The organism is Phytohabitans maris (assembly GCF_031085175.1).
GTDB classification, from domain to species: domain Bacteria; phylum Actinomycetota; class Actinomycetes; order Mycobacteriales; family Micromonosporaceae; genus Phytohabitans; species Phytohabitans maris.
Genome location: NZ_JAVHUY010000030.1, coordinates 1 through 57,223, shown reverse-complemented (window position 1 = coordinate 57,223; position 57,223 = coordinate 1). Strand labels below are relative to the sequence as shown.

54 protein-coding genes and 1 pseudogene (1 of these 55 cut by a window edge) are annotated in these 57,223 nt (G+C 70.6%); 38 read left to right on the top strand and 17 right to left on the bottom strand.

All coding sequences use genetic code 11. The features are described from left to right. From RB614_RS28145 to RB614_RS28075, 15 genes are all read left to right on the top strand, one after another. Positions 1 to 524: the 3' portion of a NuoB/complex I 20 kDa subunit family protein gene (locus tag RB614_RS28145; RefSeq protein WP_308715669.1), read on the top strand. Its footprint begins 151 nt before the window's first position; only the last 524 of its 675 coding nucleotides appear in the window; its start codon lies off the left edge, out of view; its stop codon occupies positions 522 to 524. After that, the gene (locus RB614_RS28140; RefSeq protein ID WP_308715668.1) at positions 521 to 1,276 is read left to right on the top strand and encodes an NADH-quinone oxidoreductase subunit C; all 756 of its coding nucleotides are present in this window, start codon (positions 521 to 523) and stop codon (positions 1,274 to 1,276) included. The genes RB614_RS28145 and RB614_RS28140 overlap by 4 nt, the downstream gene beginning before the upstream one ends. Positions 1,277 to 1,352: 76 nt before the next feature. Further along, on the top strand, positions 1,353 to 2,678 hold the full coding sequence (locus RB614_RS28135) for an NADH-quinone oxidoreductase subunit D (protein WP_308715667.1): 1,326 nt from the start codon (positions 1,353 to 1,355) through the stop codon (positions 2,676 to 2,678). Then, positions 2,678 to 3,481, top strand: coding sequence for an NADH-quinone oxidoreductase subunit NuoE (nuoE, locus tag RB614_RS28130; RefSeq protein ID WP_308715666.1), 804 nt, complete (start codon positions 2,678 to 2,680; stop codon positions 3,479 to 3,481). The genes RB614_RS28135 and nuoE overlap by 1 nt, the downstream gene beginning before the upstream one ends. Further along, positions 3,478 to 4,794, top strand: coding sequence for an NADH-quinone oxidoreductase subunit NuoF (gene nuoF / locus RB614_RS28125; protein ID WP_308715665.1), 1,317 nt, complete (start codon positions 3,478 to 3,480; stop codon positions 4,792 to 4,794). Before nuoE ends, nuoF begins: the two co-directional genes overlap by 4 nt. An 88-nt stretch (positions 4,795 to 4,882) precedes the next feature. Continuing rightward, positions 4,883 to 7,333 carry an NADH-quinone oxidoreductase subunit G gene (locus RB614_RS28120; protein ID WP_308715664.1) on the top strand — a complete coding sequence of 817 codons (2,451 nt, stop codon included), beginning with the start codon at positions 4,883 to 4,885 and terminating at the stop codon, positions 7,331 to 7,333. Next, entirely contained in the window at positions 7,330 to 8,694 is a 1,365-nt protein-coding gene (gene nuoH / locus RB614_RS28115; protein WP_308715737.1) for an NADH-quinone oxidoreductase subunit NuoH, read from the top strand. Before RB614_RS28120 ends, nuoH begins: the two co-directional genes overlap by 4 nt. Next, positions 8,695 to 9,285 (top strand): NADH-quinone oxidoreductase subunit NuoI, encoded by a 591-nt coding sequence (nuoI, locus tag RB614_RS28110; protein WP_308715663.1) that lies wholly within the window; start codon positions 8,695 to 8,697, stop codon positions 9,283 to 9,285. It begins immediately after the preceding gene. Then, positions 9,282 to 10,016 carry an NADH-quinone oxidoreductase subunit J gene (locus RB614_RS28105; protein WP_308715662.1) on the top strand — a complete coding sequence of 245 codons (735 nt, stop codon included), beginning with the start codon at positions 9,282 to 9,284 and terminating at the stop codon, positions 10,014 to 10,016. The genes nuoI and RB614_RS28105 overlap by 4 nt, the downstream gene beginning before the upstream one ends. Beyond that, the gene (gene nuoK / locus RB614_RS28100; RefSeq protein WP_308715661.1) at positions 10,013 to 10,321 is read left to right on the top strand and encodes an NADH-quinone oxidoreductase subunit NuoK; all 309 of its coding nucleotides are present in this window, start codon (positions 10,013 to 10,015) and stop codon (positions 10,319 to 10,321) included. The genes RB614_RS28105 and nuoK overlap by 4 nt, the downstream gene beginning before the upstream one ends. A gap of 7 nt (positions 10,322 to 10,328) precedes the next feature. Beyond that, a complete protein-coding gene (gene nuoL, locus RB614_RS28095) occupies positions 10,329 to 12,245 on the top strand; it encodes an NADH-quinone oxidoreductase subunit L (protein ID WP_308715660.1) in 1,917 nt (638 codons plus the stop codon). After that, positions 12,242 to 13,765: an NADH-quinone oxidoreductase subunit M gene (locus RB614_RS28090; protein WP_308715659.1), complete on the top strand. Its 1,524-nt coding sequence runs from the start codon at positions 12,242 to 12,244 to the stop codon at positions 13,763 to 13,765. The genes nuoL and RB614_RS28090 overlap by 4 nt, the downstream gene beginning before the upstream one ends. Beyond that, positions 13,765 to 15,297: an NADH-quinone oxidoreductase subunit NuoN gene (gene nuoN / locus RB614_RS28085; protein ID WP_308715658.1), complete on the top strand. Its 1,533-nt coding sequence runs from the start codon at positions 13,765 to 13,767 to the stop codon at positions 15,295 to 15,297. The genes RB614_RS28090 and nuoN overlap by 1 nt, the downstream gene beginning before the upstream one ends. A 121-nt stretch (positions 15,298 to 15,418) precedes the next feature. Beyond that, entirely contained in the window at positions 15,419 to 16,414 is a 996-nt protein-coding gene (locus tag RB614_RS28080; protein ID WP_428983121.1) for a polyprenyl synthetase family protein, read from the top strand. A 458-nt stretch (positions 16,415 to 16,872) separates the two neighbouring features. Further along, the gene (locus RB614_RS28075) at positions 16,873 to 17,655 is read left to right on the top strand and encodes an IclR family transcriptional regulator (RefSeq protein WP_308715656.1); all 783 of its coding nucleotides are present in this window, start codon (positions 16,873 to 16,875) and stop codon (positions 17,653 to 17,655) included. A gap of 593 nt (positions 17,656 to 18,248) precedes the next feature. On the opposite strand, the gene RB614_RS28070 is transcribed toward RB614_RS28075, so the two are convergent. After that, positions 18,249 to 20,363 carry a PhoX family protein gene (locus RB614_RS28070; RefSeq protein WP_308715655.1) on the bottom strand — a complete coding sequence of 705 codons (2,115 nt, stop codon included), beginning with the start codon at positions 20,361 to 20,363 and terminating at the stop codon, positions 18,249 to 18,251. Positions 20,364 to 20,598: 235 nt separating this feature from the next. Here RB614_RS28070 and RB614_RS28065 point away from each other — a divergent pair, with 235 nt between their 5' ends. Together RB614_RS28065 and RB614_RS28060 are read left to right on the top strand one after the other, a co-directional pair. Further along, entirely contained in the window at positions 20,599 to 21,093 is a 495-nt protein-coding gene (locus RB614_RS28065; RefSeq protein ID WP_308715736.1) for a sigma-70 family RNA polymerase sigma factor, read from the top strand. After that, positions 21,090 to 21,815 (top strand): zf-HC2 domain-containing protein, encoded by a 726-nt coding sequence (locus tag RB614_RS28060; RefSeq protein WP_308715654.1) that lies wholly within the window; start codon positions 21,090 to 21,092, stop codon positions 21,813 to 21,815. Before RB614_RS28065 ends, RB614_RS28060 begins: the two co-directional genes overlap by 4 nt. A gap of 3 nt (positions 21,816 to 21,818) precedes the next feature. On the opposite strand, the gene rarD is transcribed toward RB614_RS28060, so the two are convergent. From rarD to RB614_RS28045, 3 genes are all read right to left on the bottom strand, one after another. Continuing rightward, a complete protein-coding gene (gene rarD, locus RB614_RS28055) occupies positions 21,819 to 22,724 on the bottom strand; it encodes an EamA family transporter RarD (RefSeq protein ID WP_308715653.1) in 906 nt (301 codons plus the stop codon). A gap of 67 nt (positions 22,725 to 22,791) precedes the next feature. Beyond that, complete coding sequence (locus RB614_RS28050) at positions 22,792 to 23,232, bottom strand: GNAT family N-acetyltransferase (protein WP_308715735.1); 441 nt, start codon at positions 23,230 to 23,232, stop codon at positions 22,792 to 22,794. A gap of 69 nt (positions 23,233 to 23,301) precedes the next feature. Next, a complete protein-coding gene (locus tag RB614_RS28045; RefSeq protein WP_308715652.1) occupies positions 23,302 to 23,679 on the bottom strand; it encodes a phage holin family protein in 378 nt (125 codons plus the stop codon). 79 nt (positions 23,680 to 23,758) lie between these two features. On the opposite strand from RB614_RS28045, the gene eccB reads away from it, so the two are divergent. From eccB to RB614_RS28020, 5 genes are all read left to right on the top strand, one after another. After that, positions 23,759 to 25,021 (top strand): type VII secretion protein EccB, encoded by a 1,263-nt coding sequence (eccB, locus tag RB614_RS28040; RefSeq protein WP_308715651.1) that lies wholly within the window; start codon positions 23,759 to 23,761, stop codon positions 25,019 to 25,021. A 149-nt stretch (positions 25,022 to 25,170) separates the two neighbouring features. After that, positions 25,171 to 25,488, top strand: a complete 318-nt coding sequence (locus tag RB614_RS28035; RefSeq protein ID WP_308715650.1) for a WXG100 family type VII secretion target — start codon at positions 25,171 to 25,173, stop codon at positions 25,486 to 25,488. 17 nt (positions 25,489 to 25,505) lie between these two features. Beyond that, positions 25,506 to 25,796 (top strand): WXG100 family type VII secretion target, encoded by a 291-nt coding sequence (locus RB614_RS28030; RefSeq protein WP_308715649.1) that lies wholly within the window; start codon positions 25,506 to 25,508, stop codon positions 25,794 to 25,796. 256 nt (positions 25,797 to 26,052) lie between these two features. Then, positions 26,053 to 29,442 carry an SseB family protein gene (locus tag RB614_RS28025; protein WP_308715648.1) on the top strand — a complete coding sequence of 1,130 codons (3,390 nt, stop codon included), beginning with the start codon at positions 26,053 to 26,055 and terminating at the stop codon, positions 29,440 to 29,442. Continuing rightward, the gene (locus RB614_RS28020) at positions 29,439 to 29,804 is read left to right on the top strand and encodes a hypothetical protein (RefSeq protein ID WP_308715647.1); all 366 of its coding nucleotides are present in this window, start codon (positions 29,439 to 29,441) and stop codon (positions 29,802 to 29,804) included. Before RB614_RS28025 ends, RB614_RS28020 begins: the two co-directional genes overlap by 4 nt. An 85-nt stretch (positions 29,805 to 29,889) precedes the next feature. Here RB614_RS28020 and RB614_RS28015 read toward each other — a convergent pair whose 3' ends face one another. After that, entirely contained in the window at positions 29,890 to 30,798 is a 909-nt protein-coding gene (locus RB614_RS28015; RefSeq protein ID WP_308715646.1) for an alpha/beta fold hydrolase, read from the bottom strand. A gap of 86 nt (positions 30,799 to 30,884) precedes the next feature. Between RB614_RS28015 and RB614_RS28010 the strand changes: the two genes are divergently transcribed. Further along, on the top strand, positions 30,885 to 32,105 hold the full coding sequence (locus RB614_RS28010) for a C45 family peptidase (RefSeq protein WP_308715645.1): 1,221 nt from the start codon (positions 30,885 to 30,887) through the stop codon (positions 32,103 to 32,105). Here RB614_RS28010 and RB614_RS28005 read toward each other — a convergent pair. From RB614_RS28005 to acs, 3 genes are all read right to left on the bottom strand, one after another. Continuing rightward, a complete protein-coding gene (locus RB614_RS28005; RefSeq protein ID WP_308715644.1) occupies positions 32,083 to 32,388 on the bottom strand; it encodes a hypothetical protein in 306 nt (101 codons plus the stop codon). The genes RB614_RS28010 and RB614_RS28005 overlap by 23 nt on opposite strands. 243 nt (positions 32,389 to 32,631) lie before the next feature. Continuing rightward, positions 32,632 to 35,007 (bottom strand): immune inhibitor A domain-containing protein, encoded by a 2,376-nt coding sequence (locus RB614_RS28000; protein WP_308715734.1) that lies wholly within the window; start codon positions 35,005 to 35,007, stop codon positions 32,632 to 32,634. 381 nt (positions 35,008 to 35,388) lie between these two features. Further along, positions 35,389 to 37,350, bottom strand: a complete 1,962-nt coding sequence (gene acs / locus RB614_RS27995; RefSeq protein WP_308715643.1) for an acetate--CoA ligase — start codon at positions 37,348 to 37,350, stop codon at positions 35,389 to 35,391. Between the two features lie 286 nt (positions 37,351 to 37,636). Here acs and RB614_RS27990 point away from each other — a divergent pair, with 286 nt between their 5' ends. Next, positions 37,637 to 38,365, top strand: coding sequence for a Fic family protein (locus tag RB614_RS27990; protein ID WP_308715642.1), 729 nt, complete (start codon positions 37,637 to 37,639; stop codon positions 38,363 to 38,365). Here RB614_RS27990 and RB614_RS27985 read toward each other — a convergent pair. Next, entirely contained in the window at positions 38,352 to 39,197 is an 846-nt protein-coding gene (locus tag RB614_RS27985) for an NAD(P)-dependent oxidoreductase (RefSeq protein ID WP_308715641.1), read from the bottom strand. The two genes, RB614_RS27990 and RB614_RS27985, sit on opposite strands and share 14 nt — an antisense overlap. 22 nt (positions 39,198 to 39,219) lie before the next feature. Here RB614_RS27985 and RB614_RS27980 point away from each other — a divergent pair, with 22 nt between their 5' ends. Continuing rightward, positions 39,220 to 39,705, top strand: coding sequence for a PH domain-containing protein (locus RB614_RS27980; RefSeq protein ID WP_308715640.1), 486 nt, complete (start codon positions 39,220 to 39,222; stop codon positions 39,703 to 39,705). Positions 39,706 to 40,146: 441 nt separating this feature from the next. Here RB614_RS27980 and RB614_RS27975 read toward each other — a convergent pair whose 3' ends face one another. Genes RB614_RS27975 through RB614_RS27955 form a run of 5 tightly spaced genes read right to left on the bottom strand, consistent with a single transcriptional unit; the run spans position 40,147 to position 43,728 of the window. Beyond that, entirely contained in the window at positions 40,147 to 40,956 is an 810-nt protein-coding gene (locus RB614_RS27975; protein ID WP_308715639.1) for an HAD family hydrolase, read from the bottom strand. Between the two features lie 30 nt (positions 40,957 to 40,986). Beyond that, positions 40,987 to 41,139, bottom strand: a complete 153-nt coding sequence (locus RB614_RS27970) for a hypothetical protein (RefSeq protein ID WP_308715638.1) — start codon at positions 41,137 to 41,139, stop codon at positions 40,987 to 40,989. A gap of 19 nt (positions 41,140 to 41,158) precedes the next feature. Next, complete coding sequence (locus RB614_RS27965; protein ID WP_308715637.1) at positions 41,159 to 42,550, bottom strand: tyrosine-type recombinase/integrase; 1,392 nt, start codon at positions 42,548 to 42,550, stop codon at positions 41,159 to 41,161. Between the two features lie 15 nt (positions 42,551 to 42,565). After that, entirely contained in the window at positions 42,566 to 42,847 is a 282-nt protein-coding gene (locus RB614_RS27960) for a helix-turn-helix domain-containing protein (RefSeq protein WP_308715636.1), read from the bottom strand. Further along, positions 42,844 to 43,728, bottom strand: a complete 885-nt coding sequence (locus RB614_RS27955; protein ID WP_308715635.1) for a replication initiator — start codon at positions 43,726 to 43,728, stop codon at positions 42,844 to 42,846. Before RB614_RS27955 ends, RB614_RS27960 begins: the two co-directional genes overlap by 4 nt. On the opposite strand from RB614_RS27955, the gene RB614_RS27950 reads away from it, so the two are divergent. Next, entirely contained in the window at positions 43,685 to 43,954 is a 270-nt protein-coding gene (locus RB614_RS27950; RefSeq protein ID WP_428983123.1) for a hypothetical protein, read from the top strand. The two genes, RB614_RS27955 and RB614_RS27950, sit on opposite strands and share 44 nt — an antisense overlap. Then, the gene (locus RB614_RS27945; protein ID WP_308715733.1) at positions 43,947 to 44,417 is read left to right on the top strand and encodes an NUDIX domain-containing protein; all 471 of its coding nucleotides are present in this window, start codon (positions 43,947 to 43,949) and stop codon (positions 44,415 to 44,417) included. Before RB614_RS27950 ends, RB614_RS27945 begins: the two co-directional genes overlap by 8 nt. On the opposite strand, the gene RB614_RS27940 is transcribed toward RB614_RS27945, so the two are convergent. Beyond that, complete coding sequence (locus RB614_RS27940) at positions 44,405 to 45,127, bottom strand: HD domain-containing protein (protein WP_308715634.1); 723 nt, start codon at positions 45,125 to 45,127, stop codon at positions 44,405 to 44,407. The genes RB614_RS27945 and RB614_RS27940 overlap by 13 nt on opposite strands. Positions 45,128 to 45,348: 221 nt before the next feature. Here RB614_RS27940 and RB614_RS27935 point away from each other — a divergent pair, with 221 nt between their 5' ends. Next, positions 45,349 to 46,095 (top strand): NUDIX domain-containing protein, encoded by a 747-nt coding sequence (locus RB614_RS27935; protein WP_308715633.1) that lies wholly within the window; start codon positions 45,349 to 45,351, stop codon positions 46,093 to 46,095. Here the strand turns inward: RB614_RS27935 and RB614_RS44365 are convergent. Both RB614_RS44365 and RB614_RS27930 read right to left on the bottom strand, forming a co-directional pair. After that, the gene (locus RB614_RS44365) at positions 45,998 to 46,354 is read right to left on the bottom strand and encodes a flavoprotein (protein ID WP_487379837.1); all 357 of its coding nucleotides are present in this window, start codon (positions 46,352 to 46,354) and stop codon (positions 45,998 to 46,000) included. The two genes, RB614_RS27935 and RB614_RS44365, sit on opposite strands and share 98 nt — an antisense overlap. A 435-nt stretch (positions 46,355 to 46,789) precedes the next feature. Next, positions 46,790 to 47,971, bottom strand: coding sequence for a Fic family protein (locus RB614_RS27930; protein WP_308715632.1), 1,182 nt, complete (start codon positions 47,969 to 47,971; stop codon positions 46,790 to 46,792). A gap of 293 nt (positions 47,972 to 48,264) precedes the next feature. On the opposite strand from RB614_RS27930, the gene RB614_RS27925 reads away from it, so the two are divergent. The 10 genes and pseudogenes from RB614_RS27925 to RB614_RS27880 all read left to right on the top strand — a co-directional run bounded on the left by RB614_RS27925 (position 48,265) and on the right by RB614_RS27880 (position 57,196). Then, complete coding sequence (locus tag RB614_RS27925; protein WP_308715631.1) at positions 48,265 to 48,546, top strand: hypothetical protein; 282 nt, start codon at positions 48,265 to 48,267, stop codon at positions 48,544 to 48,546. A 322-nt stretch (positions 48,547 to 48,868) separates the two neighbouring features. Then, a complete protein-coding gene (locus RB614_RS27920; protein ID WP_308715630.1) occupies positions 48,869 to 49,876 on the top strand; it encodes a M48 family metallopeptidase in 1,008 nt (335 codons plus the stop codon). A gap of 144 nt (positions 49,877 to 50,020) precedes the next feature. Continuing rightward, on the top strand, positions 50,021 to 51,115 hold the full coding sequence (gene ssd, locus RB614_RS27915; RefSeq protein ID WP_308715629.1) for a septum site-determining protein Ssd: 1,095 nt from the start codon (positions 50,021 to 50,023) through the stop codon (positions 51,113 to 51,115). Then, entirely contained in the window at positions 51,112 to 52,302 is a 1,191-nt protein-coding gene (locus RB614_RS27910) for a TadA family conjugal transfer-associated ATPase (RefSeq protein ID WP_308715628.1), read from the top strand. The genes ssd and RB614_RS27910 overlap by 4 nt, the downstream gene beginning before the upstream one ends. A gap of 218 nt (positions 52,303 to 52,520) precedes the next feature. Further along, positions 52,521 to 53,045: pseudogene (locus RB614_RS44360) on the top strand (type II secretion system F family protein); the annotation flags it as partial. Between the two features lie 176 nt (positions 53,046 to 53,221). After that, entirely contained in the window at positions 53,222 to 53,932 is a 711-nt protein-coding gene (locus RB614_RS27900; protein WP_308715626.1) for a type II secretion system F family protein, read from the top strand. Positions 53,933 to 54,286: 354 nt separating this feature from the next. Then, positions 54,287 to 54,448, top strand: coding sequence for a DUF4244 domain-containing protein (locus tag RB614_RS27895; protein ID WP_308715732.1), 162 nt, complete (start codon positions 54,287 to 54,289; stop codon positions 54,446 to 54,448). Next, a complete protein-coding gene (locus RB614_RS27890) occupies positions 54,445 to 54,849 on the top strand; it encodes a TadE family type IV pilus minor pilin (protein WP_308715625.1) in 405 nt (134 codons plus the stop codon). The genes RB614_RS27895 and RB614_RS27890 overlap by 4 nt, the downstream gene beginning before the upstream one ends. A gap of 650 nt (positions 54,850 to 55,499) precedes the next feature. Continuing rightward, positions 55,500 to 55,949: an Rv3654c family TadE-like protein gene (locus RB614_RS27885; protein WP_428983119.1), complete on the top strand. Its 450-nt coding sequence runs from the start codon at positions 55,500 to 55,502 to the stop codon at positions 55,947 to 55,949. A 353-nt stretch (positions 55,950 to 56,302) separates the two neighbouring features. Continuing rightward, a complete protein-coding gene (locus RB614_RS27880; protein WP_308714812.1) occupies positions 56,303 to 57,196 on the top strand; it encodes an IS5 family transposase in 894 nt (297 codons plus the stop codon). Positions 57,197 to 57,223 lie beyond the last annotated feature (27 nt).

Genomic DNA, 57,223 nt, shown 5'->3' with positions numbered 1-57,223 from the left:
ACCTGGGCCGCTGGGGCATGGAGGTCTTCCGCGCCTCGCCCCGCCAGGCCGACCTGATGATCGTCGCCGGCCGGGTGAGCCAGAAGATGGCCCCGGTGCTGCGCCAGATCTACGACCAGATGGCCGAGCCTCGCTGGGTGCTCTCGATGGGCGTCTGCGCGAGCAGCGGCGGCATGTTCAACAACTACGCGATCGTGCAGGGGGTCGACCACGTGGTGCCGGTCGACATGTACCTGCCGGGCTGCCCGCCGCGGCCGGAGATGCTGATCGACGCGATCCTCAAGCTCCGCGAAAAGATCATGCACGAGCCGCTCGGCCCGAACGGCCGCAAGATGCTGGAGGCCCGCAAGGCCGCCGGCGACGTTCCGGTCGTCGCGCCCGGCTCGATGCCCTCGTCGTACCGCTCCGACAAGGCCAAGCGGGCCGAGTGGACGCAGGCCGTGCGCGAGGGGCGCGAGGAGCAGCTCCGCATCGAAAAGTGGATGCAGGAGCAGAGGCACCTCAAGGCTGGAGGCCGCTGGTGAGCACTAACGGCGTAGAGCCGAACAGGCCGAGCGAGGACCCGGGTGGCGGCGTGCCCGCCCAGGCACCGCCGGTCGGCGCCACCTCCGGCGCACCCGCGGAGTACCCGCCGGCCAGCCACGCCGGGCGGGGCATGTTCGGCATCCACGGCTCCGGTGACACGTCCGGCTTCGGCGGCCTGGTGCGGCGTCGCGTCGACCCGGTCGGCACACCCAGGCCGTACGGCGGCTACTTCGACGAGGTGTACGACGCGCTCGACTACGCGTTCCCCGGTCTGGAGGACGCGATCGAGAAGGTCGTGGTCGACCGGGGTGAGCTGACCCTGCACATCAAGCCGGAGCGGATCGTCGACGTCTGCCGGACGATGCGCGACAGCGAGGGGCTCCGCTTCGAGCTCTGCTCCTCGGTGTCCGGTGTGGACTACCTGGGCGCCGACGACCGCCGCCTGCACGTGGTCTACCAGCTCACCTCGATGACGTACCGGCGCCGGGTGCGGCTGGAGGTGGCGGTCACCGCCGACCACCCGCGGGTGCCGAGCGTCACCCAGGTCTACCCGACGGCGGACTGGCAGGAGCGGGAGACGTACGACTTCTTCGGCGTCGTCTTCGAGGGCCATCCCAACCTGACCCGGATCCTCATGCCGGACGACTGGGAGGGCTTCCCGCAGCGCAAGGACTACCCGCTCGGCGGGGTGCCCGTGGAGTACAAGGGCGCCGAGATACCGCCGCCAGACAAGCGGAGGAGCTACCAATGAGCGAGCGGAGCGAGCGAATCATCAGGCACAGCCCGTTTGATCGCTCATGGTCGCCCGCAGCGAAGCGAGGACGGCCATGAGTTCACCGGGGTACGCGACCGAGCGTGAGACCACCGAGGGCAAGGTCTTCAACGTCACGGGCGGCGACTGGGACACCGTCGTCGGCGGCACCGACCCGATCCAGGATGAGCGGATCGTGGTCAACATGGGTCCGCAGCACCCGTCCACCCACGGCGTGCTCCGGCTGATCCTGGAGCTCGAGGGCGAGACCGTCCGCGAGGCCCGGGTGGTTGTGGGCTACCTGCACACCGGCATCGAAAAGAACCTCGAGTTTCGCAACTGGGTGCAGGGTTCGACGTTCGTGACCCGGATGGACTACCTGTCGCCGATCTTCAACGAGACCGGGTACGCCCTGGCGGTGGAGAAGCTCCTCGGCATCGAGGACCAGATCACCGAGCGGGCCACCACGATCCGGGTGCTCATGATGGAGCTCAACCGGATCGCCTCGCACCTGGTCTGGGTGGCCACCACGGGCATGGAGCTCGGCGCGATCTCGATGATGCTCTACGGCTTCCGCGAGCGGGAGTACATCCTGGAGATCTTCGAGATGGTCGCCGGCCTGCGGATGAACATGGCGTACGTCCGGCCGGGCGGCGTCGCGCAGGACGTGCCGGACGAGGCGATCGTCAAGATCCGCGAGTTCCTGGCGTTGATGCCGAAGAAGCTCAAGGAGTACGAGGCGCTCCTCTCCGGCCAGCCGATCTGGCACCAGCGCACCAAGGACGTCGCCGTGCTCGACGTCACCGGCTGCCTGGCGCTGGGCATCACCGGCCCGGTGCTCCGCTCCGCGGGCCTGCCATGGGACCTGCGCAAGACCATGCCGTACTGCGGCTACGAGACGTACGAGTTCGACGTGCCGACCACGCCGACCGGTGATGTGTGGGGCCGCTACCTGGTCCGCATGGCCGAGATGCGCGAGTCGCTGAAGATCATCGAGCAGGCGCTCGACCGGCTCAAGCCCGGCCCGATCATGGTGGCCGACAAGAAGATCGCCTGGCCGGCGCAGCTCGCCATCGGCGTCGACGGCATGGGCAACTCGCTGGAGCACGTCGCCAAGATCATGGGTCAGTCGATGGAGTCGCTGATCCACCACTTCAAGCTGGTGACCGAGGGCTTCCGGGTCCCGCCCGGCCAGGTGTACGTGGGCATCGAGTCGCCCCGCGGCGAGCTCGGCGTGCACGCGGTCTCCGACGGCGGCACCCGCCCCTACCGGGTGCACTACCGCGAGCCCAGCTTCGTCAACCTCCAGGCGATCCCGGCCATGGCCGAGGGCGGGCTGATCGCCGACGTGATCGCCGGGGGCGCCTCTCTCGACCCCGTGATGGGTGGGTGTGACCGCTAGTGGGATTCAGTGAAGCCACGCGCGAAAAGGCGCTGGAGATCATCGCGCGTTACCCGGCCGACCGGTCCCGGTCCGCGCTCCTGCCGCTGCTGCACCTCGTGCAGTCCGAGGAGGGGCACGTGTCCCCGGCCGGCGTGCAGTTCTGCGCCGAGCTGCTGGGCATCACGAAGGCCCAGGTCGGCGCGGTGGCCACGTTCTACACGATGTACAAGCGCCGGCCGACCGGCGACTGGCTGGTCAGCGTCTGCACCAACACGATGTGCAACGTGCTCGGCGGCCAGGAGATCTACGACCGGCTGAGCGAGCACCTCGGGGTCGGGCACGACGAGACCACCGCCGACGGCTCGATCACGTTCGAGCACGCCGAGTGCCTGGCCGCCTGCGACTACGGCCCGGTGATGACGGTCAACTACGAGTTCTTCGACCAGGTCGACCCGGACACCGCCGTACACGTGGTCGACCAGCTCCGCGCCGGGCAGCGGCCGCAGCCCACCCGCGGTGCCCGGCTCTGCACGCTCAAGGAGATGTCGCTCCAGCTCGCCGGATACGCCGAGCCGCGCGAGGAGGCGGTCGGCGACGGCCCGGCCGGCGCACCCACCCTCCGCGGCGCCCGGCTCGCCCAGGACCACGGCATCAGCGTCTCCGGCTTCGACCCGGACACGCCGATCAAGTCGTCGCGGGGCGACGGGGCACCGGCGGCCCAGGCGGCCGGCGTCGCGGCGAACAAGCCGGCCAGCGACCTGAAGCCCGCCGGCGACATGGCGAAGCAGCAGGAGCAGGCGCTCAAGGAGGCGAAGAAATGACCGGCCCCCGGCGGGAGACGCTGGAGAAGCTGACCCCGGTCCTCACCAAGCGCTGGCTGTCGCCGGAGGCCTGGCGGATCGGCGTCTACGAGCAGCTCGACGGGTACGCCGCGCTGCGCAAGGCGCTCGCCGCCCACCCCGACGACCTGATCCAGCTCATCAAGGACTCCGGCCTGCGCGGTCGCGGCGGCGCCGGCTTCCCCACCGGGCTCAAGTGGGGTTTCATCCCGCAAAACGACGGCAAGCCGCACTACCTCGTGGTCAACGCCGACGAGGGCGAGCCGGGCACCTGCAAGGACCTCCCGCTGATGACGCACGACCCGCACTCGCTGGTCGAGGGCGTGATCATCGCGTCGTACGCGATCCGGGCCAACCGCGCGTTCATCTACATCCGCGGTGAGGCGGTGCACGCCGCGCGCCGGCTGCGCAACGCGGTCCGGGAGGCGTACGCCAAGGGGTACCTCGGCACCAACATCCTCGGCTCCGGCCACGACCTGGACCTGGTCGTCCACAGTGGAGCAGGCGCGTACATCTGCGGCGAGGAGACGGCGCTGCTGGACTCGCTGGAGGGCTTTCGCGGCCAGCCCCGGCTGCGCCCGCCGTTCCCGGCGACACACGGCCTCTACGCCAGCCCCACGGTGGTCAACAACGTCGGCACGATCGCGAGCGTGCCGTACATCGTGCTCGGCGGCGCCGACTGGTGGAAGAGCATGGGCACGGAGAAGTCGTCCGGCCCGATGATCTACTCGCTCTCCGGCCGGATCGCCAACCCGGGCCAGTACGAGTGCTCGCTCGGCGTCACGCTGCGCGAGCTGATCGAGCTGGCCGGCGGCATGCTGCCCGGGCACAACCTGCGGTTCTGGACGCCGGGCGGCTCGTCCACGCCGCTGCTGACCGCCGAGCACCTCGACGTGCCGCTCGACTTCGAAGGGGTGGCGGGAGCCGGCTCGATCCTCGGCACCACGGCCACGCAGATCTTCTCGGACCAGGACTGCCCGGTGTACGCGACGTACAAGTGGCTGGAGTTCTACTACCACGAGTCCTGTGGCAAGTGCACCCCGTGCCGCGAGGGCAACTACTGGATGGTGGGCATCTACCGCCGGATCCTCTCCGGCGCCGGTACCCACCAGGACCTGGACACCCTGCTGGACACCTGCGACAACATCCTCGGCCGCGCGTTCTGCGGCCTCGGTGACGGCGCGACCAGCCCGGTGACCTCCTCGATGAAGTACTTCAAGCAGGACTACCTGGACTACATCGAGGGCCGGAAAGCGCCGCGGCTTTCGGCGAAGCAGCTGGTGGGAGCGCACTAATGCGAGCGCGAGGAGTGAGCTCCGACGGCCTGGGCCGCGCCGCGGACCCGGGCGTGCGAGCCCCGCAGTCGCGAGCGAAAGGTAAGCAATGACCGACGTGGCCAAGAAGGCGGAGACGGTAACGCTCACCATCGACGGCGTCGAGGTGACCGCGCCCAAGGGTGCGCTGCTCATCCGGGTCGCCGAGCAGATGGGCATCGAGATCCCGCGGTTTTGCGACCACCCGCTGCTCGCGCCCGCGGGCGCCTGCCGGCAGTGCCTGGTCGAGGTCGAGGGGCAGCGCAAGCCGGTCGCCTCCTGCACCCAGACCGTCGCCGACGGCATGGTGGTCAAGACGCAGCTCACCTCCCCGGTCGCCAAGAAGGCGCAGGCCGGGATCATGGAGCTGCTCCTGATCAACCACCCGCTCGACTGCCCGATGTGCGACAAGGGCGGCGAGTGCCCGCTGCAAAACCAGGCGATGTCGACCGGCCGCGCCGAGTCCCGGTTTCACGAGCACAAGCGCGAGTACCAGAAGCCGATCAACATCTCCAGCCAGGTGCTGCTGGACCGCGAGCGGTGCGTGCTCTGCCAGCGCTGCACCCGCTTCTCCGAGGAGATCGCGGGCGACAAGTTCATCGACCTGATGGACCGCTCGGCCGGCGAGCAGATCAACGTGTACCGGGACGACTTCTTCGGCGGCGAGGGCACCGGCGACAGTGTGCTCGGCGACGACGCGGGGGACGTCCCGTTCAACTCCTACTTCTCCGGCAACACCGTGCAGATCTGTCCGGTCGGCGCGCTCACCGGCGCCCAGTACCGGTTCCGCGCCCGCCCGTTCGACCTGGTCTCCACGCCCAGCGTCTGCGAGCACTGCGCGGGCGGCTGCGCGGAGCGCACCGACCACCGGCGGGGCAAGGTCCTGCGCCGGCTGGCCGGCGACGACCCGCAGGTCAACGAGGAGTGGAACTGCGACAAGGGGCGCTGGGGCTTCCAGTACGCCACCGCGTTCGACCGCATCACCACCCCGATGGTCCGCGACGCGAAGACCGGCGAGCTGCGCGAGGCGCCGTGGTCCGAGGCGCTCGCCGTCGCGGCCGAGGGGCTGCGCAAGGCGCGGGACGGCGCGCACGGCATCGGCGTGCTGACCGGCGGCCGGCTGACCGTCGAAGACGCGTACGCCTACGCGAAGTTCGCCCGGGTGGCCCTGCGTACCAACGACATCGACTTCCGCGCCCGCCCGCACAGCGTCGAGGAGACCGACTTCCTGGCGTCCACAGTGGTCGGCAGCACCGAGGTGACCTACGCCGACGTCGAAAAGGCGCCGGTCGTCGTCATCGCCGGGCTGGAGCCGGAGGAGGAGAGCCCGATCCTCCTGCTGCGGCTGCGCAAGGCGTACCGGAAGAACCGCACCCGCGTGCTGGCGCTCGCGCCGTTCACGACCCGCGGCTTCGAAAAGATCGGCGCCTCGGTCGCACTCGTCGCCCCCGGCGAGGAGGCCCAGGCGCTGGCCGAAGACGAGTCGATCGAAAAGGCGCTCCGGGCCGAGGGCGCCGTCCTGATCGTCGGCGAGCGGCTCGCGACCGTCCCGGGTGGACTCTCCGCCGCCGCCGCGCTCGCCGAGCGTACCGGCGCCAAGCTGGCCTGGGTGCCGCGGCGCGCGGGCGACCGGGGCGCGGTCGACGCGGGTTGCCTGCCCAACCTGCTGCCCGGCGGGCGGCTGGTGACCGACGCGGCGGCCCGCGCGGAGCTGGCCGGCGCCTGGGACCTGGAGGCCGGGGTCATCCCCAGCCAGGTCGGCAAGGACACCGACGCGATCATCGCGGCGGCCGCGGGCAGCCGGATGGGCGCGCTGGTCGTGGCCGGCGTCGACCCGGCCGACCTGGCCGACCCGCGGCTGGCCGAGCAGGCGCTGGACACCGTGCCGTTCCTGATCAGCCTCGAAGTGCGGCGCAGCGCGGTGAGCCGCCGCGCCGACGTGGTCTTCCCGGTCGCGCCGGTGGTCGAAAAGGCCGGCAGCTTCGTCAACTGGGAGGGACGCCTGCGCACGTTCGAGGCGGTGCTCTCCACCCCGGCGATGAACGACGCGCGGGTGCTCGACGCGCTCGCCGCCCAGCTCGGCGTGACGCTCGGCACCGGCCAGGTCAACCTGATCCGCCGCGAGCTCGGTTCGCTGCCGGCGACCCGTTCGGCGCGGCCGGACGCCCCGGTGACCGCGCCGCGGCCGCAGCCCACGCTCGGCGCGGGCGAGGCGGTGCTGGCGACCTGGCATCACCTGATCGACCTGGGCAGCCTGACCGACGGCGACGAGTACCTGGGCGGCACCGCCCGGCCGCCGGTGGTGCGGCTGGCCAAGGGTGCGGCTGAGGCGCTCGGCGTGGCCGATGGCGACCCGGTCACGGTGGGCACCGACCGCGGCGCGATCACGCTGCCGGTCGCGATCACCGACATGCCGGACGGCGTGGTCTGGCTGCCGACGAACTCACCCGGTTCGACCGTCCGGCGGGCGCTCGGCGCCACGTCCGGCGCGGTGGTACGGCTTTCGAAGGGGACGAGCTGATGTTCCTCGCCCAGGATCCGACACTCCAGGACTTCGGCCACGACACGTGGTGGCTGGTCCTGATCAAGGTCGTCGCCGTCTTCGCGTTCGGCATGGTGTGCACGCTGCTCGGTGTCTGGTTCGAGCGCCGGGTGGTGGCACGCATGGCGGTGCGGCCGGGCCTCAACCAGGCCGGCCCGTTCGGCCTGCTGCAGACGCTCGCCGACGGGCTCAAGGGCGCGTTCAAGGAAGACATCATGCCGCGTACCGCGGACAAGGTGGTCTTCTTCTTCGCGCCCACGGTCGCGGTGATCTGCGCGATGACCTCGATGTCGGTGATCCCGTTCGGGCCGATGGTGAGCATCTTCGGGCACAGGACGCCGCTGCAGGTGACCGACGTACCGGTCGCGGTGCTGCTGATCCTCGCCTGCTCCGGCATGGCGGTGTACGGCATCGTGCTCGGCGGCTGGGCCTCCGGCTCGACGTACCCGCTCCTCGGCGGCCTGCGGTCGAGCGCCCAGATGATCTCGTACGAGGTCTCGATGGGGCTCTCGGTCGTCGCGGTCTTCATGCTCTCCGGCACGATGTCGACCAGCCAGATCGTCGAGGCGCAGGCGAGCGGCAAGGAGTACGAGCTCTTCGGGGCCACGATCAGCGCACCGGGCTGGTACGCGATCCTGCTCGCGCCGAGCTTCATCATCTTCTTCATCGCGATCGTCGGTGAGACCAACCGGGCGCCGTTCGACCTCCCCGAGGCCGAGTCCGAGCTCGTCGCCGGCTACATGACCGAGTACTCGTCGCTGAAGTTCCTGCTCTTCATGCTCTCCGAGTACGTCGCGATGGTGGCGATGTCGGCCGCGACGGCGACGCTCTTCCTCGGCGGCTGGCGGGCGCCGGCGCCGATCACCACGATCTGGGCGGGCGCCAACTCCGGCTGGTGGCCGCTGCTGTGGTTCTTCATCAAGGTCGTGCTGCTGGTCTTCGTCTTCGTGTGGCTGCGGGCGACGCTGCCCCGGCTCCGGTACGACCAGTTCATGCGGCTCGGCTGGCGGGTGCTGCTGCCGATCAACCTGGTCTGGATCCTGTCGCTGGCCGCCCTCCAGGTGTACCGCGACCCGGAGACCGGCGACGGCAAGTACGTGATCCTCGGCGGGTTCCTGGTCGGCATCGTCCTGCTCGCACTGCTCTGGCCGAGCGGCAAGCGGGCACCGGGCAAGCCGCTCGAAGAGCAGATCAAGTCCCGTCCACCCGGGAGCTTCCCGATCCCGCCGATGGACCTCCAGGTGCCGCCGAGCCCCCGCGCCCGCCGCGCGGTGGCCGAGCGCGAGCCGGCGAACGTCGGCGCGGGCTCCGGCGGAGACCGTGCGGATAAGGAGAGTTAGATGAGCGCCATCGGAGCGTTCAAGGGGTTCGGGGTCACCTTCGCGCACATGTTCCGCAAGACGGTGACCACGGCGTACCCGTTCGAGACGCCGGTCGCCGCCCCGCGCTACCACGGGCGGCACATCCTCAACCGGCACCCGGACGGCCTGGAGAAGTGCATCGGCTGCGAGCTGTGCGCGTGGGCGTGTCCCGCTGACGCGATCTACGTCGAGGGCGGCGACAACACCGAGGACCAGCGCTACTCGCCGGGTGAGCGGTACGCGAGCGTGTACCAGATCAACTACGCTCGCTGCATCTTCTGCGGGCTCTGCATCGAGGCCTGCCCGACCCGTTCGCTGACCATGAGCAACGAGTACGAGCTGGCCCGGGACAGCCGCCAGGACCTGATCTTCACCAAGGAGCAGCTGCTCGCGCCGCTGCTGCCGGGGATGGACCAGCCGCCGCACGCGATGTATCTCGGTGACACCGAGAAGGACTACTACGTCGGGGCGCTGACCAACCCGGGCACCTCGGCCGGCGCCGAGCGGGCCCCTTGGTCCGAGCAGCACACCGCGGACGGATCGGGGCAAGCAGGAGGGACCGTCTCATGAGCACTGGTGAGGCAGTCACCTTCTGGATCATGGTCTGGCCGGCCCTCGCCGGCGCGCTCGGCATGGTGCTGTCCCGCAACGCGATCCACTCCGCGCTGTGGCTGGTGCTGACGATGCTCTGCGTCGGCGTGTTCTACGTGCTGCAGTCGGCGCCGTTCATCGGCCTGGCGCAGATCATCGTGTACACCGGCGCGATCATGATGCTCTTCCTCTTCGTGCTGATGCTGGTCGGCCGGGACGCCTCCGACTCGCTGATAGAGACGCTGCGCGGCCAGCGGCTCGCGGCCGTGGTGCTCGGCATCGGCTTCGCCGCGCTGGTCGGCACCGGCGTCTACCGGGCGCTGGACGACCGGACGGCGAACGGCCTCGAGCAGGCGAACGCGAACGGCAACGTCCAGGGCATCGCGTCCCTGCTGTTCACCAAGTACGTCTTCGCGTTCGAGGTCACGTCCGCGCTGCTGATCACGGCGGCGGTGGGTGCGATGGTGCTGGCGCACATCGAGCGGCGCCGCGGCGAAAAGCGCACCCAGCCGGAGATGATGCGGGCGCGGTTCGCCCCCGGCAACTACCCCGGCCCGAAGCCCGGCCCCGGCGTGTACGCCACGTCCGACTCGGTGGCCACCCCCGGCCGCCTGCCGGACGGCACGCTGACCGACCGGAGCATCTCCCAGATCCTCCCCACCCGCGAGCTGACTCCCGCCGAGTCGGCGCCGAAGGGCACCGAAAAATGAACGCAAGCAATCCCGAGTGGTACCTGGTCCTCGCCGCGGTGCTCTTCACCATCGGCGCGGTCGGGGTGCTGATCCGGCGCAACGCGATCGTGCTGTTCATGTGCATCGAGCTGATGCTCAACGCGGCCAACCTCGCGCTGGTGACCTTCAGCCGGATCAACGGCAACCTCGACGGCCAGATCATGGCGTTCTTCGTCATGGTGGTGGCCGCCGCCGAGGTCGTGGTCGGGCTCGCCATCATCATGTCGATCTTCCGGACGAGGCGGTCGGCCAGCGTCGACGACGCCAACCTGTTGAAGTACTGAGGCGGATATGCACGAGACCGTGGAATACGCGGCCGCGGATGGTTTCCTGTCCACCGTCTGGCTGCTGGTCGCCATCCCGCTCGCCAGCGCGGCGATCCTCCTGCTGCTCGGCAAGCGGGCCGACAAGTGGGGGCACTGGCTCGGCGTCGGCAGCATCGCCGTCTCCTTCGTGCTGGGCCTGACCTACTTCTTCCAGCTGCGCGGGTTGGACAACCGGGCCGTCGAGCTGAAGCTCTTCGACTACATCGAGGTCGGCTCGTTCAAGGTGGACTTCGGGCTGCTCTTCGACCCGCTCTCCGCGGTGTTCGTGCTCCTGATCACCGGCGTCGGCTTCCTGATCCACCTGTACGCGGTGGGGTACATGGAGCACGACCCGGGGCGGCGCAAGTTCTTCGGGTACTTCAACCTCTTCGCCGCCGCGATGCTGCTGCTGGTGCTCGGCAACAACTTCGTGATGCTCTACTTCGGCTGGGAGGGCGTGGGTCTCGCGTCGTACCTGCTGATCGCGTTCTGGTACGACCGGCCGTCGGCGGCCACCGCGGGCAAGAAGGCGTTCCTGATGAACCGGGTCGGCGACGCCGGCTTCGCGATCGCCATCTTCCTGATGTTCCAGCAGCTCGGCACCGCCAACTACGCGGACGTCTTCAACGGCGTCGGCTCGCTCTCCTCCGGCCTGGTGCTGATGATGGGGCTGCTGCTCCTGCTCGGCGCGACAGGTAAGTCCGGCCAGTTCCCGCTGCAGGCGTGGTTGCCGGACGCGATGGAGGGCCCGACCCCGGTATCCGCGCTCATCCACGCCGCGACGATGGTCACCGCCGGCGTCTACCTGATCGCCCGCTCCAACCCGATCTTCACGGCGAACGAGACGCTGCAGACGGTCGTGGTCAGCGTCGGCGCGCTCACGCTGCTGATCGGCTGCGTCATCGGCTGCGCCAAGGACGACATCAAGCGGGTACTGGCCTGGTCGACCGTCTCCCAGATTGGCTACATGTTCCTCGGCGTCGGCCTCGGCGGCGGGGCGTACGCGCTGGCGATCATCCACCTGCTCGCGCACGGCTTCTTCAAGGCCGGCCTCTTCCTCGGCGCCGGCTCGGTCATGCACGGGATGAACGACCAGACCGATATCCGGCGCTTCGGCGGCCTGTGGCGGTACATGAAGATCACCTGGGCCACGTTCGGCTTGGCCTGGCTCGCGATCATCGGCATCCCGCCGCTGTCCGGCTATTTCACCAAAGAGCCGATCATCGCCGCGGCGTTCGAGCGGGAGGGCTGGACCGCCTGGCTCTTCGGCATGGCCGCGCTGCTCGGCGCCGCGATCACCGCGTTCTACATGACCCGGCTCTTCGTGCTGACCTTCCACGGGCCCAAGCGGTGGACCGAGGAGATCGATCACCCGCACGAGTCGCCACCGGTGATGACGATCCCGCTTGTCCTGCTGGCGGTCGGCTCGGTCGCGGCCGGCTGGCTCATGTCGACGAGCGTGGTCGACTGGCTGACGCCCGTGCTCGGCGAGCACGAGGAGGGGCACGCGGTCATGTCGCACGGGCTGATCACCGCACTCTCCATTGTGGTCACCGTGCTCGGCGCAGGCCTGGCGTACGCACTGTTCCGCACGGGTACGGCGCTGCAGGAGCAACCGGCCGGCCCGATCGTGATGGCGGCGCGGCGCAACCTCTACGCGGACGCCTTCAACGAGGCGGTCTTCGAAAAGCCCGGCATCTTCCTCACCCGGGCACTTGTCTTCCTCGACAACCGCGGCATCGACGGGCTCGTCAACGGGCTCGCCGCCGCGGTCGGGGGCGGGTCGGGCCGGCTGCGCCGGCTGCAGACCGGTTTCGTGCGGTCGTACGCGATGTCCATGCTCACCGGTGCGCTGCTGGTCGTGGCCGCGTTCCTCGCTCTCCAGCTGGGATGGTTGGCGTGAGTGACTTTCCGTTCCTGTCCATCCTGACCGGAGCGCCGCTGGTCGGTGCGCTGGTGGTGGCGTTCCTGCCACGCGCCAAGCCGGAGCTTGCCAAGCGGGTCGCGCTGATCTGGTCGGTCGCGGTCGCGGTGCTCGCCGTGGTGATGTGGTTCGCGTACGACGCCGGCGGCGACCGCTTCCAGTTCCGCGAGTCGTACACCTGGATCCCGGCCTGGGACGCCCGCTTCACGTTCGCGGTCGACGGCATCGCGCTGGTGATGCTGCTGCTGATCGCGGTGCTCGTACCACTGGTGATCCTGGCGTCCTGGCACGACGCCGACACCTCCAAGCGGAGCGTGCCGGTCTACTTCGCGCTGCTGCTCGCCCTGGAGAGCACGATGATCGGCGTCTTCGCGGCCGCCGACGTCTTCCTGTTCTACGTGTTCTTCGAGGTCATGCTGGTGCCGATGTACTTCCTCATCGGCTCGTACGGCGGCCACCAGCGCCAGTACGCGGCGGTGAAGTTCTTCCTCTACTCGCTGGTCGGCGGCCTCTTCATGCTGGCCGCGGTGATCGGGCTCTGGGCGCTGGGCGGAAAGACGTTCGACTGGCAGGACCTGCTCTCGGCCGACTTCACCACGAACACCGAGCGGTGGCTGTTCCTCGGCTTCTTCGTGGCGTTCGCGATCAAGGCGCCGTTCTTCCCGTTCCACACCTGGCTGCCGGACGCCGGTGGCGCGGCGCCGGCCGGCTCGGCCGCGCTGCTCGTCGGCGTGCTCGACAAGGTGGGCACGTTCGGCATCCTGCGGTACTGCCTGCCGCTCTTCCCGGAGGCGTCCCGCTGGTTCGCGCCGTACGCGCTGGCGATCGCACTGATCGGCATCATCTACGCGGCACTGCTGGCGGTCGGCCAGAACGACCTCAAACGGCTGGTCTCGTACACGTCGATCGCGCACTTCGGCTTCATCGGTATCGGCATCTTCGCGTTCACCACGCAGGCCGGCACCGGTGCGGTGCTCTACATGGTCAACCACGGCCTCGCCACCGGCCTGCTCTTCCTCGTGGTCGGCATGTTCGTGGCCCGCCGCGGCTCGGCCCTGGTGAGCGACTTCGGCGGCGCCGGCAAGCTCGTACCGCTGATGGCCGGCGTGCTCTTCTTCGCCGGTCTCGCCTCGCTCGCGCTGCCCGGTACGGCGCCGTTCGTATCCGAGTTCCTGGTGCTGCTGGGCACGTTCACGGTCAACAAGACGGTCGCGGTGATCGCCACCGCCGGCATCATCCTGGCCGCCGCGTACGTGCTGTGGATGGTGCAGCGCACCACGCAGGGCACGCTCAACCCGGCACTGGCCACAGTGGACGGGATGCGGCGCGACATGACCATTCGGGAGAAGGTCGTGGTCGCCCCGCTGATCCTGCTCCTGCTGCTGCTCGGCTTCTATCCGAAGCCGGTCACCGACGTCATCAACCCCGCCGTCCAGGCGACCATGCAGGACGTCGGCAAGACCGATCCCGCGCCCGCCGTTCAGGAGGCATCGCGCTGATGCAAGATCTCCAGCTCCCGCCGATCGACTACGGCGCCGTCGCGCCGATGCTGATCCTGTTCGGCGTCGCCTGCGTGGGCGTGTTCTTCGAGGCGGTACTGCCCCGCTCGGCTCGCCGCTCGACCCAGCTCGTACTGGCGCTGCTCGGCCTCGTCGCCGCGTTCGTCGTCATCGTGGTGGAGTCGGACACCCGCATCCTCACCGCCGGCGGCGCGGTGGCCATCGACGGGCCGACGCTCTTCCTGCAGGGCGCGATCATCCTGCTCGGGCTGATGGCGCTGCTGCTGGTCGGCGACCGTTCGCTGGAGGCGGGCGGCGCGTTCGTGGCGCAGGCGGCGATCACCGTCGGCTCGGACGCCGACCGCCGCCAGGCCAGCCGCTCGCAGGGCGCTACCGAGATCTACCCGCTGGCCGTCTTCGCGATCGCCGGCATGCTGCTCTTCGTCGCCGCGAACGACCTGCTGACCATGTTCGTGGCGCTGGAGGTCTTCTCGCTGCCGCTGTACCTGCTGTGCGCGCTGGCCCGCCGGCGGCGCCTGCTCAGCCAGGAGGCGGCGCTGAAGTACTTCCTGCTCGGCGCGTACGCCTCGGCGTTCTTCCTGTTCGGCGTCGCCCTGGTGTACGGCTTCGCCGGCAGTGTCCAGTTCGGCTCGATCCACGACGCGGTGCGCGAGTCCACGCAGAGCACGGTCCTGCTGTACGGCGGCATCGCGCTGATCGCGATCGGCCTGCTCTTCAAGGCGGCCGCCGCGCCGTTCCACGTCTGGACGCCGGACGTCTACCAGGGCGCCCCGACGCCGATCACCGGCCTGATGGCGGCCTGCACCAAGGTCGCCGCGTTCGGCGCGCTGCTCCGCGTGCTCTACGTCGCCTTCGACGGCGCCGCGTGGGACTACACGCCGGTGCTCGGCGCGATCGCGGTGCTCACCATGCTGGTCGGCGCGGTCCTGGCGGTGACGCAGACCGACATCAAGCGGCTGCTCGCGTACTCGTCGATCGCCAACGCCGGCTACCTGCTGGTGGGCGTGCTGGCGCTCTCCAAGGACGGCCTGTCCAGCACGATGTTCTACCTCGTCGCGTACGGCTTCACCGTGATCGCCGCGTTCGCCGTGGTCACTCTGGTGCGGGACGCCGACGGGGAGGCCACCCATCTGTCCCGCTGGGCCGGGCTGGGCCGCCGCTCGCCGCTCTTCGCCGGCGTATTCACGTTCATCCTCCTGGCGTTCGCGGGCATCCCGCTGACCAGCGGCTTCATCGCGAAGTTCGCGGTCTTCGGGGCGGCCCTCGACTCCGGCGAGGCGTGGCTGGTGATCTTCGGAGTGATCACGAGCATGCTGCTGGCGTTCCCGTACCTGCGCGTGGTGGTCATGATGTGGCTCTCCGAGCCGGGTGAGAGCACCCCCACGGTGTCGATCCCGGGTGGCCTCACCGCGGCCGCTCTCATGATCGGCGTCGTGGCCACGCTCGTGCTGGGCGTCGCCCCGGCCCCGCTGCTCGACCTGACCGCGAACGCGGCCGAGTTCGTCCGGTAGGTACCCGCCTCCACGCGGTGACCGCTGTGTGAGGAAGGTCCTGTAGCGCTCCCTGCCACACCGCCTCTCAGGGTGGTGTGGCATCGTGGGGTGCGTGGGCGGGGCGCAGGCTACGGGCGGATTGACGTCGATCGGGCTCGATTTCATCGAGCCCGCTCTCGAGGCTTCGGTGCGGCAGACGCTGGCCGACATCGAAGAGGAGCTCAGGGTCGCCGTCAAGAGCGCGGATCCCTTCGTGACCGAGGCGGCGCGCCATCTCGTCGATGCCGGTGGCAAGCGGTTTCGCCCGCTGCTCGTGGCGCTCGGCGCCCACTTCGGCGACCCGCGTTCGCCACTCGCCGTGCAGGCCGCGCTGGTGGTGGAGCTCACCCACCTGGCCACGCTCTACCACGACGACGTGATGGACGAGGCGCCCGTGCGGCGCGGCGCCCCCAGCGCCAACTCCCGCTGGACCAACTCGGTGGCCATCCTGGTCGGTGACTACCTCTTCGCCCGCGCCGCCGACGTCGCCGCCGGGCTGGGGCCGGAGGCGGTCCGGCTGCAGGCCCGCACGTTCGCCCGGCTGGTGCACGGCCAGATCGCCGAGACGGTCGGCCCCCGCGACCAGGACCCGGTCGCCCACTACCTCCAGGTCATCGCGGAGAAGACCGGATCCTTGATCGCGACGTCCGCGCGCTTCGGCGGCATGTTCGGCGGCGCGACGCCCGAGCACACCGAGGCCCTCGCCGGGTACGGGGAGACGATCGGCGTCGCCTTCCAGCTCTCCGACGACCTGCTCGATATCGCGTCCGACTCCACCCAGTCCGGCAAGACGCCCGGCACCGACCTGCGCGAGGGCGTGCCGACGCTCCCGGTGCTCTACGCGCTGGCTTCCGACGACGCCGACGCCGCGTCGACCCGCCTCCGGGAGATCCTCTCCGCCGGCCCGGTCACCGACGACGTGCTGCATGCCGAGGCGCTGGGACTGCTGCGCGAGTCGCCGGCGCTGAAGCGGGCCCGGGAGACCGTCCGGACGTACGCGGAGGACGCCCGCTCCCGGCTCGCCCCGCTCCCGGACGGCTCGCCGAAGCGGGCGCTGGAGTCGCTCTGCGACTTCATCGCCGACCGCACCAACTGACGCCGACCTGCCCCCACTGTCGCGATCTCGGCCTGCCGTGGCGCTTTTCTTCGCGCGTGGCGCAGATCACTTTCGGTTGTCACTCAACGACGCATGCATCTTCTCTGATGGATGGCGGTCGCGTCGAAACCTGCCGTCTAGCGCATCGCTACGATGGGTGTCCGTTCCCGCCGATCGTCGTCGTGCCGCCGGATCGATCATCGGTTGGGCCGGCTCTGGGCTGGAAAATGACATGCGCCAGAACGGGCGGCCGTCGAACGTGGACGTGAAGAAAATTCCATCTGCAGAAGATGAAGATCGAATGTGGACATAAGCTCTCGAAAAACGGGGTAAACCAACGCAACGTGGCGCCCCGCCCACCGAGGGTCGCCGTATATCCGATGGCTTCGATCCGAACGGGCATTTCGCTCTCGGGCGGTTTTTCATATGGTGTAAGTCCCCGGCCGGCGGAGGTGGTTGTGCGCGACCCCTTGGCGGAACCTTCGGATCTGATCCGTAGCGTCTCGCGTGCGCTGCGTGTCCTGGAGGCGGTCGGCAGGGCACCCCGGGGCCTGACGGTGAAGCAGATCGCGCGCCGGTGCGAGCTTACGGTCGCCACCACCTACCACCTCGTGCGCACGCTGGCGTACGAGGGCTATGTGATCCGGCGCGAGGACGGTACGTACATCGTGGGTCTGGAGGTGGCCGACCGCTACCGCGAGCTCGTGGCGGCGTTCCGCGGGCCGGCGTCGGTCGGCGAGTCCCTGCGGCGGGCCGCGATGGAGACGGGCTACAGCCACTACGTGGGCCGGTTCGTGGGCGGCCGGGTGGCGATCACCGCGTCGGCGGAGGGGCCCCGCTCGCCGTACCTGGAGGATCTGGTCCCCGGTTTCGACGAGGGCGCGCACGCGACGGCGCTGGGAAAGGCCCTCTTGTCCACGCTGACGCCCGATCAGCGCTTCCGGTACCTCAAGGAGTGGGGCATGCGGTCGTTCACCGCTCAGACCCTCAGCACGCCGGAGGCCTTCGAAGCCGACCTTGCCGCGGGCGACCGGCGGGGGATGCAGCTGGAGATGGGGCAGTACCGGCAGGGCGTCGGCTGCGCGGCCGTGCTCGTCAGCTCCGACAAGGACATGGAGCGGCGCGTGGTGCTCGCGTGCGCGATGCCGGCGGCCGAGCTGATGACCACCGCCCGGGTGGTCCGCAACCGCCTGGCCGCGGTCGCCAAGGAGCTTTCCGACGCGATGGCCGCCGACGCGTAGCGGCGCGAGTTCCAATTCGGGCTACCGCGACGTGCGTCGTGGTCCGGACCGTCGCTCCCGCGGCCTCACCCTTCGCGGTTCACAACCTCACCCGGCCCGCAGGGCCGGGACGATGATCCGCCTTTCGCTCGAACCAGGTCTGGCGCCGCCGCGCCGGCCCGCTGCTCGGTGGGGGTGGCTGGTGTCGGGGTTGGTAGATCGTGGTATTTCGCTGCCCCCAGAGGGGCACCAGACGACCACGATCACAAGGCTGATCGGCCGGTCTGGCATCGATCGAGGAATCCGCGGCGACATTGTGGACGAGGGTCCGCCGGGAAGTCCGGGCATCGCGGGCAAGCGCGGTGCGGGTAGGGGCCGGGCCGGGGTGGGGGTGTGCCACCGCGCGGGGTGAGGCCGCGGGAACGCACCCCAAGAAAACGCTCCGCTGCGCTCCACGTTTCCCCGGGGACCCCGCGCAGCGGCCTGGACCACGACGGACGTCGCGGTAGCCCAAAGTCTCTGTGATCGTGACGAGGTCGCGGACGACGATGTCTGGACATGCGAAGGGGCGCCCTCCGCCGACACACGGAGAGCGCCCCCTGTAAAGGCACCTGTCAGCTGCCGACGGCCTTGCCGTCGAGCCGCCAGGTGACGACCACGCCCGGCTTGGCGTAGTCGCCGTCAGGCCACGTGGAGGCCGGCGCCTCGATCGACGCACCGGTGATCTCGCCGGGGTGCTGCACCGCGACGAAGACCGACTTGTTGTCGGTGGTGATGAACGGGCCGCAGGTCTCGGCGCCGAACGGCACCGTGAGGAACTGCTTCAGGTGACCCCGCTCCGGCCCCTCGACCGGCGTGGCGAAGAGGCCGTCGTTGGTGCCCAGCGCGTTGCCGTCCGTGGAGATCCACAGGTTGCCGGCGCCGTCGAAGGCGACGTTGTCCGGGCAGGAGATCGGCGAGACCTTGGTCTTGTCGTACCCGGCGAAGTAGGTGGCCGGGTCCGCGGGGTCGCCGCAGACGATCGGCACCGACCAGGTGAAGGTCTCGCTGGTGTGGTCGCCCCGGTCCTCGGTCAGTTCGAGGACGTGCCCGTGGCGGTTGGCGGTACGCGGGTTGGCCTCGTCCGCCTTGGGGTTGGAGCCGGTGCCCCGGTTGGTGTTGTTGGTCAGCGCCACGTAGATCTTGCCGTTGACCGGGTTGGGCTCGACGTCCTCGGGACGGTCCATCTTGGTCGCACCGACCGCGTCGCCGGCGAGGCGGGTGAACGTGAGCACCTCGGCGGCCGACATCCCGGGCACGAACGACTTGTCGCCGTGCACCAGCGGGATCCACCGGCCGGTGCCGTTGAAGGCGCCGTCCGAGGGGAGCTTGCCGGAGCCGTCGATCTCGCTCGCGCTGGTGTAGTCGAGCTTCGCCACGTACAGCGTGCCGGACTCCAGCAGCGTCAGGTTGTGCTCGCGGGCCTGCCACGAGTTGCCCGGCTTGAACTTCTTGTCGGTCACGAACTTGTACAGGTAGTCGAAGCGCTCGTCGTCGCCCATGTACGCCGCGACGTTCCCGCTCCGGGCCACGATGACGTTGGCGCCCTCGTGCTTGAACCGGCCCATCGCGGTGTGCTTGCGCGGCTTGGCGTCCGGGTCGAACGGGTCGAGCTCGACGATCCAGCCGAAGCGGTTGGCCTCGTTGGGGTGCTTGGCGAGGTCGAAGCGCTCGTCGGCCCGGTCCCACTTGCGGCTGTCGGCCGGGTAGCGGGCGGTGGTGCTGATGCCGTAGCGGGCCAGCTTCGGCTTGTCGGCCTCGGGCACGCCGTCGCCGCCGACGAAGTACTGGTTGAAGTTCTCCTCGCCGCTCAGGATCGTGCCCCACGGCGTCACGCCGCCGGCGCAGTTGTTGAGCGTGCCGATGACGACCTTGCCGCGCGGGTCGGCGGCGGTCTTCAGGAACGCCGAGCCGGCGGCCGGACCGGTGAAGTCGAAGCGCGTGGCGAGTGCGGTGATCCGCCGGTTGTACTTGCGGGCGCCGCGGGTGACCGGCTTCCACTCGCCGGTCTCGCCGACCCGCTCCAGCTCCACCACGGAGAGGCCGTGGGCCGCGATGGCCACCCGGATCTGCTCCACCGTCAGCGCGTCCAGGCTCGTGAAGCCCGGGAACATCAGGTTTTCGTTGGTGTACTCGTGGTTGACCACCAGCAGCGCGCGGTCTTCCTTCTTGTCGAGCGGCAGGACCGCGACGAAGTCGTTGTTGTAGCCGAACTGCCTCGACTGCGCGTACGCCGACTGGTGGTCCAGCCGGAACGCCGGCGCGTCCCGGTCCACCGGGTCGCCCCAGTGGATGACCACCGAGTGGTCGTACCCGTTCGGCACGACGAGGTTGTCGAGCCGGTTCGGGGGGATCGTGCTGAACGTGAGCGCCTTCGCCGCGCCGCCGTGGCGGGTCGTGGCGGCGTCCACGTCCGGTGCCGCACCGCTGCCACCCGGCGCGGCCAGCGCCGGTGCCGCGGAGGCCGCCCCGGCACCCGCGAAGCCGAGTACGAGGGCGCCGACGGCACCGGCGCGCACCACGCCTCGACGGGACACCTCGGCCTGGACGACGTCGCCGAAGTACGGGTTGTCCGACTCGTTCGGCACGGGGTGGTCACACGCGTTACCGCAGCGGTACATGCAGGTCATCGCGCTGCGTCCGGTGTGGCTCTGGCCAAGGATCGGAAGCAATCGCGGTCGCTCGCTCATGAAGAAGAGCCTCCTCGCTGGTTGGTACGTGCCCGGGAGGGCCGCGCCGACCTCTGGCCGCGGTCGAGAGGGCACGCGTGCCGGACGCTAAGAGGAGCCCATGAGCGCTGCTCAGCCCCTGTATTAACGGAAGGTGAACACCGCCGCGGCGGGTACAGAGTGAACCGTCCGGACGATCCCTGCGTAAGACTGATCGAGAGGAGGCCGGGGTGGCTTGACCGACCAGGATGCCCAGTTGCTGCGCGCGTTGCAGGACGAGCACGGCGACGCACTTTTCGCTCACGCACTCCGGCTGGCCGGGGGCGACCGGCAACGAGCCGAGGACCTTGTGCAGGAGACGCTGCTGCGCGCGTGGCGGCATCCCGAAGCGCTGGATCCGCAACGGGGCTCGGTGCGGGCCTGGTTGTTCACCACCGCGCGCAACCTGGCAATCGACGCGTGGCGGCGGCGTTCCGCCCGGGTCGGGGAGATCGTCACGGACGAGCTGCCCGAGCCGCCGCCCGCGGTGGACGAGGCAGACCGGGCGGTCGAGGCGTGGACCGTGGCCGAGGCGCTCGGGCGGCTCTCCGCGTCGCACCGCGAGGTGCTCGTGGAGTGCTTCTACGAGGGGCGTTCGGTCGCCGAAGCGTCGACCCGGCTCGGCGTACCGCCGGGCACGGTGAAGTCCCGCACGCACTACGCGCTGCGTTCGCTGCGCCTGGTCCTGGAGGAGATGGGGGTGACGAGATGAGGTGCGACTACGCGTACGACAGCGGTGCCTACGTGCTCGGCGCCCTGTCCCCGAGCGAGCGGGCCGCCTACGAGCGCCATCTCGCCGAGTGCCCCACCTGCCGCGAGGCGGTCGGTGAGGTGGCCGTACTGCCGGGTCTCCTGGGGAGGCTCGACCCGGCCGGCCTGGAGCAGATCGCCTCGGCGCCCTCCGCGGAGTCGCGCATGCCGGACCTGCTCTCGGCCGTCACCGAGGTGCGCCGCAAGGAGCGGTCCGCGCGCCGGTGGCGTACGGCCGGCTCGCTGCTCACCGCCGCCTGCCTCGCCCTCTTCGCCGGCTTCGGCGCGGGCATCCTGCGCGACGGCAGCTCGGCCGGCACCCAGCCGCCACCCGTGGCACAGGCCACCACGCCCGGCCCGGTCAAACCGCGCATGGTCGCGATGAAGTCGGTCGTGGGTGAGCTGCCGATCACCGCCGAGGTCGGCCTCACGCCGACGAAGTGGGGCACCCGCGTCACCGTCCACTGCGCGTACCCGGCGCAGGGCGGGCAGAGCAAGACGTACACGTACCGGCTGATGGCGTGGGACTCGGAGGGCGAGAAGGAGGAGATCGGCTCGTGGTCGGTCTCCCCGGGAGCGGACGAGGTCTTCCCCGCGGTGACGAGCTTCTCGCCGGATCAGCTGGCCCGGCTGGCGCTCACCAAGAAGGACGGCACGCCACTGATGGAGTACAAGGTCCCGTAGCGCTCAGCCGGCCAGCGCGGGCTCCCGCTCGGGGGTACGGCGGCGGGCCGTGCGCAGCCCGTCGACCGTAAACACGACGAGGGCGAGCCACACCAGCGCGAACCCGGCCAGGCGGGCCGGCGGCATCGGCTCGTGGAAGATCAGTACGCCGCAGCCGAGCTGGAGGATCGGCGCGATGTACTGCAGGATGCCGATGCCGGTCATCGGGACCCGGTTGGCCGCGCCGGCGAAGAGCAGCAGCGGCGTGGCGGTGGCGGCGCCGGCCACGATCAGCAGCGCCGTGTGCCCGGCCCCCTGCCCGAACGTGGAGTCGCCGCGCGCGGTCAGCCACGCCAGGTAGGCCAGCGCGGGCAGGGCGAGGGCCGCCGACTCCACCAGGAGCCCCTCCGCGGCGGGGAGGGCGAGGCGCTTCTTGACCAGGCTGTACCCCCCGAAGCTCGCGGCGAGCGTGAGCGCGATGAACGGCAGCCGCCCGTAGTCGATGGTGAGCACCGCCACCGCGAGCGTGCCGATGCCGACCGCGGTCCACTGCGCCGGGTTGAGCCGCTCGCGCAGCGCGACGACGCCGAGCAGCACCATGACCAGCGGGCCGATGAAGTAGCCGAGGGCGGTCTCCACCACGTGCTCGGAGTTGATGCCGTAGATGTACATGCCCCAGTTGACCGCGATGAGCGCGGAGGCCAGGCAGATGCCGGCGAGCCGGCCGGGGCGGCGGGCCAGCTCGCGCAGGAACCGCCACCGGCGGACCAGCGTGAGCAGCAGGGCCACGAACGCCACCGACCACACCACCCGGTGGGCCAGGATCTCCACCGCGCCGGCGGGCAGCAGCACCCGGATGTAGAGCGGGAAGAAGCCCCAGAGGGTGTACGCCCCGATGCCGAACAGGTATCCGCGCCGGAGCTCGCTCAAGGCCGTCCTCGCTTCGCTGCGGGCGGCCTCGAGGCTCCAAGCGCGCTGTGCCTGATGGTTCGCTCGCTCACTGCTCGACCTGGGGGCGGCGGTACTCCATCCACCGGTCCGGCTCGGCCAGCGGGGTGAAGCCGACCTTCGCGTAGACGGCGTGGGCGTCGGCGGTGGCGAGCATGATGCGGCGGACCCCGTGGCGGCCGAGCACGTCGCGCACCTGCTCGACCATCCAGGTGCCCAGGCCGCGGCCGCGCACGGCCCGGTCGACGTAGACGTCGCAGAGCCACGCGAACGTGGCACCGTCGGTCACCACGCGGGCGAACGCCACCTGGCCGCCGCCGTCGCCCTCCGGCCGGTAGACCCCGAACAGCCGCGATCCCGCGAACGACCGGTCGACCATCTCGCGGGGCCGGCCGACCGCCCAGTACGCGTCCGTGGAGAGCCAGGCGTAGACCAGGTCGGCGTCGACCAGGGCCGGATCGGGCGAGAAGACGTACCCGTCGGGGTGCATGATCGTCGGCACGGCTCCGACGCTATCTCGACGGTCCGCCCTGGTCGCCGGCCAATTCCCAGCCCGTGGTCAGTCCTTGTCGCCCACCAGCGCGTTGAGGACCCAGCTCACGATGCCGACCAGGAGGGCGCCCACGACGGCGCTCGGCCAGAAGTCGTCGACGTGGAAGGGCAGGTCGAGCTCGCCCGCGATCCAGCTGGTCAGCAGGAAGAGCGCGCCGTTGACGACGATCGCCACGAGGCCGAGCGTGAGTACGTAGAACGCGCAGCCGACGGTCTTGATGATCGGCCGGAGCACGGCGTTGACCACGCCGAAGATCGCCGCCACGACCACCAGTGTGAGGACCGCCTCACCGACCGAGTCGGTGGAGAGCGTGATGCCGGGAACGATGACCGTAGTGATCCACAGCGCGACGGCGCTGACCGCGAGCCGGATGAGGATGCCCATGGCCGGCGATATTAAGGGACAGCGATCAACACGTGTGGCCCGCTAGCGTGTTTGGCGCCCGTGGTCATTGGGGGTGCGCGTGTCGTCCCGTCAGGATCAGCTCCATTCGCACCAGTTCCTGGTGCAGCGTGTCGTGGCCGCCCTGGTGTTGCGTGACCCCGATCCGGGCCGCTCGCCGTTTCCCCGGGCCGCCGGCGCGGCGGTGGCGAGCGTGCTGGTCGCGGCGATCGCGGTGGGCGCCGTCGCGCTGTACGGGACGGTGGTGGGCGCGGCCACCCCGCGGTGGGGCGGCGGCCCGGCGGTGCTGGTGGAGAAGGAGACCGGCGCGCGGCTGGTCTACCGCGAGGGCAAGCTGCATCCGGTGCCCAACCACGCGTCGGCCCTGCTCGTCCTCGGGCCGGGCGTGGAGACCGTGCTGGTGTCGCAAGGATCGATCGAGGGGTTGCCGCGCGGCGTACCCCTGGGGATCGAAAACGCCCCCGACGCCGTGCCCGACCCGCGGCGCCTGACCACCGCGCCCTGGACCGTGTGTTCTACATCGGACAGTGCCGCGGTGCTGGTCGGCGCCGCCGCCGGCGATGCGCCCTTGGCCGAGCGCGGCCTGCTGGTCCGCGCGGGCGGCGACCTCCACCTGGTCTGGCAGCAGCGCCGCCACCTCCTGCGCGACCGCGACCTGGTGCTCTCCGCCCTGGGCTGGACCGCCGAGCGGCCGGTCGCGGTGGCGCCGGCGCTGCTGGCGGCCCTCCCGGCCGGCGCCGACCTGGCCCGCATCCCGATCGCCGGCGCGGGCGGCGACGCGCGGGGCGTGCCGGGTGCGGCGGTCGGCGACGTCTTCGTGATCGAGTCGCAGGACGGCGGCCGCCAGTACGCCGTGGCCCTGCCCGGCGGCCTCGCCCCGATCACCCAACTCCAGGCCGACCTGCTGCTGACCGACCTCGACCAGCGCGAGCCGGTGCGGCTTGCCCAGGGCGAGTACGCCGACCTCCCGCGGCTGGCCGCGCTCGACCTGGCCGGCCTGCCGCCGACCACCCCACCCCTCGCCGGCCCGACTCCGACGGTGTGCGCCACCGCACCCGGCGCCGGCGTGCGGGTGGGCGGGTCCGTGCCCCGCACCGGCGTCGTCGTCCCGCCCGGCGGGGCGGCGCTCGTCGAGGCCGCCGACACCGTCTATCTGGTCACCGACCGCGGGCGGCGGCACGCCATGTCCGGCCGCGAGGTGCCAGCTCTCCTCGGGTACGGCGACGTGCGCCCCCTCCCGCTCCCAGCAGCCGTAGTCGCCCTGATCCCCGAAGGCGTCCCGCTAGACCCCGCACGAGCCCGCGCCCCCCTGCCCGGCAGTTGATCAGGGAGTGGGTGGGCGTGTCGGGCGGCGCGTCGCTCCACCAAGTCCCTGATCAAACAGCTTGTGGGCGCGGGGTTATCCACAGGGGGTTTTCGGTGGGGTTCTCAGTGGCTACCTTCGGTGGGTCGTCGCATCGATGGGGGTGGCTGATGGATCGCACCGAAGCCGAGGCGGCGGTGCTGGAGCGCACCGCTGCGAAGTTCGACCAGGTCAATCGTGATCTCGACGCGATGCTCAAGGCGCTGATGAGCCAGCTGGAGGTGCTGCGCGGCGCGTGGCAGGGCGCCGGTGGGCGCTCCTTCGAGCAGGTCAAGACCGAGTGGGCGGACGACCAGGCGGCCATCCAGCGCACGCTGGGCGAGACGGCGGCCGCGCTCCGGGCGGCCGGCCGGGGCTATGACGCGGCCGACGACCAGGCCGCCGGCCGGCTCGCCGCCACCCATCGCGGCATCGACCTGCCGCTCTGAGTCGAGGAGTGTGTCCGATGAGTGACAGCCGGCTGGTGGTCAACTTCGCCGCCCTGCACCAGGCCAGCACCGACATCCAGCGGGCGCTCGGCCTGCTCGACTCCCACCTTGGCCAGCTGGAGCGCGACGCGGCGCCGCTGGTCGCCAGCTGGGAGGGGGCCGCCCGCGAGGCGTATGACACCCGCCAGGCCACGTGGCGCCGCGCGTCACGCGACCTGCAGGCGATCCTGCGCGAGATCAAGGTGGCGGTCGACGAGAGCGCCGCCGACTACCACGACACCGAGCGCCGGGCCGCCGGCCGCTTCTAGTGTGATCGAAGCTCCTCTCAGTCGTTAGCAGTCATTAGGAGCTTCGATCACACGGAGCGGCGCTCCGGGTCTGCGGGGTGGCTCGGCGGCCGGTGGGAGGGGACTGCCGGCGGGCGGCGCCACGTGCGAGGGTGAGAAGTTGGCGGTGTCGGTGTCCAGGAGGCGGTTCCCGATACAAGCCGGCCATTGTGATCTTGCTCTTACCTTGTAGGTTGTACGCGATGCATGTGGCCTGTTCGGTGGAGAGGAGGTGGCCGTGACCGAATGGGAGCCGGCCACCGAGGCCGAGGCTGCCATGCGCGACGCGCTGCGCGGCGGCGACCAGGAGGAGTACTTCCGGATTCTCGCGCGCACCGAGCTGCTGCTGCCGGTCTCCGCTGACTCGATCGCCGGCCAGACGCCGGTCGGTTGGGGCACCTGGACCACCAGCGGGCGCACGCACGTGCTCGCGTTCACGTCCGGCATCGCGCTGCAGGCGTGCCTGGCGGAAAACGCGGGTTCGGCGCGCCGCATGGCATATCAGGAGTTGGCCGCCGTCTGGCCCAACCTCGAGTGGTGGCTGGCCGTCAACCCCGGCCTGCCGATCGAGGGCTATCTGCCGGCGTGGTTCGTGACCCAGCTCGCACGGGGCGACGTGCGGCTGCCCGGGCGTTCGATGGGCGCCCGCGCGCGGCTGGAAAAGGCCGAGTCGGCGGCCCGCGCCCGGGCCACCGCCGTCGTGCCGGGCCGCATCACACCGCCCGGCTCCGAGCCCACCAGCCCCGCCCCGGGCACCCTTGCCGCCGCCGGTGCCGGTGGCCTGACCGCGGCCGGCCCTGGTGGCCTGGCGACGCCCGCCCAAAACGGCTTTACGACCGCGGGCCCGGGCGGCCCGGGTGGTCTCGGCGTGCCCGGAGCCGGCGGCTTGCGCGGCCCCGAGCCGGGCGCTCCCGCCGCGGACGGCCAGGGTGGCTTCGATCCCACCGGCAACCGCGGTCTCCACCCCGCGGGCCCGCGCGGCTTCGACCCTGCCGGCACGCGCGACGGCGCCCCGAGCGGCCCGCGCGAGGGCGGTCCTGGCGCGGACCAGAGCGGCCCGACCGCCTTCGACCGTGGCAGTGGGCCCGGGTCGGGCTTTGATCGGGCCGGCGGTCCGGGGTCGGGTGGCTTCGGCGGACCGAGTGCTTTCGACCAGGGGAGTGGCCCCGGGGCGAGTGGCTTTGGGGGCGCGGGCGGACCGGGCGGCACCGGCGCGGGCCCCGGGTTCGGCGGCCCCGGCGGCCCTGGCGGTGGTCAGGGCGGATTCGGGCAGAGCGGTCCCGGCGCCGGCGCGAGCGCCGCGGGTGGCGCGGGCGGCTTCGGGCAGGCGGGCCAGGGCGGTTCGGGCGCTGGCCTGAGTGGTTCGGGCGGTCTCGGTCAGGGTCCCAGCGGTTCGGGTGGCTTCGGTCAGGGGCCGAGCGCTTCGGGTGGCTTCGGGCAGGCGGGTGCCGGCCCTAGCGGCGCGGAGCAGGGCGGCGCAAACCCCAGCGGGTCCGGCTTGAGTGGTGCCGGCGGCGGGTTTGGCGGCGGAGCGCGGGGCGCCGGGTTCGGCGGCGGTGAGCAGGGCGGCCACGGCGGCCCAGGCCCCAGCGGTGCCGGCCATCGCGGCTTCGGCGCCCCGAGCGAGAGCGCCGCCCGAGAGAGCGCCGCCCGAGAGAGCGCCGCCCGAGAGAGCTTCCCGAGCGAGAGAGCCGGCCGCGAGAGCACCCACAGCGAGAGCACCGTCCGAGAGGGCTTCCCCAGCGGGAGCACCGCCGGCGATAGCATCTCGGGCGAGATCGTTCCCAGCGAGAGCGGCCTGAGTGGTGCGGGCCTGGGCGGCACGGGCCAGGGCGGTGCCAAGCCGGGTGGTCTCAGCGGCACGGGGCTGAGCGGCGCGGGCCAGGGCGGCCTCACCGGGGCCGCGGGCGGCCTCACGGGGGCCGCAGCGGGCGCGGCCGGGCCGAGCGGCCTCAGCGGCGGCGCAGGCGGAGCCGGCTACCGGTCCGCGGTGCCGGCCGGACAGTCGGCCGCTGGCGGAGCCGCCGGAGTGGGTGGCCCGCCCCCAAGCGCGGTCTCGCCCCTCGCGGCCACGCCACCGCCGCCGGTGCCGGACCTGCCCACGGGCCTGAGCGGCGGAACGGTTGGCAGCATCGGCGCGGCTGGCAGCGGCAGCGCGGCTGGCGGTGCCGGCGGCGCGAGTGGCAGTGCCGGCGCGAGTAGTGCCGGCGGCGGAGCGGCTGGCAGCGGCGGCGCGAGCAGTGGTGGCAGCGGCGGCGGCGCGGGTGGCAGCGGCGGTCTCCCGCGGCGGGTGGCGGGCAGTGGGCCGGCGATCCCGCTCGGGCCCATCGGCGCCAACCTCCCGCCGATTACCCCCGGATCGCCGCAGGCGGCCGGCACCGCCTCCACCGGTGCGCAGGGGCCGGGCCTGGCTTCCGCCAGTGGACCGGGCACAAGCCCGTCCTTCGGCGGCGGGGAGGTGGCCGGCGCGGCGTCCACCAGCGTCCGGCCGGCGAGCGCGCCACCGAGCAACGGCACGAGCGCGGGAGCGCCGCGCCCCTGGGACACCCCACCCGCGACGCAAGCATGGGATCCCAACGCGACCGGTACGCCCACGCAGCCGTGGGATGTGACCGCCGCGAGCGTGCCGCCGCAGCGGGAGCCGGCGCCCCCGGCACAGCCGCCGCAGCCGCCACCGCCCGACTTCAAGCCGTCCAACGACGTCGAAAAGAGCCTGCTGGCGGCCGCCGCCGAGGGGAGCACCGACAACTTCCTCTCGACGCTGCTGCTGGCCAAGGTGCTGCTGCCGGTGTCGCCGGTCTCGGCCGACGGGACACGGCCGGGCGAGCCCGGGTTCGCGTGGCTGACCGAGACGATCGACGGCGAGCCCTACGTGGTGGTCTTCACTTCCGTGGATCGGCTCCGCGACCACCTCGGCGAGACGATCGAGACGATCGACGTCAAGTTCATGCAGCTCATCAAGGCTTGGCCGGACCCGGCGTGGTCGTTCGCGGTCAACCCCAGCACGCCCGTCGGGGCCAAGCTGCCCGGCGTGCAGATCCTCGCGCTGGCCAACTGGGCGGCCGATGTCGGGCTGGGCGGCGACACCGAGGAGATCGAGCCGGCCTCCCGCCCGGTCAAGAAGAGTGCCACGCCGGACCCCAACCAGCCGACGATGATGCAAAAGGCGGTCGCGCCGAGCCAGGTCGACTACTACGTCGAGCGGGGCTACGACCGCGTATCCGGCTTCGTCCACCGGGCCAACGAGGTCGCCCACCTCGACACACCCGCGAAGGTGTACGCGGCGCTGGGGCTGAGCTACGCGGGCTCGGCGTTCAAGCGCGACGCCGACGAGATCTACGTGCTGCGGTGGCCGGCCTACCGTCCCAGCCTCTACCGGATCCCGTACGGCGGGCAGAACGAGCCGGCCATGCGCGCCATGGAGGGCTGGGTCATCGAGCGGGCACCGTTCCGCGGCAACGGGTTCGCGCCCAGCGACAGCGGCGACGTGATCGCAGAGTTCAAAGTGGACAGTGCCCGCCTGCCGCACGGCGCCCAGCTCTGGCGGATCGCGGCGGACGGTACGGAAAAGCTGGTCGCGCTCCTCGACGCCGACGCACCCACCTGGCGAAAGGTGGGCGACGAATGATGCGCGACGGCTACGTGGCCCGCTGGCGGGGGCGGGAGTACGAGGCCAGCCCTGACGGCGAAAGCATGCGCCTCTACCAGCCTGGGCCGGGTGACGACTTCGAGCAGGTGCGGCCGGGCCGCTTCGTCCGCGTGCTGCCGCTCGCCGAGCTCGAAGACGTGGCGTACGTGCGGACCACCTGCACCTGGAAGGGTGAGCCGTTCATCGTGCTGGCCGAGCACGACACCTGGCTGCGCGTGGAGTACACGGGGGGCCGCTGGCCGATGGCGCAGGCGCTCGGCCTGGAGGAGTTCGACTTCGGCGTCTACCAGGGCTGGGCCCCTGCCAACGAGGTAACCGACCTGCGCGAGCACCGCGTCTAAAGGGACGGTGACCAAACGCGGAGGGTGAGGCCGCGGGAGCGACGGTCTGTACCACGGCGGACATCGCGGTAGCTCAATGGCTCTTCTAGGATTTTACCCAGCGGAGGATCTCGCCGAGCACCGTCTCCGGGGCCTCGACGTGCGGAAAGTGGCCGACCCCGTCGAGGAGGCGCCACTCGTATTGGGCGATCACGTAGCGGCCGGAGCCTTGCGCGGTGCGCGGCAGGATCGCGTTGTCGACGGCACCGTGCAGTTGCAGCGTCGGCGTGACGAGGGGCTGCTGGAGGGCCTTGACGAAGCGGTACCCGTGCAGGCGCAGCACCGAGCGGAACGCCCACCGGTAGGCCTCCAGCGCGCAGAACGCCGCCTGCGGGATCTGCATCGCCTCGCGGCACCGCCGCTCGTAGTCGGGGTATCCGGCGCTGTCCAACCAGGACGGTCCAGCGCAACGGCGCAGGAACACGCCGACGAGCTCGGCGTCGTCCCGGGTGAGCGCGTGCTCGTACCGGGGGATCTGAAACTTGAGCGTGTTTGCCGACGCGGAGAACTGCCCGCGCGGGTCGGCGAAGAGCGCGGCGCGCAGCCGCAGTGGGTGGGCGGCGCCGAGGACGACGAGGCGCCGCACCATCTTGGGGTGGAACGCGGCGGCGGTCCAGCCGAGCATGCCGCCGAAGCCGGTGCCCACGATCACCGCGGAACGCTCGCCGAGCGCCCGGATCAGGCCGGTGACGTCGGCCGCCATCGTGTACCCGTCGTAGCCGCGCGGGGGCTTGTCGCTCGCCCCGTAACCGCGCATGTCGACGGCGACGGCGCGGAAGCCGGCGTCGGCGATGCCCGGCAGCAGCTCGTGCCAGGCCCACCAGAACTCCGGAAACCCGTGCAGGAGCAGCACCAGCGGGCCGGTGCCGGTCTCGACGGCGTGGAAGCGGGTGCCGTTGGCCCCCACGAAACGGTGCGTCCAGGGCCCGTCCACCAGGACGCAAGAATCATCCATGCGGCCCAGCGTACGGTCCGGGCGCGCCACCTGCCCCGACGCGCCGTTACGGTCGAGGGGTGACCCTGCCGATTTCAGTGATCTCCGTGTCCGGGACCCCGGGCGAGTGCGGCGCGGCGTACGGTGCCGCGGCTGCCCCGCTGATCGCCGCCAACGTCCGCCTCTACCTGCAACGATTCCGTGACCAGGCCGGGCTGGACGCTGCCGCCGTGCGGGCCGCCGGTGCCGCCTTCCGCCGCGCCTCCACCCAGCTGCTGCCGCGGGTGGCCGCGATGCTCGACGGGGTGGCCGAGGGCGCGGGGGCGAACGCGGAGGAGTTGTACGCGCTCAACGGCCGCACCGAGCTGATCTACGGCACGCCGTACGACGGTGACGGTGGCTGCACCTCGATCGGCGTGCTGGACACCCACACCACCAGCCGCACCACGCTGCTCGGGCAAAACTGGGACTGGCATCCGGCGCAGCGCGAGGCCATGGTCGTGCTCCAGACCCGCGACGAGCACGGCTTCGAGGTCATCACGCTCGCCGAGGCCGGGATGCTGGCCAAGGCGGGGCTCAACTCGGCCGGGCTCGGCGTGTGCCTCAACATGCTCGGCTCGGACCGCGACGGGGCGCGTGACGGCCTCGTGCCGTACCACGTGCTCCTCCGCGCGGTGCTGGAGTGCGACCACCTCGGCGCCGCCCTGCGCGTGGCCGCACGCACCCCACGCGGGGCGTCGCTCAACCTCCTGCTGGGCCAGGCCGGGACGCTGGGCCAGGCCGGGACGCTGCGTCAAGCCGGGACGCTGCGTCAAGCCGGGACGCTGCGTCAAGCCGGGGCCGGAACGCTGGGTCAAGCCGGGGCCCGGAGGCTGGGCCAGGCGGGGACGCTGGGCCAGGCCGGCAGGGCGGGCGAGTACGGCGGGGAGATCATCGACGTCGAGGTGGTGCCCGGCGACATCGGCTGGCTGCACCCGGTCGACGGGTACATCACGCACGCGAACCACATCGAGACCGCGCTGCCGGTACGCGATCGGCAGCGGGACTTCGGCGGCGCGTCACTGTTTCGCGGCGCCCGGGCCCGGCGGCTGCTCGGGGCGGTGGTCGCCCAGCGCAAGGTGCACGAAAACGACCTGAAAGCGATCTTCCGCGACCACGGCGGCTATCCGATGGCGATCTGCCGGCACGTGGACGAGCGGGACGAGCCGCTCGAACGTGCCGAGACCGTCTACTCGGTGCTGCTCGACCTCGACGAGCGGCGCTTCGGGCTGGCGGAGGGACCGCCGTGTGGCAACAAGTACGGCTTTACCCGACTCGCTCGATCCTGACGGCGCTGCGCGGCTCGCCCGGGCCACAGTCGATCTTCAGGAGCAGCGGGGCGGCCTCCACCCGGATCGTGGTGCCGACCTCCAGGGACGTCCCGGCGTCGCTGTAGAGCGCGTACTGCTTGCCGTCGTCGGTCTCCATGCCGTAGCAGGGGCCGCTGCCACCCCGGGTGACCCGCCCGACCAGGACGTTCTTGGGCGGTCGCGGGTCGCTCGGCGACGCCGGCGGGGCGGTCGGCGGGCGCACCGTCGGGGGACTGGTCGAGCTCAGCGGCGGCTCGCTCACGGCTCCTCCGTCTCCCGCGGGCCCGGGCGAGTCCGCGCATGCGGCCAGCAGGAGCAGCGCCGCCGCCAGCGTGCCAAGTTTCCGCAAAGCCACTCCAGTCAGACGACGGGCGGTGGGCCGGGGTTCCGGCGCAGAGAAACGGGGCCCGGCTCCAGGAGAGCCGGGCCCCGTCAGCGGCGAGCTGGTGCGGTGTCCAGGTGACCAGCGCGCGAAGGCCGCTGGCCACCCGGTGAGGACACCGCGCTAGGAGATGCGGATCTTCATCGAGGTGCCGTCGACCGACACCACGCGGATCTTCACGCCGACCGCGGGCAGCTTGACCCCGTGGTTCGGCAGCTCCTCGTACCAGTACTTCTTGGTGTCGTCGAAGAGCGGCTGCGCGTCCTGACCCCGGATGTACGAGGGCTTGTCGGCCACGTGCAGCGTGAACGAGTCGGCCTTGGTGAGGCTGAACGGCGCGTCGTACACCTGGATCCGGGCCCGCCACGGCTGACCCTGGATGTTGTAGAACGGGCGCGGGTGCGCATCGATGATCATGTTGCGCCCCTCGCCGGGGTGGTCGAACGTGTCGTTGTCGCCGTAGAACGTGTCCCAGTAGGAGACGAGCAGGCCCTGCTGGTACGCGTAGTGGTCGACGTAGTCCGGCTTCGACGAGTACCCGAAGAAGTACGGACCGGTCTTGAGGTACTTGTCGTACTGGACGTACGACCGGTGACCGGCGATGTAGTAGTTGTCGTAGTAGCGGATCTCCGAGCCGGGCAGGGCGGTGAAGCCCGCCGGCACGAACGGGCCGTCGCCCTCCGCACCGTCGCTCAGCACGGTGGCGCCGTCCGCGGCGACCGTGATCGCGTCGGCGTAGAAGCCGCCCTTGGCCACGCCGCCGTCCGTGACGTACCGGAAGCGGAGCTGGATCGCCTTGCCCGCGTACGCGTCGAGCGGCACCGACAGGTCGACCCACTGCTCGTCGGCGAAGCCGGTGCTCTCGCCGTCGATCGCCGGCCGGCCCGCGCTGTCCCTGCTGAAGGCGTGACCGTCGACCGTGCCGCCGACCGGCGTCCAGGCGCTGCCGTCCTCCGACGCCTCGATGTAGAGGTAGTCGTAGCCGGCCTCGATGCCGTAGCGCACCTTGGCGGTCAGCGCGGCCGCCGACCTGCCGGACAGGTCGACCGGTGCGGTGAGCGAGTTGCGCAGGTCGTCGGCGTTACCCGAGAACCACTGCTTTTCGCCCTCGAACGGTGCGCCGTTGTCGATGGTCCGTGCCCGTTTGGGCAGCACCACCACCACGGCTTGCGGTTTGGCGCTGTTGTACTCCTGTGGACCCAGGTTGAGCGTCCGCTTTTGCCCGGCCACCACGGTCTCGTAGTCGAGCCAGCCGAGCTGGAGCTTGTTCCACGCGCCGATGTCACCGGGGCGCGTGCCGAGCGGCTCACCCTCGGCGGAGAGGCGGCTCTGCGCCATCAGCGTCCAGTGCTCGTTGTTGTTGTCGCCACCGTTGTTGATGTTGTAGTCGTCCGGCAGGCCGAGGTCGTGCCCGTACTCGTGCACGAAGACGCTCAGGCCGCCGTTTTCCGGCTGCACGGTGTAGTCACCGATCCAGACGCCGGTGTTGCCGACCTGGGTGCCGCCGAGCGGGTTCGTCGCGGGACCGGTGATGCCGGCCTGGTCGACGAAGGCGTACCAGCGGTGGCTCCAGACCGCGTCCTCGCCCTGCCACGGGTCGCCGTCCGCCTCGTCGCCGCCCGCGTGGACGATCTGGAAGTGGTCGATGTAGCCGTCGGGCTCGTTGAAGTTGCCGTCGCCGTCGTGGTCGTAGCGGTCCCACTGGTCGAAGGACTTCAGGTCCGCCGTGATCTCCGCGTCGGTGCGGCCGGCCGCCTTCTGGTCGGCGACCCACTGGTTGGCGGCGTCCTGCACGAGGTTCCACGGGTTGCGGCCGTCGCACACGTCGCAGACGTCGCGGCCGTACCGGGCCTCGTTGTAGCGGACCTTCACCCAGTCGGTGACCTCACCGTCGACGCTGTACCGACCGGAGGACTGCGCCTCGTAGTAGGTCTTGACCGATTCGACGCCCTTACCGGTGCCAAAGTACAGCTGCTGGTAGTGGTCCTGGTTGTAGTCCGCCTGCCACACCGTCGAGTTGTCGACCGCGCGGTCGGGCTCGGGGATCTGGTTGCGGAGCGGGCCGTCGAACCGCTGCGGGCCGGGCACGGTCGGGTCGCTGTCGACGTCCGGGTAGTCCGGGTGCCGCTCGTCGCCGAACTCGGCCAGGATCACGAAGATCCGGTCGGTCTTCTCCCGGGCGAGCTCGACGTACTGGTCTTTCTTGCCGTTCTTGCCGCTCTTCTTGGCCAGCGGACCGGTGCCATCCGACTGGCCCACCTTGACGACCGTGCTGCCGTTGCGCGCCTCGGGCTTGGCGCGTCCACTGAGGACGTCGGTCAGGCCCTGCTCTCGCAGCTCACGTCGCTTGTCTTCCAGGGGGTTGGGGAGCTCGTCCCGGCGAGGGGCGTCGCCCTTGGACGGGGCCGCGGCGGGCGTATCTGCCGGCGGTGCCGCGAGCGCCGACGGGCCGAGCGAGACGCCCATGCCCGAGGCGAGCGACACGGTGAGCAGGCCCACCATGACTTTACGCACGAGTGGTACCTCCGGTTTGTAGGACGGCACAGGACCGCGGGGTTGGCGGCCGGAGACGTCCGTATGGGGTGGCCCAAACGTTTGGGGCCAGAGTGAAACCTAAACAGTCGAGTGCACGCTGGGAAGAGTTTGCGGATGGTCTATTTGATTGGCGCGCCCGTTATGTCATAAAAAGATGGGCGGGGTCGCATCGACCCCGCCCATATCTCTTGCGTCCTATCGCGCCGGACACCCTTTCACGCCTTGTCCGGAGGATCCATTCAAAGGCAAAGATTCGAGCTACCGCGATGTCCGCCGTGGTCCAGACCGTAGCTCCCGCGGCCTTACCCTTCGCGGTCCAAGCCCCGGCGCGCCTACCCGCGGTGCTCAGTCCTCGTCTTTGCCGGTCTTCATGCCCGACGCGATCAGGTCCATGACCGTCGAGTCCTGCAGCGTGGTGACGTCGCCCAGCGACCGGTTTTCCGCCACGTCCCGCAGCAGCCGCCGCATGATCTTTCCGGAACGCGTCTTCGGCAGCTCCGGTACCAGCATGATCTGGCGCGGCTTGGCGATCGGGCCGAGCGTCTTCGCGACGTGGTTGCGCAGCTCGGCGATGAGCGCCTCGCCGGCGTCGCCTTCGCTGTCGACGTGGCCGCGCGGGATCGTGAACGCCACGATCGCCTGCCCGGTCGTCGGGTCGGTCGCGCCCACGACGGCGGCCTCGGCCACGCTCGGGTGGCTCACCAGCGCCGACTCCACCTCGGTGGTGGAGATGTTGTGGCCGGACACGAGCATCACGTCGTCGACCCGGCCGAGCAGCCACAGGTGGCCGTCGGCGTCCCGCTTGGCGCCGTCGCCGGCGAAGTACATGCCGTCGAAGCGGGACCAGTACGTGTCGACGAAGCGCTGGTCGTCGCCCCAGATCGTGCGGAGCATCGAGGGCCACGGCTCGCGCAGCACCAGGTAGCCGCCACCGCCGTTCGGCACCGACTCGCCCTGGTCGTCGACCACGTCCGCGCTGATGCCCGGCAGCGGGGTCATCGCCGAGCCCGGCTTGGTGGCGGTAACACCCGGCAGCGGCGAGATCATGATGCCGCCGGTCTCGGTCTGCCACCACGTGTCGACGATCGGGCAGGTGTCGCGGCCGATGTGCTTGCGGTACCACATCCAGGCCTCGGGGTTGATCGGCTCACCGACGCTGCCCAGCAGCCGCAGCGACGAGAGGTCGAACTTGGCCGGGATGTCCTCGCCCCACTTCATCATCGTGCGGATGAGCGTGGGCGCGGTGTAGACGATCGTGGCGCGGTACTTCTCCACGATCTCCCAGAAGCGGCCCTTGTGCGGGGTGTCCGGCGTGCCCTCGTACATGATCTGGGTGGCGCCGTTGGAGAGCGGCCCGTACACGATGTACGAGTGGCCGGTCACCCAGCCGATGTCGGCCGTGCACCAGAAGACGTCGGTGTCCGGCTTGAGGTCGAAGACCGCGTGGTGGGTGTAGCTGACCTGGGTGAGGTACCCACCCGTGGTGTGCAGGATGCCCTTGGGCTTCGCGGTCGTGCCGGAGGTGTAGAGGATGAAGAGCGGGTGCTCCGAGTCGAACGGCTGCGCCTCGTGCTCCGGGCTGGCCTGCTCGACCGTCTCGTGCCACCACAGGTCCTTGTCGCCCCAGGCGACGTCCTGGCCGGTGCGGCGGACGACCAGCACGTGCTGGATCGTCGGGCACTGAGCGACCGCCTCGTCCACGATCGGCTTGAGCCCGGAGGGCTTGCCCCGCCGGTAGCCGCCGTCGGCCGTGATCACGACCTTGGCGCTGGCGTCCTGGATGCGACCGGAGAGCGCGTCGGCGGAGAAGCCGCCGAAGACCACGCTGTGGGTGGCGCCGATCCGCGCGCAGGCGAGCATCGCGACGGCCGCCTCCGGGATCATCGGCAGGTAGATCGCCACCCGGTCACCCGCGGTCACGCCGAGGTCGGTGAGCGCGTTGGCCGCCTGGCAGACCGAGCGGTGCAGATCCGCGTACGTGATCGTGCGCGTGTCGCCCGGCTCGCCCTCCCAGTGGATCGCCACCTTGCTGCCCCGCCCCGCCTCGACGTGGCGGTCGAGGCAGTTGTACGCCACGTTGAGCTTGCCGCCCACGAACCACTTCGCGAACGGCGGGTTGGACCAGTCCAGCACGCTCTCCCAGGGCGTGGCCCAGCTCAGCCGGCGTGCCTGCGCCTCCCAGAAGCCGAGCCGATCCGCGGCCGCCTCGTCGTATGCGGCCGCGGTGACGTTGGCACTCGCGGCGAGCGCGTCCGGCGGCGGAAACTGGCGGTTCTCCTGCAGCAGGTTTTCCAAGGTCTCGCTCATGGCCGTCCTCGCTTCGCTGCGGGCGCGCTCTGCCTAATGATTCGCTCCCTCATAAGTTGGCGCCTCCTGCGGGTGTGACGTCAGTCTCGGTATTCCGTTGTGAGGTTAATCCGGGCGCGATCCGACCACCGCCGCACGGGTTGGATCCATCGCCGAGCGCGGCGATCGTTGCGGCGGCCGGGAGCGCCTGCGCATATCTTGCCGTTTCGGGCCTGTTACGAACAGTCCTGAGCAGGTGCGGGTGCATTCCGCGCACTCCCGGTCACGCCGGTTACCGTTGGCGACCGTGACTGATCCGCTCGCTCCCCTTCTCGAACTCGCCGGTGTGCGCGAGGCGGTGACCTCCGCGCGCGACCGGGCCGACGCCGCCATGCGGCACCGCGCGCTGCGCCGCCAGGGCGGGCAGGTCGCGGCCGAGGTCAGCCTCCGGTCCGCGGTGGCCAGCGCTGCCCTTGAGGGGTACGCGTACGAGCGCGAGGCGGTCCGCGCGGGCACGGTCACCGACCCCGTGGTGCAGGGCGCGCTGCGCGTCGCCGGTGCTCTCGGCGGCCTCGCCGAGCGGTGGCCGGGCGCGCCGCGGCAGGTGCTGGCCCGGCTGCACGTGCTGGCCGCGCGCGACGTGGTGGACGAGGCCTCGCTGGGCCGCCCGAACGCGCCCGGCCCCCGCCTGGACGCGCTCATGGAGCTGGTCGCCGGCGGCAGCCAGGTGCCGCCGCTGGTGCTCGCCGCCGTCGTACACGCCGAGCTGCTCGCCCTCCGCCCCTTCGCCGGCCCGTCCGGCGTGGTGGCCCGGGCGGCCGCACGGCTCATGCTGATCGCGAGCGGCTTCGACCCGCGCGGGCTGCTCGCCGTCGACGCCGGGCACCTGGCCCGCGAGCCGGAGTACGTGGGCGCGGCCAACGCCTTCGCCACCGGCACGCCCGACGGCCTGCGCTCCTGGCTGCGGCACTACGCCCAGGCGGTCGAGGTCGCGGCGGTGGAGCTCGAAGACGCGGCGTCGACTACCGCCTCCTGAGCCGTCGCGCCACCTCCGCGGGCGGCGCGTCCCCCGAGGTGCTCTCCGGGTCGCCCTTGGCCAGGTCGGTCGCGGCGATGTCCTCGTACACCTCGGAAAATGCCTCGAAAAGCGCGGCGGTCAGTCCGGCCGCGCGCTGCGCGGACGCGATCTCCCGCATCTCCTCGGCGAACCGGCCGGCCTTCGTCGCGGCCAGGGCCACCGCGCCCGGATCGGCCGCATCACCAAGATCCTTCAAAACCGCATCGAGTACGCCGTAGTGGCTAGCCGTCCGCATCGCCTGGGCGACGACCGCTGTCACTCCCTTGTAGACACTCGCGGTGCACATCTTCACCGCGCTGGCCTGGCCGGCCGGGCCGGGCAGGACGACCGGCCGGACGTCCCGCCACGGCAGGGCGGCGATCTCGCCGGCCCGCGGCCCGGAGAGGTAGACGCGGGCGCCGGGGCGGGTAGTCGGCGGCGGCCCGGAGATCGACCCGTCCACGAAGTCGAGGCCGGCGCCGGCGAGCGTGGCCTCGATCGCCGCCACGGTGGTGGGCGCGACGGCGTTGAGGTCGGCGACGAGCGGACTGGCCCCGGTACGACTCGCGGCCGCCGCCACCTGCCGGGCCGCAGCCGTGGCCGCACCGGGCGGCGTGACGACCAGGACGACCCCGGCCGCGCCGAGCACGTCGTCGAGGGTGTGCAGCACTTCCAGGCCGGCGGCCTCGGCGAGCCGTCCGCTCCGCGCCGAACGGCCGGCGAGCGTGGTCACCACCCGCGCGCCGCCGTCACGCAACGCGCCACCCAGAGCGGCCCCCATGAAGCCCGGACTCACGATCCCGATCACCATGAGCGGAGGCTAGCCTTGGCGGGTGAGTTTTCGATGGCTGCGGCCCTACGCCCCAGGTCGGGGCCGCCGTCTGATCATGGTGTGGGAGCTCGCCGCGCTGGCGATCTTCGGCTGGACCACGGTCGAGCTCTTCGAGCTCGGCGGCCTGCCGGTCGTCGCGCTCGGCCTCGGGCTCGCCGCCCTGTGGGTGCTGGGCTGCTGGCGGATCGCCCGGATGGGCGTCTACGTCAGTGAGTACGGCATGCGGGTCCGCGGGCTGCTCCGCTCCCGCACGATGGCCTGGCGTGAGGTCGAGCACATCCGCCTCCACCAGGCCGCACACCGCCTCGGGCGGCTGGAGATCCCGAGCGGCATGACGGTGTTGATCGAGCGGACCGACGGGGCCGACGTGCCGACGTCGCTGTGGGCGCAGGGCGTCGACTTCCACAACCAGCCGGGCGCATTCCGCGAGGTGTACCACTACCTGCGCGAGCGCCACGCGGCCGCGCTACGCCCGGCGCCGGCCTAGGCCCTTCCGCGCGGAATCGATCCTCTGGGACGTGGGCCGGCGCCTCCCGCGGCATCCCGGCGCGCAAGCCCGTCCGACGCCAGACACGTGGACGGCGCCTCAGGAAGAGGCGCCGTCACCACACGTCCATCCGGGTTACCAAGCGTGCACCTCAAAAGTCGTTGTCAGCGGTCCTCAACGGTGCCGCCGCAACGCGCCTGCCGCGGCTGGTCGCGCGTGGGTGCCCGGTGGCCGTGCACGGAGCCCGCGAGGCGGGGTCCGCACCCCTTGTTCTACGCCGCTCCGCTCTTGATCGCTAGGGTTCCGCAGGATTGTGTGACGCTGGGTGACTAGAGAGCTTCCGGAGCCGGGGTGATTGCCTGTGATCGAAGCTCCCCTCAAGTAGCTAGAACGACTTGAGGGGAGCTTCGATCACAGACGTGGCGTGGGCGGGGGTGCGGCTCAGCCGCTTTCGGTGCTGGTGGTGCGGGTGCGGCGATGCCGGCCGTACCACGCGATGCCGATCGCGACCCCCACACCCACACCGATCGCGGCCGCGGCCACGGGCACCGCCGGGCGCTCGCGCAGGCGCCGGCCCAGCGGGATCGGATGGCGAAACTCCAGCACCGGCCAGGCGTTTTCGGTGGCGAGGCGGCGCAGCATGCGGTCCGGGTTGACCGCCGTGGGGTGGCCGACCACCTCCAGCAGCGGGGCGTCGCTGACCGAGTCGGAGTAGGCATACGACTCGTCCAGGTCGTAGCCGCGCTCCTCGGCCATCTCGATCACCGCGGCGGCCTTGCTCGGGCCGGCGGCGTAGAACTCGACCTGGCCGTTGTACCGCCCGTCTTCGATCGTCATCCGCGTGGCGATCACGTCGGCGATCCCCAGCAACTCGCCGATCGGCCGCACGATCTCCTCGCCCGACGCGGAGACCAGCACGATGTCGCGCCCGGCCGCCTGGTGCTCCTCGATCAGGGCGGCTGCCTCCGCGTACACGTACGGGTTGATCAGCTCGTGCAACGTCTCGGTGACGATCTGCCGGACCTGGTCGACCTGCCACCCCTTGCAGAGCTCGGCCAGGTAGTCACGGGTGCGCGCCATGCTCTGCTCGTCGGTGCCGCCCAGCCGAAACATCAGCTGCGCATAGGCCGACTTCACCACGTCGCGCCGCGTGATCAGCCCATCCCGGTAGAAAGGCCGGCCGAACGCCAAAGCGCTCGACTTAGCGATCACCGTCTTGTCCAGGTCAAAAAAGGCGGCACTCCGGCCCACGACGCGCCAGTCTAGCCGGATGGCGTAAGGTCAGCGGGTGCCCGGGGTGACGGCCGTCGCGCTGCCGACCTGCGGCTCTGAGCCGCCGATCAGCGACACGGCGACCCGGATCACCGTATTGAGTCGGCGTGTCGCGATAGTTGCGGCAAACGCCACTCGACGCGCGCCGGTCCACTCAGGCATGCTTGTTTACGACACGGTTTCACGTCCCTACGCGACGTGTCCGTGAAGGCTCTCGGCGGTTGCACCCCCCGTGACCGCTGAGTGGGTTTCGGCTCGACCCCCCCGGAGCCGGACCCCAGACGACCCCCGCCTCCCCCCGGCGGGGGTCGTCCTCGTTGTGAAAGCGTTTGACTCCCTGGTCAGAGCCTTGATCCGTCCGCTGTGGATCTTCCCCGAGCCGGAAAGTCAGCAGATCGTCAGCGAGGGCTTCCCGGACGCGCTTGGCGTAGTCAGCCGGGGTGTGCGTGTAGCGGTTGAGGGTGGTCGACGCCTGCTCGTGTCCCATGACCGCTTGGACCACGTTGACCGGGACGCCGTCCGTGATCAGCCAGGTCGCGTACGAGTGGCGCAGGTCGTGGAAGCGGAGCCCGCCCACGGCCTTGCTGGCTACATGGGCGACCGCGTCGCGATATGTGGTGAACTCGGCGGACCACTCGAATCCGTCCTGATCGGGCCAGGTCGCCCGGTACTTGTGCGGTCCCATCTGCGCCACGTCGCCGAGCAGGCCGGCCCGGACCAGCGAGGGCAACCAGACCCGCCGGCGGAAGTTGGACCGGCGCATCGGGTGGCCCGTCCGATCGGCGAAGACGAGCGCGTGGTCTCGCTTGCGTTTGCCCAGCTCCTCGGCGAGGAAGCCGGGGATGGGCACTGCTCGGACGCCCGCGCGGCTCTTCGGGTACGGCCGGATCGCGATGCCGCCGTGCGTTTCCACCGCGACCTGAGCGACCTTGATGACGCCTCGCTCCAGGTCGACCGCGGACCAGGGGAGGCCGGCGCATTCGCCCCAGCGCAGCCCGGCGCCAGCAGCTGCGCAGACGATGGCCCGATGTGCTGGCGGGACTGCCGGAAGGAGCTTGCCGAAAAACGCCTCTCGCGTGATCGTGGCCGGCTTGACGTCGCCGGCCCGGTCCCGAGGCACCTTGACACCCTCCGCCGGGTTGACGGCGATCAGGCGCGCCTGCACTGCTGTCTTGAGGATCATCAGCATCAGCCCGTGGCACTTGGCGACGGTGGCCGGCGCCAGGTCGCGGCCGAGCGTGCTCACCCACTCCTGCACGGCCATGAACTCGATCTTGGACAGTGGCCAGTCCGTCCAGCGAGGTAGGACGTGCGTTCGCATGAGCGAGAGCGTCCGCTCCGCCGTGCGCGCCTCGACGGTGCGGCTGGCCAGCCAGCGGGCCGCGAACTCCCCGAACCGCATCTTGCCCGCGTGCGGGTCGACGTAGGTGCCCCGGTTGACCGCGCTCTCGACGTCGGCCAGGTAGACGGTGGCCTCCTTCTTCGTGCGGAAGGTCTTCGCCTTCTGCTTTCCGGTCGCGTCCCGCCAGTTCGCCCGGTACGTGCCGGCCGGGGTCTTGTTGACGAAGCCCATGCCTGATCACCAGCCCTATCGCGAGTGTTCGGTGCCGGTCGCCTGCCTCGCGGGGTCGGTCGCTCCGTCCAGCCAGGCATGGAAGCGGACGCGGGGGATCACCCACCGCCGACCGAGCCGCTCGGCCGGGATGTCGCCGGAGCGGACCAGGGCGTACGCCGTGCTGACCGAAATGGACAGCAGGCGCGCGGCCTCGTGGACGGTGTAAACGGCGCGGGTCTGGGTTTCTTCGCCGCGCGCTTGCCGGGGGATGAGAGGGAAGACGTTGGTCATTCGGTCCTTTCTCTGCCGGGTCATGCGTTCTGCTCCGCTCGCTCGTGGCTTGCCGTCGCAGGGGTTGCTTCTCTGGTTGCCGAAAGGCGTTGCTTGGCTCTGTGCAGGTCCGCGCGCCACCGGATGCGGGCGGAGACGGCGCGCAGGATCCGGTGTTCGAGTGGTGGGAGGTCGGGGTCGTCTGGCCTTGCCAGCTCGAAGCTGTACCGGTCGTCTGCCGGCTGTTCTTCGGTGTCGGTGAGGCCGCCGCCGAGGATGGTCCGGATCCAGGCGCGGTTGTCCGTCCGGTGGTCGGCGAGGGTCTTGCCGGACCACTGCCGGGAGATGAGGACACGCCGGCCGGTGAAGCCGAGGGTGTTGCGTTGGTGGACTTTGCCGGAGCAGCGTCCGGGTGTCAGGCCGGGCTTGACGCCGTCTGGCTGGATTGCGTAGAGCAGCCAGTTGGCGCAGGTCGGTGAGCAGGGCAGGGTGGCGAGTTCGGCGTGGAGTCGGTCGAAGTGCGCCCGCTGCGGATCGGACTGTGGCGCCGCGTGTTCGGTCAGATCCTTTGTGACGTACTTGGTGACGTAGCGGATGGCGCGCTCGGTGTCTTTGTCGCCGGCTTCGATGCCGCGTGCGTCGATCCGGCCGAGCCGGGCCACGTAGGCCGGTTCCGCGTCGGCCTCTTCCAGGTCGTCCAGCGCCTCGCCCCAGCTGCGCAGCGGTTGCTTGGTGCGTGGGTCGACGTAGGCGCCTTGCTCGGTGTCCCAGACGGGCGGGCGGTCCACTGTGTACTTGGGTTGGTCGAAGGTGGGCCACCAGACTTGGTGGTAGGTGGCTGCGGCGACCTGTTTGAGCAGTCTTCTCGGTAGCGTGCCGCGGATGGCGAAGTGTGCGTGTGGGGCCAGCCGGCGTTGGATTGCCATTGGCCTGCACGGCACGACGCTCTACAACTCGATCTACCGCTTCGATGACGAGATGTTTGTCAATACGCATGTGTACGGATACCCTGCTGCCCATGCACCGACGCTCCACCTTCGCCGCCTGACGGGCGGCGATCTATTCGACCAGTACGCCGACAGCTTCGATCGCGTCTGGTCCACAGCCAAGCCGTTGTGGCAGCTAGCTGAGGATGGCACTGATCGTGGCTAGGACCGAATACTTTCATGACCCAGACGCGCCTACGCCAAACCGAATCGTCGTCGCAGTCACCGCGTTCGTGCTCGATCAGCATGGTCGAGTGCTGCTGATCCGGCGCAGCGACAACGGCCTTTGGGCGTTGCCCGGCGGTGCCCAGGACGTCGGTGAGTATGTCGCCGAGACCGTGGTCCGCGAGACGCACGAGGAGACCGGAATCACTGTTGAAGTGGCGGGCATCGTCGGCATCTACTCCGATCCAAATCACATCATTGCCTACGACGATGGCGAAGTCCGTCAGCAATTCTCGATCTGCTTCCGTGCCCGCTACCTGTCAGGCGAGACCACGCCAAGCAGTGAATCGACCCATGTCGCCTGGATAGCGGCGCCCGAGCTTGATGCGCTCGACATTCACGCGTCCATGCGGCTGCGCATCGACCACGGATACGCCAATCTTGACGAGCCCTACATCGGGTGATCGGGTCCAACGTCAGCAAGCCGCTTTCTCGTCCGCTGCACCGCAGCAACAATCTGTGGCTCCGCCCGGTCGATAAACCGTGTCACGATCGTGTTTGGCCCGTAGCGAGCCCTGATCTCATTCAAACGATCGAGCACGTCCAAGTCCTGCCCATCCGGTCCGGTCGTCGCATCGCAGTACCACAACGCATCCGCAGTTGCGGACTCCTCGCGCTCGAACTCAGTCGTCAGGTCCTCCGCTAACCCACGTTCGTCCGCCTCCAGCAAGGCACACGTGTGGTGAGCCACCAGACGAGCAACTCGATCGTCAAACCCTTGCGACCGTAACCACCGGCCACCGTCCAGCGGATGAAACCCGGTGTCAGCAAGCGGTGGTGCGTAGCCGATGTCGTGCAGCCACGCTGCAGCCACCAATACACTCTGGTCGGACCCTTCAAGGACGGCAGACACTTGCGCCGCCTTCGTCCCGACGGCTTGCACGTGGCTCCACCGCCGGGGCAGTTGCTCCGCCAGCAGCGCGGCGGCCAGCGCTCTCGCCTCCGTTACCAGGTCCACGTCGCCAGCGTACGGACAGGTTGGGATCTTGCCACCCCGGACAGGAGCTGCGGCACCAAAGCCTGGTCCGATCAGCCCAAAGGCAAGCGCCTGTCGCAGAAGTTGTCCCAGTTGCAGGGTGTCGCCGACGCCTTCGACGGCGAGGAGCAGGACCACGCGAGACGCGACTCCTCGATCTGGCATAGCAGTTCACCGCGACCCAGCTCAGTTAACTGGGCGAAGCCGACCTGGCCCGGATCGCAGCGGACCGTGGGCTTGCCGCCGTACGCCCAACGGGCGATCTGGCTCGCCGGCTTGGCCCGCCGCGTCAGGATGCTTCGCTGAATGGACTCACTACGCTGCCGCCTGTGACGGCAGCCTCAGAAGCACGCCCGCCGATGGCCACTCCCCGGGTCGCCGCAGGCGCCCTCTTCTCCGACCAGCAAGGACGCGCCCTGCTCGTCCGCCCCACGTACAAGGAGTACTGGGACCTCCCAGGCGGCTACGTCGAACCCGGCGAGTCGCCACGAGCCGCATGTCTCCGGGAGATCACCGAAGAGACCGGCCTGATGGTGCCCGTCGCCGGCCTCTTGGTCGTGGACTGGGCGCCCGCCGAATACGAAGGCGACAAGCTGCTCTTCATCTTCGAGCCGGCGAACTCGGCGAGGACGCCCAAGCGGCGATCACCTTCCCAGACGGCGAACTGTCCGAATGGCGATTCGTCACGGGCGACGACCTCGACCAGTACACGATCGCCAGGCTCGGCCGGCGCATCCGCACAGCCATCGACGCCAGGAGCCGCGGGCAAGCGGTCTACGCCGAACACGGCACCGAGCCGACCGAGTAGACGTCAACTCCGCGGTACGAGCCGGTCAAGCCACGTGACGATCCACTGCGGGTCGAACCGTGCCGCGACGTCATCGCCGGAGCCTGACGGCGTCGGTGCCAGGGCGAGCCCGCCAGTCTGTACGTCAACAGGGACAGCCCCGGCATCGCGGAGGACGTTCAGGTTTCCCACCCAGGCCGGATGTCCCCACAACCGGATGCTCACCGTCGGCACCGTGATGAGTGGCAGCCCGGTAGCTGCGCCTCACAGATCGTGGCCGATGCGTAAGTGTCGGCGATGCCTGTTGCCGCCTTGTTGACCGTGTTGAACGTCGCTGGGCATACGACCAACGCGACCGGCGATGGACCCTCCTTGGGAGTTCTCGGTGACCGAAAGTCGGAGACTGGCGCCGCTCTCGTCAGGTGGGCCACTGCATCGTGGTCAACCCATTCCAACGCCGATGGGGTACAGATGACCCTTGGTCGCCAGCCTGCGCCCTGAAGCGCCGACACAAGGAACGGCAGCCGCCCCGTAAGAGGCGCGCCGCACACGATCAAGTTGATGGGCGATCTGTTCACGGGTCGTGAGTCAACCACGACGGACAAACCACAGCGGAGGTCGCGGTAAGAACTCCGTACGGATTGAAGGCGACCCGCTCCGCGAGCCGCTCGCGCCGCCGGACCAGGGGCCGGGCCTGCCGGCCCGCCGTTCGGCGCCTCCCGCTTCGCTCCGGCGCCGGCGGTTCCAGCCCTTCGGCGGCGCGACAGCCCACAATGGAGAGAAGCCCCGGGCCGCCTTAAATATGGGCAGCACACGGGGGCAGAAGAACAAGGAGGACCGGCCTACGGCCGGACTCACAACAAGAGAAAGCCTCCGGCGGGAGCACTCTGGCTCCAGGATGGTGGAAGATCCATCCCCGTCCGCCATCGACCCAGGCAGAGCTCCCCGGTAGGTGGGTCGACGGCAGACGGGATGGATCGGGCGTCCTATTTGGGTTCGCTTCGGCCAGCAGGCTAGGCGCTCATACGCTCAACGATTTCGATAACCTTGGTGGCGCCAAAGATGCGACCGTAGCTCCGGCCGGTCATTTCCTTTAGTACGTCGATCTCAACGAGATGTTTAACCATTCTGGCCGCGTTCATGGTCGTAACGTCATACCGGGCGGCGACAGCGGCGACCGTAACGATCGGCCACTCAATGAGATCCTCCACCAAGCGATGAATCGCCCCCGACCAACGACGATCATTGACTTCCGTGCGCGCATCTCGCAACCAGTCCAGCAACAGGCCCGTATTAGAAATTAGCGAGCCGGACTGTTCCTGTACCGCACGACAAAAGAACTGCACCCATGGATTCCAATCACCGGTACAGCTAACCTGCAATAAATGATTCTGATAGTCGCTACGTCGCCTGAGAAACCATGGCGAGACAGTGAGTGCAGGGTGATTTAGCACACCATCTCGTAGAAGCTGAAGCACGACAACCAGCCGGCCGATGCGACCGTTCCCATCCCCGAAGGGATGAATGGTCTCAAACTGGTAGTGGGTTACTGCTGCACGCAAGACAGGGGAAAGGTTAGCCAGTGGATTTTGCACCCACCGTTCCCATTCGTCCAGCGCCGCCTTCAAGCGATCGTCAGGAGGTACCGGAACAAAGCGAGCCTCTTGTATGGGGCGATCACTCGCGCCAATCCAAACCTGGTCCTGCCGGAGACGTCCCAGATCCCGTGGCGGCTTGTCCGCATCTTTCAAAAGCTCCATTTGTAGTTCGCACAGAAATCCACGACTGATTGGCCTGCTCTTAACCAGGTCAAACGCCATTAGGGCAACACGCTCATAGGCGCGGATTTCCGTTATCTCTGGCGACAAGAACTGCGTACCGTCCAATTGAGCCTCTAGAAGGTCACGCAAGGCGCCATGCGTGCCCTCAAGGGCTGAAGTGTCCAGCGCCTCTCTCCAGAGGGCGGGACGTATGAGGAGCCGCGGATCTGGTAGCTGGGTACACGCAAAGTCGAGCTTCCCTAGTGCCGTCGAGGCTTCAGCCACGGCGGTCCATGTTTGGGAAGACAGGTTCACGTCCGACGGCAGCGGGAACGGATTGAATGCAAAGTACTCGAACTCGCCGAAACGGGCATCATTGCCGCTAATGGGCACGAGGTGCCCAAGCGGGCTGCTGCCAAGGGCCTCAAGATCCACGGATTGAAAGTCTACCGCACCAAGGCGTTACATCTGGCACGTCGTTTAAACGCCCCACGTGCAATTGAGTGTCGCGAACCAACGTCCAAACGCTCGGGACGTTCTAACAGGGACGGGCAGCGTTGAGGATCAGCCAGCAACATCCGTCCTGAGCAGCCAATACTGGCCACCCTCACGGTAGCAGTCAAAGCAGTGCACGAGAGCTACCAACACGCGAGGGACAGCGGACCGCGGAGACCTGGAGAGGTGCCCCCTCGCCTCCGTCGCCTTGACGCACCTCGCACACATGTTCGATGATCGCGATCGTGAGGCTACCGAAGCTCCTGGTCAACGCAAGGTTGATCAACCCCGAAAGGTTTCCCGGAATACCCGGCATCCTCGTGCTCGTGCAACTCCACCATGACCGAGATCGCGGCTGGTGGGAAGTGGCCGCTCGCAAGACGTACGGAGAGCGCCGGGAGACCCAGGGGCGGTACGAGAGCGAGGAAGAGGCTGACGCTGCCCTCGGCCGTGCCTATGCCCTGTTCGACGCCGACGGGACGTGGGACATCCAGGACTTTCGAGCGAAGGCGTAGAGGGATCCTCGACGGCCGCCCAGATCGAGAGCGTGGCCCGTGCCGAATACATGCCCAAGACCGCAGGGTCCTCTCCGGACGGCGGCACCGTTGCACAGGTCAGCGCGCCTAGATACCCATGTTGAGCGTCCAGCCCTCCGGAGGCGGGACCCATTGCCACCAGCGGCGGCAGGCTCGCGCTGCCGATTCCGTCTCTTCTACATCAAGGCGCCACGCAAGCGCGGCGCACCGTAGGCGCCCGCGGATCGCCCTGCGGGCGGGCCTCTTCGACGCCCTGGTCTCCGACCGCCTCGACCGGCGCGGACCTGGTCTTGCGCGGGCCGTGACGATCGGGATCTCGATCCTTCTGCTGGTCGGCGTGGCACTTCTCGCCGTGTTCGGCGTATGGCTGGTGGTGCACGATTTCCCATCACTCACGATTCCGTTCGGGCTGGCCGCGCTGGGCCTGGCGGCCACGCTGCGTCCCCGCTTCGGGCGCCTCGACGCCTCGGCCGAGACGCTCGACCGGGAGCGGGCGCCGGCGTTGTTCGAGCTGGTGGACGAGGTGGCGGCCGCCGTCGGGACGGCGCCGCCGGACGTGGTCGCGGTGGATAACAACTTCAACGCATACGCCACTTCCGTGGGTTTACGCCGAATCCGCGTGCTCTGCCTTGGCCTGCCGCTGTGGGGCGCCTTGCCGCCGCAGGAGCGGGTGGCGCTTCTCGGCCATGAGCTGGGCCATTTCGTAAACGGCGACGTCCGGCGGACGCTGCTCACCCAGCCGGCCTTCACGATGCTCGGCACCACCGCTGACCTGGTACGTCCCGTGGAGACCGGGCACTCCGGAGTGGAATCGCTCGGCGCGATGCTGGCGGAGATCGTTCAGCGCATGCTGGCGCGGCTCCTCTTCGGTGCCCATGTGCTGCTCGTGTGGCTTGGGCAGCGCGACTCGCAACGCGCCGAGTATCTCGCTGACGAACTCGCCGCGAAAGCGGGCGGCTCGGCGGCCGCTGCGGGGACGTTCGACGTGCTTCTCCTGTGCGAAGCCGTGGAAATGGTCGTGCGGCGGGAGGCCCGCGCGGGGCACGGGCCCGACCGGTGGCGGATCGCCGCGGACGAGGCGCGGGCGTCGGCCGCCGCCAGCCTGCCGGCTCTGCGGCAGCTCTCCATCCGGGACCGGGCGTCGCTCTTCGCGTCGCATCCGCCGCAGGGCTTGCGCCACAGGATGATCCGGGAACGCGAGTGGCACCACCCCGCGGTGGCCCTCACGGAGGCCCGGCTGAAACGGATCGATGCCGAGCTGGCCAGGCATTATGCGCGGATCGCACGGGACATCAGCTGGGGCGGCTGAGCCATGGTCTAGCAGATCGACTTGTCTTTCGGGCGTTATCCACAGGGCATCTGGTTATCCACAGATCGATCTTGGTGGTATTGGCCCGGCGCGCTCCCGGCGGCACGGTATCTGGCAATCCCGCAACCGCCGTAGGAGCAGCGAATGCCATTGCAGTCCTTGCCCTCCGCTCGCCGCCTGCCTCTGCTGGTCACCGCCGACAACGACCTGCTCGAAGACCTCCTCCGCCTGGCCGCCGCCGGCGGCTGCGAGCTTGAGATCGCGCCGGATCCCGCCGCCGCGCGACCGAGATATCCGGGCGCGCCGATGGTCCTCGTCGGCATGGACCAGGCCCAGGCCGCGGTGCGTGCGGCCTTGCCGCGCCGCCCACGCGTCGTCTTGGTTGGCAGACCATCTGGGTACGCGGATGACCCGTGGCAGGTCGCCGAAGCGCTGGGTGCCGAGCATGTCGCGATGCTGCCGGCGGCCGAGGGATGGCTGGTGGAGCGGTTCGCCGAGCGGTTGCCGAGCCTCGGGCACGGCCGCGTTCTGGGCGTCGTCGGCGGGAGGGGCGGTGCCGGGGCGAGCGTGTTGGCCAGTGGCCTGGCCGTGACGGCCAAGCGGGCCGGCCTCCGCACGCTCCTGGTCGACGCGGATCCGCTCGGCGGTGGCCTGGACCTGGTGCTCGGCTGGGAAGACCTCGACGGGTTGCGATGGCCAGCGCTCAGCCAGGCGGATGGGCGGATAGACGCGACTGCGCTGGTGGGGGCGCTGCCACACCGCGGTGGCCTGGTGGTGCTCTCGTGGGACCGAGGCGAGATGGTGGGCCTGCCGCCCGAGGCGATGGCGGCGACCATGGACGCCGGGCGGCGTGCGTGTGATCTGGTGGTGGTCGACCTGCCCCGACAGTTCGACGACGCGGCGGTGGTGGCGCTGCAAGCGTCCGACCGGGTCTTTCTGGTGGTGCCGGCCGAGATTCGGGCCGCCGCGGCCGCCGCCCGGATCGCCGCGCTCACCCGCCTGCACTGCGCCGACGTGGCGCTGATCGTGCGCGGCCCCACGCCTGGCCGGCTGCGGGCCCGCGACATCGCCGACTCGCTGCACATGCCGCTGGCCGGCACGCTGCGCCCGGAGCCGGCGCTGTCTCGCAGCCTCGAGCACGGTGTGGCACCCACGTCAAAGGGGCGCGGTCCACTCGCGGCGCTCTGCCAGCGCCTTGTCGCCGAGCTGACCGGCACGTCGGTGGAGGCAGCGGCATGAGCGGGCAGATCGACCTGGCGAGCCGGGTGCGCCGCCGCTTCGCGGTCGAGGGCGTGGAGGCGACTCCTTCGGCGGTGGTTTCAGCGGTGCGCAGCGAGCCTGCCGGTGCGGTCCTCGGTGACAGCGCCGTGCTCCGTCTCGCCAGCCAGGTGCACAGCGACCTGGTCGGGGCGGGACCGCTTACGCCCTACCTGACCGATCCGGCGGTCACCGACGTGCTGGTCAACGGGCGCGACGTGTGGGTCGACCGGGGCAGCGGGCTGCAGCGGGTGTCCACAGTGCTCGGCGGAGTCGACGAGGTGCGCCGGCTCGCCCAGCGGCTGGCGGCGGGATGCGGGCGGCGACTCGACGACGCCAGCCCGTACGTCGACGCGCGCCTGCCCGACGGCACCCGCCTGCACGCCGTGCTGCCACCGGTGGCCACCGAGGGGCCGTACCTTTCGCTCCGCACCTTCCGGCAGCGCCCCTTCACCCTGCACGAGCTGATCGAGCAGGGCACCGTGCCCGAGCCGATCGCCACGCTCCTCGCCGCGATCGTGGGCGCTCGCCTGGCATACCTGGTGACCGGCGGGACGGGCTCGGGAAAGACGACGCTGCTCAATACGCTGCTCGGCCTGGTGCCGCCGACCGAGCGGATCGTGCTGGTCGAAGACGCCGCCGAACTGCGCCCGGTGCACCCGCACGTGGTCGGCCTCCAGGCACGTACGTCCAATGTGGAGGGCGCGGGCACGGTGACCCTCAGCGACCTCGTGCGCCAGGCGCTCCGCATGCGCCCTGACCGGCTGGTGGTGGGCGAGTGCCGGGGTGCGGAAGTGGTGGATCTGCTCGCCGCGCTCAACACCGGTCACGAGGGCGGGGCTGGCACGCTCCACGCCAACTCACCAGCCGACGTCCCCGCCCGGCTGGAAGCGTTGGGGCTGCTGGGTGGCCTGCCCCGCGCCGCTCTCCACGCCCAGGCGGCCGCCGCGCTGCAGGCCGTGCTGCACGTACGGCGTACGCGTAGCGGGCGCATCCTCGACTCGATCTGCGTGCTGTTGCCGTCCGGCAGCGAGCGGCTCGTCACCGTGCTTCCGGCGTGGCGCCGGGGGCACGGGCCGGGGCCGGCGGCGCAGGCACTGGCCAGGATGTTCCTCGACCGCTCGGTGCTGGTTCCACCAGTCCTCTCGACCCCGGCCGGCCGGCCGTGACCGCGCACTGGCTGATCACTTCCGGCTGCCTGATCGCCGCGGCCGTCGTGCTCGGCTGGCCGCGGCGTAGCCGCCAGACCCGGCTGCTGGCCGGGCAGCGCTCGGCACCCCGCAGCCTGCGGGAGCACGTCGAGTCGCTCTCCAGCGGGCGGGCGATGGTCCTGGCCGTGGCGCTCGCCGCCCTGACCGGCACCCTGCTCGCCGGCCCGGTCGCCGGTGTGGTCGCCGGCGGCTACGGGGTCATCGGGGTGCGCGTGGTGCTGCGCCGGCGCTCCGCTCGGGCCGCGGCGGCGCTGCGGACCCGTTCGCTGGATGCGCTGTGCGGGTTGGCGGCGGACCTCCGAGCCGGTCTCGCCACCGGCGGTGCGCCGTCCTCTGCCAGCTCAGTCCACCCGTTGGCCGCTCCCGCCGCGATCGAAGACCGCCGGATGGCTCAGCTCGCCGAGGCGGCCTGGCGCCTGGCGGAGCGCACCGGCGCCCCCATCGCCGACCTGGTCGAGCGGATCGAGGCCGACGCCAGGGCAATGGACCGCGCCAGCGCCTCCGCGGCGGCGCAGGCGGCCGGTGCGCGGGCAACCGCCTGGCTGCTCGCCGCCTTGCCGGTGGGCGGGATCGCGCTGGGATACAGCATCGGCGCCGATCCGCTGGCGGTACTACTGCACACCCCGATCGGCGCCGCCTGCGCGGTCGGCGCTATCGCGCTCCAGGCGGTCGGACTGGCCTGGGCCGACCGTCTGGCCGCTGCTGGCACCACCGGGGCGAAGGCGGCGGCACCAGCGGCCACGACCACACCGGCTCCACTCTGGACGGCTGACGCCAGGCCGGCCTGGCCACGAAGCACCGACGCTCGGCCCGCGCCCCGCCCCCGCCCGCGTACGGCGGCAGTCGTCGCCGGCCGGCCCAGCGCGGGGAGCGAGGCATGACGCCAGCGGAAGCATTGCTCATCGCGAGCCTGCTGGCGGCCGCGGTCGTAGTTGGGGTACGCGGCCGTCCAGCCCGCCGGCGCCTGGCCACCCTCACCACCCGGCGCCGGTGGCGGCCAGACCCGCTCCGGCTCGCGGCGGGTCTCGGCGGTTTCGCGGTAACCCTCTTCGTAGGCGGCCTGCTGGGGCTGGTGGCCGGCGTGGCGGTGGCGGTCGCTCTCGACCGGTTCCTGCACCGATTGGAGCCGGCCGAGGCGCGGGCACGGCGGCTGCGCGAGGTCGCCGACCTGCCGCTCGCCGCCGACCTGATGGCCGCCGGCCTGCGCGCGGGCGCGCCGGTCGACCATGCCGCCGCCGAGGTGGCCGAGGCGATCGGCGGCCCGCTCGGTGAGCGCCTCACGCGCGTCGCCCGATCCATCCGCCTGGGCGCCGAGCCAGCGGAGGCGTGGGGCCACATCGCGACCGTGGCCGGCGCGGGTCGGATGGCGCAGGCGGCGGTCAGGTCGAGCGCCAGCGGTTCCGCCCTGGCCGGCGCCCTGACCCGGCTCGCCGACGACCTACGCGCCGACCGCGCGGTGGCCAACGAAGCCGCAGCCCGCCGCGCGGGCGTGCTCATAGTGCTGCCGCTGGGCCTCTGCTTCCTGCCGGCGTTCATCCTCGCCGGCCTGATACCGGTGCTGATCGCCGTGCTCCGCGACGTGCTATGAGCCCGGGCCACGCGAGAGGACGTGCTATGAGCCGGGCCACGCGAGAGCCGGCCCGGCAGGCGAGAGCCCGCCAACCCGGGCGAGGGGCGAGCCGGTTAGGCGCGAGCGCTCACCGGGGTCCGCAAAGTGCGAGCCGGAATCGGCGTCGCTGTCCGGCTCACCGGAGCCGGCAGACGGTGAGCCCGCCCAGCGCCAGGCAGGTCCGAGCACGCCGGCACCGCAGGCCAGAGCTGGGCAGGTGCGAGAAAGGCTTCGCCCGCCAACCGGCGGGTGTGGGGGATTCGACGAAGAGAGGGGATTCGTGTGCGCAAGCTGATCGCTCGGCTGTGGGAAGCCGGGTCAGGGGGGATCACGATGCGGAGGCGCCGCCTCGCGGGCGACGCCGGGATGAACACGGCTGAGTACGCAGTCGGGACCATGGCCGCCGTCGCCTTCGCTGGCGTGCTGTTGAAGGTGGTAACCAGCGGCAGCATCGTACGAGCGCTCACCGGCATCATCGAGGGAGCGCTGAAGTGAGCCGGGGCCGGCGGCCCGGCGCTGACCAGCGGTCTGGCCGCGATCGGAGAGCAGGCCGCGACCGGGGGTCGTTCACCGCTGAGTTGGCGGCCGGGCTGCCGGCCCTGATGCTGTTGCTGTTCGTCGGGCTGACCGCGGTCAACGCGGTGACCACGAAGGCCCAGTGCGTTGACGCCGCCCGCGAGGCCGCGTTGGCCGCCGCCCGCGGCGAGGGTGGTGTGGCGGCGGGCCAGCGAGTGGCACCGTCCGGCGCCACCGTGTCGATCGCGACGTCAGGCGACACGGTCGTGGCCACGGTGACGGCCCGAGTGCGCGCGATCGGCGCAGGCATCCCCGGCACGACGGTCACGGCGACGGCGGTCGCCGCCGTGGAGCCTGGCACACCAGGAGCGACGCCGTGACCCGCCAACGTCGGGAGGACAGCACGCAAGGCGACGGCCGCACCCCAGACACAGGCCGGGCGTCACGCGGCACAGGCGCGCCAACTGGGACCGGCACGTCAGGCGGCGCCCGTGCGCCAAGCGGGACCGGCAGGTCAGGCGGGACCGGCAGGTCAGGCGGGACCGGCAGGTCAGGCGGGACCGGCAGGTCAGGCGGGACCAGCGCGCCAAGCGAGACCTATGCGCCGAGCGCCGGCCGACCACCAGGCAGGGGCGACGTGCCAGACGAAGGCCGGCCACCAATCCAAGGCCGGGCCTCGGACCACGATCCGGCTCCGGGCCAGGCATCCCACGACGGCCAGGCATCCCACGACGGCCGGGCACCGATCCACGGCCGGGCGCTGGGCCATGGCCGGGCACCGGGCCAAGGCAGCGTGCTGGACCACGGCCAGGCGCCAGACCCAGGCCAGGCCCCGGGACGTGGCTGGACATCAGATCATGGCCGCGCGCCAGCCCGGATCCGCACAAAGAGCCGGCGCTGTGCGGAGGACCGGCGTCGTGCGGTGGACCAGCGCGGTGCGGTGGACCAGCGCTGTGCGGAGGACCGGCGTCGTGCGGTGGACCAGCGCGGTGCGGAGGACCAGCGCCGCGCGCAGAGCCAACGCTCCGGACTGGGCCAAGCCGGCCAACCAGGCCCGGGCTCCGGAACCGATCGGGGGCGTGAATCAGGGCCAGACCGGGTTCGGGGGCGGATTGCGGGACAGCGGGCCGGGCGGGCGGATCGTGGTGCGGCGACCATCATGGTGCTGGCGATCGGGCTGGTGTTGGTCGGGCTCGGGGCGGCCGGTGCGGCTGTTGGCGCTGCGCGGGTGGCTCGGCATGAGGCACGTGCGGCGGCCGATCTGGGCGCGCTCGCTGGGGCGATGCGGATTCTCGAAGGGCCGGACACCGCCTGCGCCCGCGCGGGCGAGTTGGTGTCGCGAAACGGTGGGCGGCTCGCGGCGTGCACAGTGGACGGGCTGGATCTGGTCGTCGCTGTGGAAGTCGACGTCACGCCGTTGCCCGGCCTCACCCGCACCGCCCGCGTCGCCGCCCGCGCGGGTCCGATCCGCGCTGGATAGGCGGCCGCTCGGGGGACACCGAGCGTCCGTCGTGGGTGGGCCGGTCGCCGGTCCACCATAGCGGGCCGGCCGCCGGTCCACAGTGGCGAGACCGCGCGGCTGAGAGAGAGGGGGAGCGGCTGGGAGAGAGACGGCTGGGAGAGAGGGAGCGGCTGGGAGGGAGGAAGCGGCTGGGAGAGACGGCTGGGAGAGAAAAGAGAAGAAGGACGGACGGGCTGAGGGGCTCGGGTGCTAGGCCGCGTACCAAAGTCGGTCGGTGACGGTTTGGGAATTTCGGCGTGTCAGGACCGGTAGATAGCGAGGTCTCCGGTAGATGAGTTTTCGACCAAGAAGACCATCTATACGGAGACCTCGTGGCCACTGTAGCGGTGACGAGGCGGCACGACCTGACCGACGCGCAGTGGGCGGTGCTGGCGCCGTTGCTGCCGACGCCGAAGAAGGCCGGACGGCCGCCGATATGGACCAAACGGCAGCTCATTGACGGGATCCGGTGGCGGACCCGGGCTGGCACGCCCTGGCGAGACATGCCGGAGTACTACGGGTCGTGGGTGGCTGCCTACAACCTGTTCCGACGCTGGCAACGCGCCGGAACCTGGGCCCTGATCCTGAGCACGCTGCAGGCCATGGCGGACGCGGCCGGCCGGATCGTCTGGGATGTCTCGGTCGACTCGACGGTAGCCCGTGCGCATCAGCACGCCGCCGGGGCGCGTAAGAACGCAGCTGCGCAGGCCGAACCGCCCGGCGGGGTACGCGATGAGCCGGCCGACCACGCGTTGGGCCGCTCCCGCGGCGGGCTGACCACGAAGCTGCACCTGGGCTGCGAGCAGGGCCAGAAGCCACTGTCGATCGTGCTGACCGCCGGGCAACGCGGGGACAACCCGCAGTTCATCGCGGTGCTTGAGGGGATCCGGGTACCCCGGCTGGGCGGCGGCCGACCCCGGACCCGCCCGGACCGGGCCCTGGCGGACAAGGCGTACACCAGCAAGGGCACCCGCCGCTACCTACGCCGACGCGGAATCAAGGCGACCATCCCGTCCAAGGCCGACCAGGACGCCAACCGGCGCAAGCTCGGGGCCAAGGGCGGCCGGCCACCAACCTTCGACCCCGAGACCTACAAGCAGCGCCACGCCGTGGAATGCGGCATCAACCGGCTCAAACGCAACCGAGCCGTGGCCACCAGATACGACAAGCTAGCCGTCCGCTACGAAGCCACCGTGCACATCGCCGCAATCAACGAATGGCTCTAAACCGACTTTGGTACAGGCCCTAGCGCT

Bases quoted from the DNA above. Each gene is read 5' to 3' on its own strand.
- RB614_RS28135 (WP_308715667.1), top strand. From the start codon at position 1,353: ATGAGTTCACCGGGGTACGCGACCGAGCGTGAGACCACCGAGGGCAAG.
- nuoF (WP_308715665.1), top strand. From the start codon at position 3,478: ATGACCGGCCCCCGGCGGGAGACGCTGGAGAAGCTGACCCCGGTCCTC.
- RB614_RS28120 (WP_308715664.1), top strand. From the start codon at position 4,883: ATGACCGACGTGGCCAAGAAGGCGGAGACGGTAACGCTCACCATCGAC.
- nuoI (WP_308715663.1), top strand. From the start codon at position 8,695: ATGAGCGCCATCGGAGCGTTCAAGGGGTTCGGGGTCACCTTCGCGCAC.
- RB614_RS28105 (WP_308715662.1), top strand. From the start codon at position 9,282: ATGAGCACTGGTGAGGCAGTCACCTTCTGGATCATGGTCTGGCCGGCC.
- nuoK (WP_308715661.1), top strand. From the start codon at position 10,013: ATGAACGCAAGCAATCCCGAGTGGTACCTGGTCCTCGCCGCGGTGCTC.
- nuoL (WP_308715660.1), top strand. From the start codon at position 10,329: ATGCACGAGACCGTGGAATACGCGGCCGCGGATGGTTTCCTGTCCACC.
- nuoN (WP_308715658.1), top strand. From the start codon at position 13,765: ATGCAAGATCTCCAGCTCCCGCCGATCGACTACGGCGCCGTCGCGCCG.
- RB614_RS28070 (WP_308715655.1), bottom strand. From the start codon at position 20,363: ATGAGCGAGCGACCGCGATTGCTTCCGATCCTTGGCCAGAGCCACACC.
- RB614_RS28060 (WP_308715654.1), top strand. From the start codon at position 21,090: ATGAGGTGCGACTACGCGTACGACAGCGGTGCCTACGTGCTCGGCGCC.
- RB614_RS28050 (WP_308715735.1), bottom strand. From the start codon at position 23,232: ATGCACCCCGACGGGTACGTCTTCTCGCCCGATCCGGCCCTGGTCGAC.
- RB614_RS28045 (WP_308715652.1), bottom strand. From the start codon at position 23,679: ATGGGCATCCTCATCCGGCTCGCGGTCAGCGCCGTCGCGCTGTGGATC.
- RB614_RS28035 (WP_308715650.1), top strand. From the start codon at position 25,171: ATGGATCGCACCGAAGCCGAGGCGGCGGTGCTGGAGCGCACCGCTGCG.
- RB614_RS28030 (WP_308715649.1), top strand. From the start codon at position 25,506: ATGAGTGACAGCCGGCTGGTGGTCAACTTCGCCGCCCTGCACCAGGCC.
- RB614_RS28020 (WP_308715647.1), top strand. From the start codon at position 29,439: ATGATGCGCGACGGCTACGTGGCCCGCTGGCGGGGGCGGGAGTACGAG.
- RB614_RS28015 (WP_308715646.1), bottom strand. From the start codon at position 30,798: ATGGATGATTCTTGCGTCCTGGTGGACGGGCCCTGGACGCACCGTTTC.
- acs (WP_308715643.1), bottom strand. From the start codon at position 37,350: ATGAGCGAGACCTTGGAAAACCTGCTGCAGGAGAACCGCCAGTTTCCG.
- RB614_RS27985 (WP_308715641.1), bottom strand. From the start codon at position 39,197: ATGGTGATCGGGATCGTGAGTCCGGGCTTCATGGGGGCCGCTCTGGGT.
- RB614_RS27970 (WP_308715638.1), bottom strand. From the start codon at position 41,139: ATGCCTGAGTGGACCGGCGCGCGTCGAGTGGCGTTTGCCGCAACTATC.
- RB614_RS27965 (WP_308715637.1), bottom strand. From the start codon at position 42,550: ATGGGCTTCGTCAACAAGACCCCGGCCGGCACGTACCGGGCGAACTGG.
- RB614_RS27960 (WP_308715636.1), bottom strand. From the start codon at position 42,847: ATGACCCGGCAGAGAAAGGACCGAATGACCAACGTCTTCCCTCTCATC.
- RB614_RS27950 (WP_428983123.1), top strand. From the start codon at position 43,685: ATGGCGAAGTGTGCGTGTGGGGCCAGCCGGCGTTGGATTGCCATTGGC.
- RB614_RS27955 (WP_308715635.1), bottom strand. From the start codon at position 43,728: ATGGCAATCCAACGCCGGCTGGCCCCACACGCACACTTCGCCATCCGC.
- RB614_RS27935 (WP_308715633.1), top strand. From the start codon at position 45,349: ATGGCCACTCCCCGGGTCGCCGCAGGCGCCCTCTTCTCCGACCAGCAA.
- RB614_RS27925 (WP_308715631.1), top strand. From the start codon at position 48,265: ATGATCGCGATCGTGAGGCTACCGAAGCTCCTGGTCAACGCAAGGTTG.
- ssd (WP_308715629.1), top strand. From the start codon at position 50,021: ATGCCATTGCAGTCCTTGCCCTCCGCTCGCCGCCTGCCTCTGCTGGTC.
- RB614_RS27910 (WP_308715628.1), top strand. From the start codon at position 51,112: ATGAGCGGGCAGATCGACCTGGCGAGCCGGGTGCGCCGCCGCTTCGCG.
- RB614_RS27900 (WP_308715626.1), top strand. From the start codon at position 53,222: ATGACGCCAGCGGAAGCATTGCTCATCGCGAGCCTGCTGGCGGCCGCG.
- RB614_RS27895 (WP_308715732.1), top strand. From the start codon at position 54,287: ATGCGGAGGCGCCGCCTCGCGGGCGACGCCGGGATGAACACGGCTGAG.